The 57,010-nt window shown below is 72.9% G+C and carries 48 protein-coding genes, 1 pseudogene and 3 riboswitches (1 of these 52 cut by a window edge); of the genes and pseudogenes, 24 read left to right on the forward strand and 25 right to left on the reverse strand.

Features of this window, described 5'->3' with window-relative positions; genetic code table 11:
* Positions 1-156 precede the first annotated feature (156 nt).
* Complete coding sequence (locus KCH_RS36605) at positions 157-825, reverse strand: hypothetical protein (RefSeq protein WP_157031826.1); 669 nt, start codon at positions 823-825, stop codon at positions 157-159.
* Between the two features lie 115 nt (positions 826-940).
* Between KCH_RS36605 and KCH_RS01390 the strand changes: the two genes are divergently transcribed.
* Together KCH_RS01390 and KCH_RS01395 are read left to right on the forward strand one after the other, a co-directional pair.
* The gene (locus KCH_RS01390; RefSeq protein ID WP_035858270.1) at positions 941-1,912 is read left to right on the forward strand and encodes a hypothetical protein; all 972 of its coding nucleotides are present in this window, start codon (positions 941-943) and stop codon (positions 1,910-1,912) included.
* Between the two features lie 140 nt (positions 1,913-2,052).
* Positions 2,053-2,796: a hypothetical protein gene (locus KCH_RS01395; protein ID WP_035858272.1), complete on the forward strand. Its 744-nt coding sequence runs from the start codon at positions 2,053-2,055 to the stop codon at positions 2,794-2,796.
* Between the two features lie 95 nt (positions 2,797-2,891).
* On the opposite strand, the gene KCH_RS01400 is transcribed toward KCH_RS01395, so the two are convergent.
* Positions 2,892-4,319: a lamin tail domain-containing protein gene (locus KCH_RS01400; protein ID WP_035858274.1), complete on the reverse strand. Its 1,428-nt coding sequence runs from the start codon at positions 4,317-4,319 to the stop codon at positions 2,892-2,894.
* 167 nt (positions 4,320-4,486) lie between these two features.
* Between KCH_RS01400 and KCH_RS01405 the strand changes: the two genes are divergently transcribed.
* The 4 genes and pseudogenes from KCH_RS01405 (at position 4,487) to KCH_RS46980 (ending at position 8,522) form a co-directional block, all read left to right on the forward strand.
* A complete protein-coding gene (locus KCH_RS01405) occupies positions 4,487-5,005 on the forward strand; it encodes a protein-tyrosine phosphatase family protein (protein WP_035858276.1) in 519 nt (172 codons plus the stop codon).
* A 474-nt stretch (positions 5,006-5,479) separates the two neighbouring features.
* Positions 5,480-6,418 carry a lytic polysaccharide monooxygenase auxiliary activity family 9 protein gene (locus KCH_RS01410; RefSeq protein WP_035858278.1) on the forward strand — a complete coding sequence of 313 codons (939 nt, stop codon included), beginning with the start codon at positions 5,480-5,482 and terminating at the stop codon, positions 6,416-6,418.
* A gap of 476 nt (positions 6,419-6,894) precedes the next feature.
* Positions 6,895-7,170, forward strand: a pseudogene (locus KCH_RS46975) (cellulose binding domain-containing protein); the annotation flags it as partial.
* Entirely contained in the window at positions 7,137-8,522 is a 1,386-nt protein-coding gene (locus tag KCH_RS46980; protein ID WP_425268722.1) for a glycosyl hydrolase family 18 protein, read from the forward strand. The pseudogene KCH_RS46975 and the gene KCH_RS46980, both read left to right, overlap by 34 nt.
* Positions 8,523-8,635: 113 nt before the next feature.
* Here the strand turns inward: KCH_RS46980 and KCH_RS01420 are convergent, their stop codons facing one another.
* Positions 8,636-10,162 carry an MFS transporter gene (locus KCH_RS01420; protein ID WP_035858279.1) on the reverse strand — a complete coding sequence of 509 codons (1,527 nt, stop codon included), beginning with the start codon at positions 10,160-10,162 and terminating at the stop codon, positions 8,636-8,638.
* A 252-nt stretch (positions 10,163-10,414) separates the two neighbouring features.
* Between KCH_RS01420 and KCH_RS01425 the strand changes: the two genes are divergently transcribed.
* Together KCH_RS01425 and KCH_RS01430 are read left to right on the forward strand one after the other, a co-directional pair.
* On the forward strand, positions 10,415-11,293 hold the full coding sequence (locus tag KCH_RS01425) for a TetR/AcrR family transcriptional regulator C-terminal domain-containing protein (RefSeq protein WP_084223093.1): 879 nt from the start codon (positions 10,415-10,417) through the stop codon (positions 11,291-11,293).
* A gap of 186 nt (positions 11,294-11,479) precedes the next feature.
* The gene (locus tag KCH_RS01430; RefSeq protein WP_084223095.1) at positions 11,480-12,778 is read left to right on the forward strand and encodes a carbohydrate-binding protein; all 1,299 of its coding nucleotides are present in this window, start codon (positions 11,480-11,482) and stop codon (positions 12,776-12,778) included.
* Between the two features lie 99 nt (positions 12,779-12,877).
* Here the strand turns inward: KCH_RS01430 and KCH_RS01435 are convergent, their stop codons facing one another.
* Both KCH_RS01435 and KCH_RS01440 read right to left on the reverse strand, forming a co-directional pair.
* Positions 12,878-13,369, reverse strand: coding sequence for a F0F1 ATP synthase subunit B family protein (locus KCH_RS01435; protein WP_035858282.1), 492 nt, complete (start codon positions 13,367-13,369; stop codon positions 12,878-12,880).
* Positions 13,370-13,455: 86 nt separating this feature from the next.
* A complete protein-coding gene (locus KCH_RS01440) occupies positions 13,456-13,971 on the reverse strand; it encodes a DinB family protein (RefSeq protein ID WP_035870421.1) in 516 nt (171 codons plus the stop codon).
* Between the two features lie 94 nt (positions 13,972-14,065).
* Positions 14,066-14,173, forward strand: a riboswitch (ZMP/ZTP riboswitch).
* 30 nt (positions 14,174-14,203) lie between these two features.
* Between KCH_RS01440 and KCH_RS01445 the strand changes: the two genes are divergently transcribed.
* From KCH_RS01445 to KCH_RS01460, 4 genes are all read left to right on the forward strand, one after another.
* The gene (locus KCH_RS01445; protein WP_035858285.1) at positions 14,204-15,652 is read left to right on the forward strand and encodes a glycine hydroxymethyltransferase; all 1,449 of its coding nucleotides are present in this window, start codon (positions 14,204-14,206) and stop codon (positions 15,650-15,652) included.
* A 203-nt stretch (positions 15,653-15,855) separates the two neighbouring features.
* Entirely contained in the window at positions 15,856-16,380 is a 525-nt protein-coding gene (locus KCH_RS36615) for a hypothetical protein (RefSeq protein WP_051652613.1), read from the forward strand.
* A 45-nt stretch (positions 16,381-16,425) separates the two neighbouring features.
* Entirely contained in the window at positions 16,426-17,121 is a 696-nt protein-coding gene (locus KCH_RS01455; protein WP_051652614.1) for a tyrosine-protein phosphatase, read from the forward strand.
* Positions 17,122-17,175: 54 nt separating this feature from the next.
* A complete protein-coding gene (locus KCH_RS01460; RefSeq protein ID WP_035858289.1) occupies positions 17,176-17,925 on the forward strand; it encodes a hypothetical protein in 750 nt (249 codons plus the stop codon).
* Positions 17,926-17,967: 42 nt separating this feature from the next.
* Here KCH_RS01460 and KCH_RS01465 read toward each other — a convergent pair whose 3' ends face one another.
* Both KCH_RS01465 and KCH_RS01470 read right to left on the reverse strand, forming a co-directional pair.
* Complete coding sequence (locus KCH_RS01465; RefSeq protein ID WP_084223097.1) at positions 17,968-19,365, reverse strand: MFS transporter; 1,398 nt, start codon at positions 19,363-19,365, stop codon at positions 17,968-17,970.
* Between the two features lie 94 nt (positions 19,366-19,459).
* Positions 19,460-20,713 (reverse strand): MFS transporter, encoded by a 1,254-nt coding sequence (locus tag KCH_RS01470; RefSeq protein WP_035858291.1) that lies wholly within the window; start codon positions 20,711-20,713, stop codon positions 19,460-19,462.
* Positions 20,714-21,219: 506 nt separating this feature from the next.
* Positions 21,220-21,386: riboswitch (cyclic di-AMP (ydaO/yuaA leader) on the forward strand.
* Positions 21,387-21,389: 3 nt separating this feature from the next.
* On the opposite strand from KCH_RS01470, the gene KCH_RS36620 reads away from it, so the two are divergent.
* On the forward strand, positions 21,390-22,598 hold the full coding sequence (locus KCH_RS36620; protein WP_051652615.1) for a LysM peptidoglycan-binding domain-containing protein: 1,209 nt from the start codon (positions 21,390-21,392) through the stop codon (positions 22,596-22,598).
* A gap of 22 nt (positions 22,599-22,620) precedes the next feature.
* Here KCH_RS36620 and KCH_RS01480 read toward each other — a convergent pair whose 3' ends face one another.
* From KCH_RS01480 to KCH_RS01490, 3 genes are all read right to left on the reverse strand, one after another.
* Entirely contained in the window at positions 22,621-23,739 is a 1,119-nt protein-coding gene (locus tag KCH_RS01480; protein WP_051652616.1) for a CapA family protein, read from the reverse strand.
* Between the two features lie 193 nt (positions 23,740-23,932).
* The gene (locus KCH_RS01485; RefSeq protein WP_244305083.1) at positions 23,933-24,910 is read right to left on the reverse strand and encodes an AurF N-oxygenase family protein; all 978 of its coding nucleotides are present in this window, start codon (positions 24,908-24,910) and stop codon (positions 23,933-23,935) included.
* A 79-nt stretch (positions 24,911-24,989) separates the two neighbouring features.
* On the reverse strand, positions 24,990-25,937 hold the full coding sequence (locus KCH_RS01490) for a pseudouridine synthase (RefSeq protein WP_035858292.1): 948 nt from the start codon (positions 25,935-25,937) through the stop codon (positions 24,990-24,992).
* Positions 25,938-26,072: 135 nt separating this feature from the next.
* On the opposite strand from KCH_RS01490, the gene KCH_RS40725 reads away from it, so the two are divergent.
* The 3 genes from KCH_RS40725 to KCH_RS01505 all read left to right on the forward strand — a co-directional run bounded on the left by KCH_RS40725 (position 26,073) and on the right by KCH_RS01505 (position 29,738).
* Positions 26,073-27,935: a PAS domain-containing protein gene (locus KCH_RS40725; RefSeq protein WP_051652617.1), complete on the forward strand. Its 1,863-nt coding sequence runs from the start codon at positions 26,073-26,075 to the stop codon at positions 27,933-27,935.
* A gap of 37 nt (positions 27,936-27,972) precedes the next feature.
* A complete protein-coding gene (locus tag KCH_RS40730) occupies positions 27,973-29,175 on the forward strand; it encodes an ATP-binding SpoIIE family protein phosphatase (protein ID WP_051652618.1) in 1,203 nt (400 codons plus the stop codon).
* 173 nt (positions 29,176-29,348) lie between these two features.
* Positions 29,349-29,738: a hypothetical protein gene (locus KCH_RS01505; protein ID WP_157031827.1), complete on the forward strand. Its 390-nt coding sequence runs from the start codon at positions 29,349-29,351 to the stop codon at positions 29,736-29,738.
* 142 nt (positions 29,739-29,880) lie between these two features.
* Here KCH_RS01505 and KCH_RS01510 read toward each other — a convergent pair whose 3' ends face one another.
* From KCH_RS01510 to KCH_RS01520, 3 genes are all read right to left on the reverse strand, one after another.
* Positions 29,881-30,648 (reverse strand): 3-oxoacyl-ACP reductase, encoded by a 768-nt coding sequence (locus tag KCH_RS01510; protein WP_035858294.1) that lies wholly within the window; start codon positions 30,646-30,648, stop codon positions 29,881-29,883.
* A 4-nt stretch (positions 30,649-30,652) separates the two neighbouring features.
* On the reverse strand, positions 30,653-32,029 hold the full coding sequence (locus tag KCH_RS01515; protein ID WP_084223101.1) for an aldehyde dehydrogenase family protein: 1,377 nt from the start codon (positions 32,027-32,029) through the stop codon (positions 30,653-30,655).
* Between the two features lie 155 nt (positions 32,030-32,184).
* Positions 32,185-33,600 carry a glutamine synthetase family protein gene (locus tag KCH_RS01520; protein ID WP_035858295.1) on the reverse strand — a complete coding sequence of 472 codons (1,416 nt, stop codon included), beginning with the start codon at positions 33,598-33,600 and terminating at the stop codon, positions 32,185-32,187.
* 374 nt (positions 33,601-33,974) lie between these two features.
* On the opposite strand from KCH_RS01520, the gene KCH_RS01525 reads away from it, so the two are divergent.
* Entirely contained in the window at positions 33,975-34,859 is an 885-nt protein-coding gene (locus tag KCH_RS01525) for a GNAT family N-acetyltransferase (RefSeq protein ID WP_035858296.1), read from the forward strand.
* Between the two features lie 7 nt (positions 34,860-34,866).
* Here the strand turns inward: KCH_RS01525 and KCH_RS01530 are convergent, their stop codons facing one another.
* Positions 34,867-36,159, reverse strand: coding sequence for an acyltransferase family protein (locus tag KCH_RS01530; protein ID WP_063750097.1), 1,293 nt, complete (start codon positions 36,157-36,159; stop codon positions 34,867-34,869).
* A gap of 232 nt (positions 36,160-36,391) precedes the next feature.
* Positions 36,392-36,563: riboswitch (M-box (ykoK) riboswitch) on the forward strand.
* Positions 36,564-37,220: 657 nt separating this feature from the next.
* On the opposite strand from KCH_RS01530, the gene KCH_RS01535 reads away from it, so the two are divergent.
* The 3 genes from KCH_RS01535 to KCH_RS01545 all read left to right on the forward strand — a co-directional run bounded on the left by KCH_RS01535 (position 37,221) and on the right by KCH_RS01545 (position 40,461).
* The gene (locus KCH_RS01535) at positions 37,221-38,588 is read left to right on the forward strand and encodes a magnesium transporter MgtE N-terminal domain-containing protein (protein WP_035870438.1); all 1,368 of its coding nucleotides are present in this window, start codon (positions 37,221-37,223) and stop codon (positions 38,586-38,588) included.
* Entirely contained in the window at positions 38,585-39,991 is a 1,407-nt protein-coding gene (locus KCH_RS01540) for an NRAMP family divalent metal transporter (RefSeq protein WP_244305085.1), read from the forward strand. The genes KCH_RS01535 and KCH_RS01540 overlap by 4 nt, the downstream gene beginning before the upstream one ends.
* A gap of 164 nt (positions 39,992-40,155) precedes the next feature.
* Positions 40,156-40,461 carry a DUF2087 domain-containing protein gene (locus tag KCH_RS01545; protein ID WP_051652619.1) on the forward strand — a complete coding sequence of 102 codons (306 nt, stop codon included), beginning with the start codon at positions 40,156-40,158 and terminating at the stop codon, positions 40,459-40,461.
* Here KCH_RS01545 and KCH_RS01550 read toward each other — a convergent pair.
* Entirely contained in the window at positions 40,443-41,570 is a 1,128-nt protein-coding gene (locus KCH_RS01550; RefSeq protein ID WP_035858299.1) for a serine hydrolase domain-containing protein, read from the reverse strand. The genes KCH_RS01545 and KCH_RS01550 overlap by 19 nt on opposite strands.
* 264 nt (positions 41,571-41,834) lie before the next feature.
* Between KCH_RS01550 and KCH_RS01555 the strand changes: the two genes are divergently transcribed.
* Positions 41,835-42,395, forward strand: a complete 561-nt coding sequence (locus KCH_RS01555) for a dihydrofolate reductase family protein (protein WP_035858301.1) — start codon at positions 41,835-41,837, stop codon at positions 42,393-42,395.
* A 75-nt stretch (positions 42,396-42,470) separates the two neighbouring features.
* Here the strand turns inward: KCH_RS01555 and KCH_RS40735 are convergent, their stop codons facing one another.
* Positions 42,471-43,478, reverse strand: a complete 1,008-nt coding sequence (locus tag KCH_RS40735) for a DUF6777 domain-containing protein (RefSeq protein WP_157031828.1) — start codon at positions 43,476-43,478, stop codon at positions 42,471-42,473.
* A gap of 879 nt (positions 43,479-44,357) precedes the next feature.
* Here KCH_RS40735 and KCH_RS01560 point away from each other — a divergent pair.
* Complete coding sequence (locus KCH_RS01560; RefSeq protein WP_279635819.1) at positions 44,358-45,899, forward strand: streptophobe family protein; 1,542 nt, start codon at positions 44,358-44,360, stop codon at positions 45,897-45,899.
* Between the two features lie 266 nt (positions 45,900-46,165).
* Here KCH_RS01560 and KCH_RS01565 read toward each other — a convergent pair whose 3' ends face one another.
* From KCH_RS01565 to KCH_RS01580, 4 genes are all read right to left on the reverse strand, one after another.
* The gene (locus KCH_RS01565; protein WP_051652621.1) at positions 46,166-48,046 is read right to left on the reverse strand and encodes a M1 family aminopeptidase; all 1,881 of its coding nucleotides are present in this window, start codon (positions 48,044-48,046) and stop codon (positions 46,166-46,168) included.
* A gap of 267 nt (positions 48,047-48,313) precedes the next feature.
* On the reverse strand, positions 48,314-49,276 hold the full coding sequence (locus tag KCH_RS01570; protein WP_157031830.1) for a serine/threonine-protein kinase: 963 nt from the start codon (positions 49,274-49,276) through the stop codon (positions 48,314-48,316).
* Positions 49,273-50,001: a hypothetical protein gene (locus KCH_RS43170; RefSeq protein WP_208865907.1), complete on the reverse strand. Its 729-nt coding sequence runs from the start codon at positions 49,999-50,001 to the stop codon at positions 49,273-49,275. Before KCH_RS43170 ends, KCH_RS01570 begins: the two co-directional genes overlap by 4 nt.
* Before the next feature lie 3 nt (positions 50,002-50,004).
* Positions 50,005-52,413: an FHA domain-containing protein gene (locus KCH_RS01580; RefSeq protein WP_035858304.1), complete on the reverse strand. Its 2,409-nt coding sequence runs from the start codon at positions 52,411-52,413 to the stop codon at positions 50,005-50,007.
* 145 nt (positions 52,414-52,558) lie between these two features.
* Here KCH_RS01580 and KCH_RS01585 point away from each other — a divergent pair, with 145 nt between their 5' ends.
* Complete coding sequence (locus tag KCH_RS01585) at positions 52,559-52,837, forward strand: hypothetical protein (protein WP_035858306.1); 279 nt, start codon at positions 52,559-52,561, stop codon at positions 52,835-52,837.
* A 64-nt stretch (positions 52,838-52,901) separates the two neighbouring features.
* Here the strand turns inward: KCH_RS01585 and KCH_RS36625 are convergent, their stop codons facing one another.
* The 5 genes from KCH_RS36625 to KCH_RS01605 form a co-directional block, all read right to left on the reverse strand.
* Complete coding sequence (locus tag KCH_RS36625; protein WP_051652622.1) at positions 52,902-53,732, reverse strand: hypothetical protein; 831 nt, start codon at positions 53,730-53,732, stop codon at positions 52,902-52,904.
* On the reverse strand, positions 53,729-55,414 hold the full coding sequence (locus KCH_RS01595; protein ID WP_063750248.1) for a serine/threonine-protein kinase: 1,686 nt from the start codon (positions 55,412-55,414) through the stop codon (positions 53,729-53,731). The genes KCH_RS36625 and KCH_RS01595 overlap by 4 nt, the downstream gene beginning before the upstream one ends.
* Before the next feature lie 220 nt (positions 55,415-55,634).
* On the reverse strand, positions 55,635-55,925 hold the full coding sequence (locus KCH_RS01600; RefSeq protein WP_051652623.1) for a dsRBD fold-containing protein: 291 nt from the start codon (positions 55,923-55,925) through the stop codon (positions 55,635-55,637).
* Complete coding sequence (locus KCH_RS40740; protein WP_157031831.1) at positions 55,922-56,095, reverse strand: hypothetical protein; 174 nt, start codon at positions 56,093-56,095, stop codon at positions 55,922-55,924. Before KCH_RS40740 ends, KCH_RS01600 begins: the two co-directional genes overlap by 4 nt.
* 59 nt (positions 56,096-56,154) lie before the next feature.
* On the reverse strand, positions 56,155-56,658 hold the full coding sequence (locus KCH_RS01605; RefSeq protein WP_035858309.1) for an HD domain-containing protein: 504 nt from the start codon (positions 56,656-56,658) through the stop codon (positions 56,155-56,157).
* Positions 56,659-56,737: 79 nt separating this feature from the next.
* On the opposite strand from KCH_RS01605, the gene KCH_RS01610 reads away from it, so the two are divergent.
* Positions 56,738-57,010, forward strand: the 5' portion of a protein-coding gene (locus tag KCH_RS01610) for a nucleoside/nucleotide kinase family protein (protein WP_035858311.1). The gene runs 363 nt beyond the window's last position; the window shows 273 of its 636 coding nt (coding positions 1-273); the start codon lies at positions 56,738-56,740; the stop codon falls past the right edge of the window.

Consider the following 57,010-nt stretch of genomic DNA (forward strand, 5'->3'; position numbering starts at 1 on the left):
CCCGTCTTCAAACCCCGCCTGCCCCACGACGCCCGGCACGCACTCTCGCCGCACCGGGCGAAAGACCAAGTACATCCAGTACGAGGCCTTCCACCCGGCACGCCGAGAGCACGCACCGGACGCCGCGGGCCTGCGACGCGGGTTTGAAGACGGGCCCTACGGCCCTCGCAGCTCCTCCGGGAGCCCGGCCGGAGGCGGCCCGAGCTTCAGCTTCTGCCGGCCGGACGCGGTCCGTTCGGCCGCCCAGCGCCGGAGCGCCCCGGTGTCCTCGGCCGTCTCGCGGAGCTGCCGCGCCGTCCGGTGGGCCTCGACCATCCACGGGATGTCCGTACCCGACAACTGCTGTGCGGCCCGGGCGAGTCGGTCGCGGGCCGTGGGCACGTCGCCGACCAGCCCCGCGGCGATGCCGGCGTGGTAGTTGTCCCAGAGGTTCCCGCGCCGGGCCGGACGGGCGGCCAGGTCCTGCGCCGTCGCCGCGAGAGTGGCGAACCGCGCCCGGTACCCGGCGACCTCGACCGCGGCCGCCCGCGCGAGCGCCGTCGCCAGCGGCGCGAACTGCGCCTCGTCCTCGTACGGTTCGTGCCCGGCCTCCCGGCCGCCCTGGTGGAACTCCAGGCGGTCGGCGTCCTGCCAGAGCCACATCGCGCCGACGTTCAGGTAGGAGCCCTGGCTCCAGCTCGACGGCTGGAACTCGACGACCCCCAACCACCACCCGTGGTCGTCGATCCAGATCCGCGACCTGCCGCGCTGCTTCAACCCGAGCGGGCGGAGGACCTCACGGGCTGCGGCGGTGACCAGTCGGGTCGCGGGAGAGGTGGCTGCCATGCCGGGCATTCTCGCGCGTCGGACCGACACCGCCCGGCGGCCCCCGACCTCCTCGCGTCCGACCCGACGGCGCGTCACCTCCGGTCCGCCTCCGGCCTGCACCGATAGTGGGCGGATGAGCGCCCCGCACTCCGTTCCCCGCCGCCGGTCCGTTCTGCTGGCCGGGCTCGGCTGCGCCCTGACGGCCTGCTCCGCCTCCCACCCGATCGCCCGGAACTTCTCCTCCCCCTCCCCGTCCCCGACGGGCTCCCCGTTCCCCTCCCCCGCCGCCTGGCAGCCGGGGCCGGGGGAACTCCAACCGGACGTCAAGCTCCGGGCCGTGCAGGTGGTGGAGGCGATCGGCAGCTGGCCGCCGGGCGGGCAGGGCGCGGACGCGGCCGGGCAGCGGGTGGCGGCACTCGGCCTCCCGGCGGGGCTGGCCGAGCAGGGCGGGCCGCTGCTGGCGGACGCCTCGCAGGCCGCGGTGGAGGTGGTCTACGCGCAGTACGGCGGGCTGTTGAGCGACTCCGCGAGCGTGCTGGTGGTGTGCCGGCAGTGGCGGACCGGGCCGGACGGCGCGCCGGAGTCCACCGGCACCACGGTGGACGTCCGGCTGTCCCGGGCCGAGCCCCGATGGACCGTCACCGCCCTGCACCCCGCCGACCCCGGCCGGGTGGCGGACAGTCTCCCCGACCCGGCAACCAAGGTCCTCGCCCAGCCCCGGATCGTGCTGCCGCCGGCCGCCGCGGCCGACGTGCGCAGCGGGCAGGTCCACGACGCGGTGCTGACCGCGATGCTGGCGCTGGCCGGACCGTACAGCTTCCAGGTCAGCGTGGTGCGGTCCGGGCACCCGCAACTGGTGTTCGGCACCGACCGGCCCAGCGACCATCCGAAGGGCCTGGCCTTCGACACCTGGCAGATCGACGGCCGTCCGGTGGTCGACCCGGCCACCCCGGCCGACCTGGTCGACTCCTTCATGCGGGCCGCCGCGGCCGCCGGTTCGTACAACGTCGGCGGCCCGCGCCAGCTGTCCGGCGGTGCGACGGCGAACCAGTTCTTCAGCGACCAGACCCACCACGACCACGTGCACGCCGGATTCACCGCCTGAACAATCTCTTTGACGCACCGTCACCGACTCCTGCCGTGCTCGCCGTCGAAATCGCTTGCGCTCCGCCCCCGACCTGCGACAACGTGTCGCCCGCCGAACTAAGGGGAGTGACGGTGAGTGCGGTGACGCGCAGGGGTGGAATGGCCGCGGCAGTGCTGGCGGCCGCATTGACCGGGTGTTCGGCGACGCCGGCACCGCCGCGGCCGGCGCCCGCGCCGCCCCGTCCGACGGCCACGTCCGCGAGCACCACCGCGCCCGGACCGAACGACCCCGCCCAGGAGCTGGCCCAGCTCCGCGCGGCGCTGGCCGCAGCCCAGCAGCCGTTCTCGGCGATACTCTCCGTCCAGGTCACCGACGGCACGCTCGACGTGCGGCGGCAGGGGGCGATCAACGTGGCGCCGGACGCGCAGACCGGCGCGCTCGGCGTGGTGTCCGTGCAGCAGGACGCCCGCACCCAGACCTATCTGACGGTGACCCGGGACGCCGCCTGGACCCGCACCGAGGACCGGCCCTGGACGCGGTCGCCGCGCCCGGCCCAGCCGCTGCTCGTCGACCACCGTCCGCTGGCGCAGGCGCTGCTGCGGGCCGACCCGGGGTCCTTCCACGGCATGGCGAAGATCCGGACTCTGCACGGCGGAACGGGATTCCACCTGGTCGGACGCCTGCCGGTGGCGCAGCTCGCCGACGCGCTCGACGCCGACTCCCGCGCGCACCTGGCGGAGCATCAGGTCCCGGACTGCGCGACCGACCTGCTGATCGACGACGCGGGCCGGCTCTCCGAGCTGACGCTGAGTTGCGAGGCCGGCGGCTACGCCTTCCGGTCCACCACCGGCCTGGCCGAGTTCGGCCCGGTCGCCGAGACCCCGCCGCCCGCCGACCTCTGACCTCCCGCCTCCGACCACCGTCCCTCGGCCTTCGGGCACGCTGCGGCCCCGGACTCCTTCCGGAGTCCGGGGCCGCAGCGCTCGCTGACGGCGGGTCAGCAGCTGATGCTGCCCTTGCGCAGGGCGTGGCTGCTGGTGTTGCTGTCGTCCGACCAGTAGACGGGCTTGCTGCCGCCCACGCACTCGTCGGCGCCGGACAGCGTGAAGCCCTCGTTGTTGATGTTCGGCATGCCGGACGGGCGGTTGTAGACGGCGGTCACCGCGAAGGCGCCGCTCGCGTTCACCTGGAAGGTGCGGTGCTGGCCGGAGCAGGTGTCGTCGCAGACCACCCAGAGCCGGTTGGCCTGCGGCTCCCACTGGAGTTCCATCACGCCGGCCAGGCCGCTGCTCACCGTGGCGACCTTGGTGAACCCGCCGGCCTCCAGCAGCACGTAGCCGTAGACGGTGCCGGAGCCCTCGACGCCGACGAAGAACACGCCGCCGGTGTGCGCGGCGTACCGGCTCGGGTCGTAGGCGGCGCCGGTGGAGGCGTCCTTGAAGCCCGCACCGGTCAGGTAGCTGTCGGGCACCCAGGTGACGCCCTCCAGGCCGAGGTTGGAGCCGGTGGCCGGCAGGTCGGCGGTGAGGTTCCACTCGCGGGTGGCGGTCAGCGTGCTGCCGCTGCCGGAGACGTCGTACCGCAGCACGGACAGCCGGCTGGTGGACGAGGAGTCGGCGTTGCGCTCGCTGGAGACGTACACGCCGCCGGCCGAGCCCGCGCCGGTCAGCGTGACGCCCTCGTCGTCGGGGGTGCCGGTGCCGCCGGGGAAGCGCAGCGCCTTGCCGGAGCCCCAGCCGTTGGCGGTGTCGGGCGTCCAGCCGCCGGAGCCGTTCGGGACGAGCCGCCACAGCTTGCCGGAGTTCTGCGCGCCCCACATCACGCCGCCCTCCTGGTGGAGGCCGGACAGGTCGGTGCCGAACACGTTGGCCGCGTCCGCGGTGGCGACCGTCGAACCGCCGGGCCAGGCCACCGGCGTCGTGGAACCGCCGCTGCCGGAGCCGCAGTTGTTGGCGGCGCCGAGGGTGAGCGTGGCGGCCTGGGTCCAGCCGCCGGTGCCGTCGGCGCAGCGCGACCACGACGGGTTGGAGTGCGAGCTCCAGCTGAACGAGTCGACCAGGGTCACGCCGTCCGCCAGGTACAGCCGGGCGCTGTCTGCGGAGCCGAGGCCGAAGCTGCCGTGCACGTCGAAGGCCTTGAACCCGCCCGGGGCCAGACTGGTGCCCGAGGCGATCTTGTACTTGCTGCTGTCGTTGTCGTCCTTCAGGATCCACCCCGACAGGTCGATCGTCGCGGCGCCCTTGTTGTACAGCTCGATCGAGTCGTTCACCGACCCGGTCGTCACCACCTCGTTGATCCGGACGTCGTCCGCCGGCGCGGCGGCGGCCGGCGGGGCCGTCAGCACTCCCACTCCGACGGCGGGCAGGGCGACGGCGGCCAACAGCATCGAGAGGCGACGACGCCACCTGGGGGCACGCGGTTCCATCACGTTCTCCGTCCCTGGCTTCAGTGTGAACACGGCGCCGACCAACCTCCCGACCCCGCCCCAACGAAGCCCCACCGCCACCTGTTCCCCTCATGAACGCCCGACGAACGCCCCCTCCGGGAACCGACCCCACCCTCACTCCCGTTCCCACCCCGGGAGGCACCACCATGAAGACCCGCCACAAGGGCCGCTCCGGCCCACCGGAGCCGGAAGCACCGTGGAACGAGGTGGTGCCCGGGCTGTGGATGGGCGGCCACCACTGGCTCGACCCCGCCGGGCAGCGCCACCCGGTGCGGGTCGACGCCGAGTTCGATCTGGTGGTCAGCCTGTTCACGGCCCCCGGCCACGGGCCGGCCCCGGGTGTCGAGCACCTGGTCGCGGAGATGCCGGACGCGGCCCTGGACGCAGCCCGACTGGCCGCCGTCCAGGCCCTGGCGGAGTGCACCGCTACGGCGGTGGCGGCCGGCCGCCGGGTCCTCGTCCGCTGCCACAGCGGCTACAACCGTTCCGGGCTGGTGGTCGCCCAGGCGCTGATCGAGCTGGGGGCGGGCAGCGCCGACGCCGTCCGCCGGGTGCGGGAGCGGCGTTCGCCGTGGGCGCTGAACAACGAGGTGTTCCTCGCCTACCTGGAGACCGGACTCGACACGGCGCGGCTGCTCGGTTCGCTGGACGCGTCCGGGAACTGACGGGCTGTCGGTGGGGTGTTGACGGGGTGTTGACGGGTGGAGGCGCGGCCGGGGCGCGGCGGGGCGGCTTGGCTCAGGGTTAGGGGTGGGTTATCGGCTTCTTATCCGCCGGGGCGGGCAGGTGGGGCGGGGTGGGCGGTGGGCGTAGCCGGGTGGGTACGGGAGCGGTAGGGCGTGGGGTGGGTGGAGGCCGATTCCGCTGGTGCTTCGGGTCGAGCGGGCGCGCGGCGGGGTCTGACGGGGTGCCAGGTCGGGGGCTCGGCACCGGTGTTGCGGGTGGCCGAATGCCGCCACCGGAGTGCTGGCCGAATATGGCAGACACTTGTCAATTGGTATAGGCCAATCGTAGCCTTCGGTCCGTTCGCGGTGTGCCGGGTCCACACCGTGCCGCCCCGGGGTCGCGCCCCTGGGTGTCGGGCGGACGTGTCCGCCCCTTTTCCCCCACCATCGACCCGGCCTTTCCCGAGGAGAACCATGTCCTGGTCCCGTCGTCTGCTCACCGCGTCCGCGGTGGGCGCGGGCGCCCTGGTCGCCACCACCTTCGCCGCCGGCACCGCCGGAGCCCACGGCGCCATGTTCGGACCCGCCAGCCGCGTCGCCGCCTGCTACGCGGAGGGCCCCGAGACCCCCAAGTCGCAGGTCTGCAAGGACCTCGTCGCGGACAGCGGCACCCAGCCGCTGTACGACTGGAACGAGGTCAACATCGCCAGCGCCAACGGGCAGAGCCGCCAGATCATCCCCGACGGCCACCTCTGCTCGGCCAACCGCGACAAGTACCGCGCCCTGGACTGGGCCCGCACCGACTGGCCCGCCACCTCGGTGACGGCCGGCGCGAAGACCTTCAACTTCCGCGTCACCGCGCCCCACCAGGGCGTCATGACGCTGTACATCACCAACAGCACCTACAACCCGACCCAGCCGCTGAAGTGGTCCAACCTGGACCTGGCGAACCCGATCGCCATCTTCGCCAGCCCGCGCACCTCGGACAACGGCTACTACAACGTCAACGTCAACCTGCCGCAGCGCACCGGCCGCCAGCTGGTCTACATGGTGTGGCAGCGCACCGACAGCCCGGAGGCGTTCTACGGCTGCTCGGACGTCGACTTCGGCACGAACGGCACCGCCGCCGCGGCCGGCGCGTTCGCCGCCCAGGCCCCGACCGCGCCCACCGAGGCGCAGATCGACGCCGGCGCCTCGCACTCGCTGGTCTCGCACCACGGCCACGGCGGCGACGTGACGACCGCTCAGGCCGCCACCACCGGTACCGCGGGCGCCTCCGGCACCGCCGCCTCGGTGACCGCGGACAACAGCAGCAACGCGCTGCTCGGCCTGGCCGGCGCCGCGCTGCTGTCGGCCACCGCCTCGGGCGTGTACCTGGCCCGCCGGATGCGCGGCGCCGCCGTCACCGCCTGACGGCCCATGGATGCCTGACCCCGGTCAGGCGGGTGGCGCGGCCCCATCCCCCACAGTTCGGGGGCCGCGCCCTCCGTCGTCCCGCCCGCTCCGCCCTTCGCCGTTCCGCCTGCGCCGCCCGCTCCGCCCTTCGCCGTTCCGCAGCCTCCGTCGTCCGTGGTCCGCCCGAGCGCGCCCACCGGCCCCTGCCTCGCCGCGACGAACCGTCAACTCCTCGTAAAACCGCAGGACTTCACCTTGACGGCCCGGATTGGTCTGGACCATCTTGAGTGCGCCCCCGCACTCACGGCGCAGCTGCGCAGCCGCGAGCCCGTGCCCGCGCGGCCCCGAACGCCCCTGCAAGGCCCTGACCGGCCGCGCACCGCGCACCGCGTGCCGCACACAACGCGCCACGCACCCGCCCGGCTTCGCGTCTTGCCCAGCTGCGCAATTGCCGCACCCCCCAACTCCCCCACACCGTCGAGGAGAACCCGCCCATGAGGCGCGTCACCCTGTCTCTCGCCGCCGGCGCGGCCCTGCTCGTCGCGCCGCTGGCCGCCATCTCGACCGGTCCGGCCGCGGCCGCCGAAGTCTCCGGACTGGTCGCCGACTACGCCGTGACCCAGAGCTGGTCGAACGGCTTCCAGGCCGGCTACACCGTCACCAACCACACCAACACGACCGTCAACAGCTGGTCGCTCTCCTTCGACCTGCCGACCGGCGAGACCGTCTCCAGCCTGTGGAACGGCACCCTCACCTCCACCAGCACCTCCACCGGCACCCACTACACGGTGACCTCGCCGAGCTGGGCCGCGCCGCTCGCCCCGGGACCAGCGCGCCCACCGTCGGCTTCGGCGTCACCACCGGCGCCGCCCAGAGCGCGCCCGTCAACTGCACCATCAACAACCAGCCGTGCGCCGGCGCGCCCGCCGACGGTGCGGCGCCGACCGTCCCCGGCAACCTGCACAGCACCGGCGCCGGGCCCGGCAGCATCACCCTCGGCTGGAACGCCGCCACCGACAACGTCGGCGTCGCCGGCTACCACCTGCGCGAGGGCAGCGACGTCGTCGCCACCGTCACCGGCACCAGCGCCACCGTCCGCGGACTGCTCCAGGGCAGCAGCCACAGCTTCACCGTCAGCGCCTTCGACGCCGCCGGCAACGAGTCCGCCGCCTCCGCGGCCGTGACCGCCACCGCGGGCACCGGCACCACCCCCGGCACCGCCGCCCCCTACGTGGACCTCGGCGCCTACCCGACGCCCAGCCTGCCCGCGCTCTCCGCCGCCAGCGGACTCAAGGAGTTCTCGCTGGCCTTCATCATCAACGGCAGCCAGCCGTGCACCGCCAGCTGGTTCGGCGCGTACGACCCCGCCACCGGCTGGAACAAGGCCGACATGGACGCCGTCCGGGCCGCGGGAGGCGACGTCCGTCCGTCGTTCGGCGGTGCGAACGGCACCGAACTGGCGCAGTCCTGCACCACCGTGGCCTCGCTCGCCGCCCAGTACCAGAAGGTGGTGGACGTCTACGCGCTCGACCGGGTCGACTTCGACATCGAGGGCACCGCCGTCACCGACCACGCCTCCGTCGACCGCCGCTCCGCCGCCCTCGCCCAGGTGCAGGCCGCGCAGCGCGCCAAGGGCCGCGAGCTGAAGGTCAGCCTGACCCTGCCGGTGCTGCCCAGCGGCCTCACCGCCGACGGCGTCTACATCCTGCAGTCCGCCAAGAACGCCGGCCTGGCCGTCGACCTGGTCAACGTGATGGCGATGGACTTCGGCGACTGGGCCGCCCCGAGCCCCGCCGGCAAGATGGGCGCCTACGCGATCCAGTCCGCCCAGTCCACCCAGGCGCAGATCCGCTCCGTGTGGACCAACCTGACGGACGCTCAGGCCTACGCCATGGTCGGCGTCACCCCGATGCTCGGCCAGAACGACACCGCCTCCGAGGTGTTCGGTATCTCCGACGCCCAGCAGCTGATCGCCTTCGCCCAGCAGAACCACCTCGGCGAGCTGGCCTTCTGGGAGCTGACCCGGGACGCCAACGCCTGCACCGGCTCGCTGCCCAAGTGCACCAACATTCCGCAGACCCCCTACCAGTTCTCGAAGCTGTTCGCCGCGTACAACGGCTGACCGCCCGGCGGTCGGACTCGCCGATGGGCCGACGACCGGTCGGTCGCCCCTGGTGCACCTGGCACTCGTTGCCTGGCGCCGGGGCGGCCGACCGGTCCGTCATTGACGGGGCGTCACACCGGCTGGTGCTCGCCCTCCTTGCGGAGACCGGGCGCCTCGGCGCCCGCGGAGCCGTCCTGGCCGTCCTCACCCGGCTCGCCCTCCGGGCGGCCGTGCATCGGGAGCAGGAAGATGGCTGCGAAGACCACGGCCATCATGCCTATCTCGGCCCACAGCGTGAGCTGCTCGGCGCTGGCGAAGTCGGCGGTCTTCAGCCGCTCGAAGAACACCGTGCCGAGGATGGCGCTGCCGAGCGCGGCGCCCAGCTGCTGAACGGCCGTCAGCGTGCCGGAGGCCGAACCGGTTTCGTGCGCCTCGACCGAGGCCAGCACCATGCCGAAGAACGGGGCCATCACCAGGCCCATGCCCAGACCGGTGACCGCCAGCGCGGGCACCGTCTGCCACGGGGTGACGCCCGCGCCCTGGCTGTGCAGCGTGTACATCAGGGCGAACACGCCGGCCGTCATCACCAGCAGGCCGACGTGCATGACCTTGCGGCCGAAGCGCTGCAGTGCCTGCGAGGCGACGAAGGCGATCACCATGCCGACCGAGGCGGGCACCCCGGCCAGGCCTGACTTCAGCGGGCTGTAGTGCAGACCGAGCTGGGTGTAGAGGCTGAACGTCAGCCAGAAGCCGGTCATGGCGGTGAAGAAGATCAGGCCGAGCACCATGCCGCCGCTGAAGCCGCGCTTGGCGAACAGGCTCGGCTCGACCAGCGGGTCCGCGCCGGCGGCCTTGCGCCGCGACTCGTACCAGCCGAAGACGCCGAACACCGCCACGCCGACCGCCAGCAGCGCGAACGCCCACAGCGGCCAGTCGTGCTCGCGGCCCTGCACCAGCGGGTAGATGACGGCGGCCGCGCCGATCGCGGCGAGCAGCGCACCGACCAGGTCGAGCCGGACCGTCCGGCCCTCGCCCCGGGCCGGCAGGAAGACCCGGCCGCCGATGAGGGCGAACAGGCCGAGCGGGATGTTGATCAGGAAGATCATCCGCCAGCCGGTGCCGGCGAAGTCGGCGTCGATCAGCCAGCCGGCCAGGATCGGGCCGCCGACCGTGGACAGGCCCATCACCGGACCGAACATGCCGAAGGCCGCGCCCTGCTCCTTCGGCGAGAAGATCTCCTTCATGATGCCGAGGCCCTGTGGGAGCATCACCGCGCCGAGCAGGCCCTGGGCGACCCGGGCGGCGACCAGTTGCCAGGGCTCCTGGGCCAGGCCGCAGGCGAGCGAGCCGACCGTGAACCCGGCCGCGCCGAGCATGAACATCCGGCGGCGGCCGAAGATGTCGCCCAGCCGGCCGCCGGTGATCAGACCGATGGCCATCGCCAGCGTGTAGGCGGCGCCGAGCCACTGGATGGTGGATTCGCCGCCGCCGATGTCCTGCCGGATCGCGGGTGCGGCGATGTTCGTCACCAGCGAGTCGAGCAGGTCCATCACCTCGGCGGCGAGGATGACGAACAGCGCGACCCAGCGCCAACGGTAGGGGTCGGCCGCGCCCGCGGAGGGCGGGGCCGAGGGGGAAAGTCCGACCGCGTCGGTCATCGAAAACTCCTGCGGAGTGCCAGGGCGCGGTGGACGGGGGCCGCGCAGTGAACGGTGTTTCTTCGAACGAACACTGTTCTACGAGTCGAGCGCCGTTCCCGTCAAACGAATTAACCCTGACTTCTCCCCGAGACCGCCCCTGACCCGCCCCCGAGGCCCTCCCCGGGCCCGGCCCTTCGCCCACCCGTCGAACGGCGTTCGTCCCGAGTACGATGATCGCCGGTCGACAGTTCAGCGAAAGCAGGTGGCCCGATGCCCGCGCAGATGCCCGCGATCCCGTGGCACAAGCCCCGCAAGGCCGATCCGCGCCAGCCGCTCAGCCGGTCGCTGATCGTCGAGACGGCGATCCGGGTGCTGGACGCCGAGGGCCTGTCCGGGGTGACGATGCGTCGGGTCGCACAGGAGCTCGGCACCGGCCCCGCCTCCCTGTACGCGCACGTCTCCAACAAGGAGGAGCTGTTCGAGCTGATGCTGGAGCGGGTGGTGGCGGAGATCCGGCTGCCGCTCCGGCCGGAGCCCGAGCGCTGGAAGGAGCAGATCACCGAGATCTGCTTCGAGGCGCAGCGGGTGCTGACGGCCCACCGGGACGTGTCGCTGGTGTCGCTCGGCAGCATCCCGATCGGCGAGAGCCAGTTGCGGATCACCGAGTTCCTGCTCGACCTGCTGCTCCAGGTCGGCCTGCCGCCGCAGGTCGCGGCCTGGGCGCTGGACGGGCTGGGCCAGTTGATCGACACCGACGCGTACGAGGCGTCGGTGTACACCGAGCGGATGGCCCGGGGCACCGATCTCGGCGCGTACTTCGACCAGTTGCGCGGCTACCTGCACGACCTGCCGACCGACCGCTTCCCGACCCTGCAGGGCATGGCGGACACCATGATGACGGGCGACGGCGACCAGCGGTACGCGTTCAAGATCGAGGTGTTCCTGCGCGGCCTGGAGTCCTTCCTCCCCGCCGAGGCGCGTACCGGCGCGAGCGCGGGCGCAGGCACGGGCGCGGGCGCGGGCACCTGGGCGCCGGCGGACCGTGCGGGCCTGGTGTCCGACGGGCCCGGGTGGCACGGCGCGGCGGGCGGCTCCGGCCGGGCGGGAGGCTCCGAACGCGCGGACGACTCCGGCCCGGCGGGCGGCTGACGGCGCGTCACCGCAGGCCCGGCGCCGGCAAGGGTTGACGGCGAATTCGCACAGGTCTATACCAAAGGTCAGTCACGTCAACCTCGGCTTGGTACCCGACCGTTGACCCGGCCGCGCACCCCCACGTGGACCCCCACCGCGCGCGTCCGGGCCCGCCGTCCTCGCCGCCTCCTGGAGAGGTCTTCGATGGAACGCGCACTTCCCCCACACCCCCCTGCCGTTGACACCCCGGCGCGCCGCCGCCGTCCGCGCCGCGCGCTCGCCGTCGCGCTGTCCGTGTTCGGCCTGCTGGCCGGCGGGGTGGCCGCCGTCAGCGCGTCCGGACCGGCGAACGCCGCCACCGCGCAGGGGCTCGGCTCCAACTGGTACGCCTCCGCGCCGTACCTGATGCCGGAGGACAACAGCCCGCCGGACGCGGCCGCCGTGATGGACGCCACCGGCCAGAAGGCCTTCCAGCTGGCGTTCATCCTGGCCCAGGGCAGCAGTTGCAGCCCGGCCTGGGGCGGCACCTCCTCGATCGACTCCGACACCACCATGCCGGCGGTGATCCAGACCATCCGCAACAAGGGCGGCGACGTCTCGGTGTCGGTCGGCGGCTACGGCGGCACCAAGCTGGGCCAGACCTGCGGCACCCCGGAGGCGACCGCGGCCGCGTACCAGAAGGTCGTCACCAAGTACGGCCTGAAGGCGATCGACTTCGACCTGGAGGAGCCGGAGTACGAGAACACCGCGGCGATCCACAACGAGATCGGCGCGGCCCGGATCCTCCAGCAGAACAACCCGGGGCTGTACGTCTCCATCACCACCGCGGGCACCAACGCCGGCACCGGCTGGTTCGGCACCCAGATGCTGCTGGAGGCCAAGTCGCAGGGGTTCACCCCGAACAACTACTCGATCATGCCGTTCGACGGCGGGTTCAGCGGGGCGGCGGCGCAGACCGACGCGCTGGTGAAGTTCAACCAGATCCTGCAGAGCACCTTCGGCTGGAACGAGGCCACCGCGTACGCCCACGAGGGCGTGTCGATGATGAACGGGCGGACCGACGCGGCCGAGTACTTCCGGCAGGCCGACTTCCAGACGGTGCTGGACTTCGCCACCGCGCACAAGCTGGCCCGCTACACCTACTGGTCGGTCAACCGGGACCGGCAGTGCCCGGGCACGGTGGACCCCGGCCTGTCCGGGTCGTGCTCCAGCGTGGCCCAGAACGACTGGGACTTCACCAAGTTCACGGTCCGGTTCGCCGGGGCCACCCCGCCCACCGGCTCGCCCTCGCCGACCGTCAGCACCTCGCCGAGCGGCAGTTCCAGCCCCTCGACGGGCACCACCCCGTGCAGCCCGGCCTGGCAGGCGGGCACCACCTACGTGGGCGGCGACAAGGCCAGCTACAACGGCCACAACTACCACGCCAAGTGGTGGACGCTGAACGAGAACCCGTCCGCCAGCGGCCAGTGGGGCGTGTGGGCCGACGACGGCCCGTGCTCCTGACCCCGCTGTCCCGAAACGCCGGACGGGCCGTCCGCTCCCGGGACTTCCCGGGGGCGGACGGCCCGTCCGTTCGTGCGGCACCAGCCGGTTGACTGCGCGTCAGACGGTGGCGCGGTTGCGGTACTCCTCCGCGATGGCGCGGGTGGCGGGCAGGTCGGCGAGCGGTTCGCCGACCACCCGGGAGGCCAGCTCGGTCGCCACCTTGATGACGTCCTCGCGGAGTTCGGCCTCGGCCAGCACCTTGTCGGCAGCGAGCTGCACGTGCGCCTCGGCGACCAGCTGCTCACGCTGCTGGAGACCCTCGGCGCGGAGGGCGGCGACCAGGGCCGCGCCCTCCTCGGCGGCGGTCTGCCGGATCGCGGCGGCCTCGTGGCGCGCGGCCGCCAGCTCCGACTGGAACTCCTTGCGCAGGCGTTCCGCCTCGGCCCGGGCGGCCTCGGCACGGGCCAGACCGCCGTCGGTCTTGTCGTGACGTTCGGCAAGGGTCTTTTCGATGCGCGGCAGCAGTACCTTGCCGAGCACCGCGAACAACAGGAAGAAAACGATCAAGCCGAGGATCAGCTCGGGCACATTCGGTTCGAGAGGTCCCATACTCGGTATGCTATCCGGTCACCTGACGGGCCGTTCGACCGGCCCCTCCCCCATTCCCCTTGCCCGTCAGGGCACTTCGGGCCCGATCAGGCTCCGGTGACCCCGTCGATGTGCTCGCGCAGCAGGTCGGCGTGGCCGTTGTGGCGGGCGTACTCGGTCGTGACGTGCAGGTACGTCATCCGCAGCGACTGCGGCTCGCCGTACGCGGCCAGCGTGGCGTCCAGCGAGGCGCCGGCCACCGCGAGGTCCGCGAGGCGCTGCTCCTCCAGCAACTGCCGGTACTCCTGCTCGGCGCGGGCCGGGTCCAGCAGGTCGAAGTCGGCGTCCTTGTGGCCCTCGACGGCGTGCAGCGGCGGGACGTCCTCGGCGGCGAACCGGATCCGGAACCACGTCCGCTCCACCTTGGCCAGGTGCCGCATCAGGCCGAGCAGCGAGAGCGAGGAGGCGGGCAGCGGGCGCAGCGCGAGCTGTTCGCCGTTCAAGCCCCGGCACTTGTGCAGGAAGGTGGAACGGTGCCAGGCCAGGTAGTCGGGGAGCAGCTCGGCCTCGGGTGCGGTGAGCGAGCCGCCGGTGCGGGCGGGGGCGGGGACGGTCCAGGTCATGTGCACGATCATGCCGAACGTCCGGTCGGGCCGACCAGCGGTTTTCCGGGTCGCCGGGGTGCGGCCCGGGGCGGGCGCGCCGGTTGGTAGCATCGCGGTGAGCCGTGACTGGCGCGCTGGGATGGACTTCACCATCGGGGAGCGGCTCCGCTCGGGACCTTCGGGTTCCGAGGTGCTGTAGCCGAGCGCCTGGGCCGTCCGAATCGTCGCCGTTCCGAACGAGGAGACCGCCTTGGCCGAGTCCCTGACCCCGCACACCTTCGGCAGCCCCGCCGCCGACACCGCCTTCCGCAGCGCCCTGGACGTGGTGCGCGCCGTCGAGCCGCGGATCGCCGCGGCGATCGGCTCGGAGATCGAGGACCAGCGCGCCTCGCTGAAGCTGATCGCCAGTGAGAACTACGCCTCGCCCGCCGTGCTGCTGGCGATGGGCAACTGGCTGAGCGACAAGTACGCGGAGGGCACTCCGGGCCGCCGCTTCTACGCGGGCTGCCGCAACGTCGACACGGTGGAGTCGCTGGCCGCCGAGCACGCCCGCGAGCTGTTCGGCGCCGAACACGCCTACGTGCAGCCGCACTCCGGGATCGACGCCAACCTGGTGGCGTTCTGGGCGGTGCTCTCGCAGCGGGTGGAGAGCCCCGCGCTGCGGCGGGCGGGCGTGCGCAACGTCAACGACCTGACCGAGCAGGACTGGGCGGAGCTCCGCCGGGAGCTGGGCAACCAGCGGATGCTCGGCATGTCGCTGGACGCGGGCGGTCACCTGACGCACGGCTTCCGGCCGAACATCTCCGGCAAGATGTTCGACCAGCGCAGCTACGGCACGGACCCGGCGACCGGCCTGGTCGACTACGACGAAGTCCGGCGCATCGCCCTGGAGTTCAAGCCGCTGATCCTGGTCGCCGGGTACTCCGCGTACCCGCGGCTGGTGAACTTCCGCCGGATGCGGGAGATCGCGGACGAGGTCGGCGCGACCCTGATGGTCGACATGGCGCACTTCGCCGGCCTGGTCGCGGGCAAGGTGCTGACCGGCGACTTCGACCCGGTCGCGCACGCGCAGATCGTCACCACCACCACGCACAAGTCGCTGCGCGGCCCGCGCGGCGGCATGGTGCTGTGCACCTCGGAGCTGGCCGAGCACGTCGACCGGGGCTGCCCGCTCGTCCTCGGCGGCCCGCTGTCGCACGTGATGGCCGCGAAGGCCGTCGCGTTCGCCGAGGCCCGCCGGCCCGAGTTCCAGGTGTACGCCCGGCAGGTCGTCGACAACGCGCACGCGCTCGCCGAGGGGCTGCTGCGGCGCGGCGCCCGGCTGGTGACCGGCGGCACCGACAACCACCTGGTGCTGGCGGACGTCTCCTCGTACGGACTGACCGGCCGTCAGGCCGAGGCGGCGCTGCTGGACTCCGGCATCGTCACCAACCGCAACGCCGTCCCGCAGGACCCGAACGGCGCCTGGTACACCTCCGGCGTCCGGCTCGGCACGCCCGCGCTCACCACCCGCGGCCTGGGCACGGCGGAGCTGGACGAGGCGGCGGACCTGATCCACACCGTGCTGTCCGCGACCTCCGCCGCCGGCTCCTCCAAGGCGCAGTACGTGCTCGACGAGGCCGTCCGGGACGCGGTCGCCAAGCGCGCCGTCGACCTGCTGGCCGGGCACCCGCTGTACCCCGGCATCACCCTCGGCTGACCTTCCCCTCCGGCCCGGCGTCCCCGTCCGGACGCCGGGCCACGGCCCGGGCCGCGGCTCGCTTGTCGCGCCCGGGCCGTCCGACGCACCGTCAGTATCCGTGATCGCCACGGCCGTCGACCGCTCCCGGCGCTGTCTGCTAGCGTCGCGCAGTTCGTGCGCGCCCTCTGCGGGGGCGCGTCCGTGGGGCGAGGGGGCGCGGGGTGTCGGAGGCACGGGAACGCACGGTGCGGCGGGCGATCGGCCTGGCCGTGCTGGTGGCACTGGCCCTGCTGGGCTGGTGGGTGGTGCGCTGGGCGACCGAGGAGGCGCCGCCGGTCGGCGACGGACGCGCCTGCACCGGGACCGACCTGCCGTTGGACCAGGCGCTGGCCGCCTGCGGACTGGACCTCCCGGCCCGGGCCACCGACGTCCACTACCTGGCCCGCGCCGACCCGGACACCGGCCGCGTCCACCTGGCGGTCGCCCTCCACAGCACCCGCGACGCGATGACCGACTACCTGAAGCAGCACGGCCTGACGGCCGATCAGGTGGCGAAGCTGGACGACGGCCCCTACGAGCACGGCGACGTGGCCGACTACCGCGGTCTGTGCGGCAACACCGCGAAGATCCCGGCGATCCGCGTCCCGGTGCCGCCGGGCACCGGGCAGGCCGCCGTGGTGGTCGAGATGGACGGCCGCGCCATCCGCGAGCACACCGCCGTGATCCTGGAAGCCGCCCCGAACTGAGCCCGCCCGGTGATCCGCCGGCCGGGCCTGCCTAGGATGACCGCCATGATCGCGGACGAACCGACCACGGCGCCGGACGGCCCCGTCGTCCCCGGAGTGCGCAACTTCCGGGACGCCGGCGGCTGCGGCCACCTCCCGCGCGGAGTGCTGTACCGCTCCGGCGCGCTCGACCGGCTGACGCCCGACGGGGCGCGGGCCCTGCTCGACCTCGGCGTGCGCACCGTCCTCGACCTGCGCAGCACGCCGGAGACCGCCGCCCGGCCGGACGCGCTCGACGGCACCGGCATCCGCCACCTGCACGTCCCGGTCTTCGCCGAGCAGCGCTGGCCCGAGGACCCGGCCGAGCTGTACCCGCTGATGGCGGAGCTCGCCGGACGCCCGACCGTCGCCGCGCTCCGGGCGCTGCTCACCGCCGACCGCCGGGCCGTCCTGGTGCACTGCGCCTCCGGCAAGGACCGCACCGGCGTGGTGGTCGCGCTGCTGCAGTCGCTGCTCGGCGCCGGGGAGCCGGAGATCCTCGCCGACTTCCTGCACTCCAACGCCGCGCTCGGCCTCACCGCGCCCGATCCCGCCGTCCCCGGCCACGCCACCCGCCCGGTCGCGGCCGTCCACCTGCGCCGCGCCCTGTTGTCCGTCCGCTCCCACCACGGCACGCTGGACGAGCACCTGCGGGCGCACGGCGCACGAACGTCCGAACTCCTCGCCCTGCGCGCCGAGTTCCGCACCGCGGATTGCCCGTAGGCGGCTTCCCGGCGCTATGGTGCCGACCAGGCGCGAACCGACGGGGGATCAACCATGGACGCCACGAACCGGAACCACCTGACCGACCCCGACGACCCGGCCCTGCCCACCGTTCCGTCCGTCACGGCGCACACGACCGTCCCCGCCGTTCCCGAGTACGAGCCCGGGTACCGGCCCGCGCGCGGCCCCGAGCCCGAGCCCGAGCTTGCTTCCGGGCAGCCGCCCGCTCCGGCGGGCGGGAGCCGCAGGTCCGGCAGCGCCCGGCTCTCGGCCCGCTGTGCGATGGCCCTCGGCGTGCTCGGCCTGCTGCTCGCCGGCGTCCTCGGCGCCCTGCTCACCCGCCAGGCGGCCACCGACTTCAGCTACCAGGTCGGCTGGCGCGGCACCCCGAAGCTGAGCATGACCGTGGACGCCTGCCTGGCGAACGGCGGCGGACGCCACAAGGCCTACAACTGCTACGGCCACGGCGAGCGCGGCACCGCCGACACGGTGGACGGCTCCTGGCTGCTGCGGGACGCCCCGACCCGCTACGCGCCCGGCACCGTGCTGGACGTGAGCTGCTCCCCGACCGGCGGCTGCGTCGAGCTCGGCACCCGGCACGCGCTGGCGGACAGCGCCAAGTTCCTGTTCGGCCTGTGGCTGTGCTCCTTCGTTCCGGGTTCCGGACTGGTGCTGCTGAGCGTCCGCCGCAACGCCCCGCCGCGCCGCAAGGGGCTCAGCACCCCGTACCGGGTGGGCCTGGCCTGGTTCGCCGTGCTGCCCGCGCTCGCCCTGGTGCTGGGCCTGGTCTCGCTCTTCCTGTAGGCCTCTCCTCCGTCTCGCTCCGCGCCTGCCGCTGACGGTCGGTCAGCTGCGCGGGTGGGTCTCGTACATGCGCACCGCCACGGTGATGCCGGCCAGGGCGGTCAGGGCGGCGACCGCCCAGATCGCGGTGGTCACGCCGTACGCGTCGGCGAGGATGCCCGCGATCAGTGCGCCGACCGCGAAGCCGCCGTCGCGCCAGAGCCGGTAGACGCCGACGGCGCGGGCCCGCCAGGCGGGGTGGGCGACGTCGCCGATGACGGCCAGCAGGGTCGGGTAGACCAGGGCGGTGCCAGCGCCGAGCAGGGCCTGGGCCGCGGCCCACACCGGGAAGGACGTGCCGACGGCCACCAGTCCGAGGGCGGCCGCCTGGACCAGCATGCCGGCGGTGATCAGGTGCTTGCGGCCGATCCGGTCGGACCACCAGCCGGTGAGCATCTGCCCCGCTCCCCACACCGCCGGGTAGAGCGCGGCCAGGATGCCGATCCTGCCGAGTTCCAGTCCGTGCGCGGCGTACAGCAGCGGGAAGATGCCCCAGGCGAGGGCGTCGTTCAGGTTGTTGACCATGCCGGCCCAGCTGGCGCTGGACAGCGCCCGGTCACCGAGGCTGGTGGTGCGGGCTATTCGGGCGGTGCTGAGCGCGGCCGGATCACCGGCCCGGGCGTGCACGCCCGCCGTGGCCGGACCCTCCTTCCCCCGGTCGGTGCCGGCCGGGGACGAGTCGGCGCCGGGTGGCGCCAGGTGGGCGGCGGCTTCCGCCCGGGCGTGCTCGCGGGTCTCCCGGACGGCGGCGACCGCCAGGCCCAGGCCGAGGGCGACGTACGCCGCGCCGAGCAGGAACGGCTGCGGACGCAGGCCCCAGTGGGCGGCGATCGCACCGGTGGCGGTCGCGGTGACGGCCACCGCGAGGTAGCCCGCCGCTTCGTTGAGGCCCATCGCGAGGCCGCGCCGGGCCGGCCCGACCAGGTCGATCTTCATGATCACCGTGGTGGACCAGGTGAGGCCCTGGTTGACGCCCAGCAGGACGTTGGCCGCGACGATCCAGCCCCAGGTGGGGCCCCAGGCCAGCATCGCCGGTATCGGTAGCGCCACCAGCCAGCCCGCGATCAGCACCGGCCGGCGCCCGTACCGGTCGGACAGCGTCCCCGCGAAGAAGTTGGTGACCGCCTTGGTCGCTCCGAACGCCAGGATGTACGTCAGCGCGCCGGTGTAGGCGGACAGGTGGAAGACCCGGTCGGCGAGCAGCGGCAGGACCGTCCGCTCCTGGCCGAGCATGCCGCCGACCAGCGCGTTGACCGCCACCAGCAGGCTGAACTGCGCGAGGTTGGCGCGCAGCCCGAGCCGGATCGGCCTGCCCGAGGGCCCGCCCACCGGGGTGGTGCGCGGAGCACCGCTCGGCGTGGACGCCGGCGGAGGCAGCGGGCGCTGAGCCTGGACGGACATGGAGGGCTCCCGGATGGTGCGTGGGGCGTGGTGCTTGGAACGGTGCTCCGCGGGCGTCGATCGAGCGGCGCAGCATCGATACTATTCCAATTGTTCATGGATGAATGGAGAGGGCACCTTCCTGCGCCTGCGCGGGCAGCTTCCGGACGGCCGGCATGGCCAGCAGGAGGAGCGCGGCCGGGACCGCCAGCGCCGTCATGCCGAACAGCGTGCGGTGCACGCCGAGCCCGTCCGCGAGCGGGCCGGCGAGCACCAGGCCCAGCGGCATCAGCGCCACCGCGATCAGGTGGTCGTACGAGCTGACCCGGGACAGCACCTGCTCCGGTATGTGCACCTGGAGCGAGGTCTCCCACAGCACGAAGAACAACGAGACGCCGACTCCGGTGACGGCCTCCAGCAGGGCGATCACCACCACCGGTGCGCCGGATCCGATGATCAGCGCCTGGCACGAGGCGACCGCCATCGCGACGGCTGCCACCGCCATCGGCCGGGCCGGTTTCAGCCGGTAGGCGCAGACGTCGCCGACGATCGAGCCGAGGCCGAAGGCGATCACGATCACGGCCCAGTCTCGCGCGCCGCCCCACTCGCGGTCGGCCAGGACCGGGCCGAGCACGAACACCGAGGGCAGCACCACGACGTGGTAGACGGCCATCGCGAGCATGCTCGACCACACCCAGCTGCGCTCCCTCACCTGCCGCCACCCGACCCGGAGTTCGGCCAGGAACCCGAGCCGCTCGGCCCGCTCCGCGGCCCCCGACCCGCCCACCGGGCCGAGCCTGGCCAGCACGAGGGCGCTGGCCGCGAAGCTCGCGGCGTCCACCATCAGGGCCCCGCCGGGCCCGGCCAGTGCGACCAGTGCGCCGGCCAGCGCCGGACCGACGACCAGCCCCGTCGAGCTCACGAACCCGCGCAAGGCGTTGGCCTCGCGCAGCCGGTCACCGGACAACAGCAGCGGGAGCAGCCCCGTGGACGCCGGCAGGAAGAAGGCGTCCGCCACGCCGAACACCACCATCAGCAGGGCCAGGGCGCCGACCGTGGCCGTGCCGGTGAACAGCAGCACCGCGACGGCCGTCTGGACCGCGCACCGGACCAGGTCGGAGGCCAGCATGATCCGCTGTCTCGGTATCCGGTCCGCCCACACTCCGCCGGCCAGTGTGAACACCAGCATCGGCACCAGGCTCGCCGCGGCCACCAGTCCGACGTCGGCGGCCGACCCGCCGATCGACAGGACGGCGAACGGCAGGGCCACGAACGAGACTCGGTCGCCCAGGATGGACAGCGACTGGCCGACGAACAGACGGGCGAACTGGCGCTCTGCTCGGAGCACTTCGGGGATCAGTGCAGCCATGGGCACCTCCACAGCGGTCGGGGAACGATCACCGCGATGGTAGGGAGCCGTCGGACCGGCTGTCGCGCGAATTATCCGCAACGCCGCAAACGCCCCAAATAGCACCAACTAGGCTTGCACTGGCTTAAGTTGACGTGTCGCCAGTCGATGTCCGACCGCCTCGGGGCGCCCGTGTTCCCTCCGCCCGGCATCCCCAATCCCACCGATCGGCCAGACCTTCCCGGCCGACCGTCCGACCACTCCGCCGTCCAGCCGTCGGACACCGCACCCCGCGGCGGGCCGCGCCACCGCCGAAATGATCGTCAACAGGTCGCCCACGCACGGCCGCAGCGCTTCCCCGCTCCCGCAAGGGCGGTCCGTGTCCGACGGCTCTCCGGACGGGCGTGATTCGACCGTGACGCGGGCGCGATGCGCTTGTGATTGCGCCGTTCGAGTGAATAGGCTCGGTCCGGCCCGCGCCGCCGGGCCCCCGCGCGCGGTATCGCCGAGCCCTGTCCGCCGCGCCGCCGGGTCGACCACCACAACCCGGGCAGGGGCGGGGGAACCACGTACGTCGCCGTCCCCCACGGCTAGGGGTGAAGCCGTCCACGCCGGTCCGACCGGAGTGCGGCGGCCGGACCTCCCTCCCGGTCCGAACCCGACAGCTCACCTCGCAGGCGTGCGGAGAGGATCGGGCATGCTCTTCACGGGTTCTGGACGCCACCGTCGGCAGAGCCAGGCGGAGAAGACGGCTGAGCGGGCGATCGCCGCGGCCGGCGTCGCCGGCGTCGGCCTCGCACTGCCGCTGCTCGCGGTGACGAGTGCGCACGCCGCCCCCAGCGCGGTGTGGGACCGGGTCGCCGAGTGCGAGAGCGGCGGCAACTGGAGTGCCGACGCGGGCGACGGCCTGTACGGCGGCCTCCAGATCAACGCCCAGCGCTGGGTCGACTACGGCGGCACCCAGTACGCCGCGCTGCCGAACGGTGCCACCCGCAGCCAGCAGATCGCGGTCGCCGAACGCATCCTCGCCACCGAGGGCCCGCAGCCCTGGTCCGGCTGCGCCGACTCCGCGAACCTGAGCGTGGCCACCGCTCCCGGCGTGGTGGACGACAACGACTCGGCGAACGAGACGGGTTCGCTGCGCGGCGCCCGCGGCGTCGCGGCCGCCAACGCGGCCCCGGACGGCACCGTCACCACGCCGAACGCCGCCCCGGTCTTCTCCGGCCTGCCCGGCTACGACCCCGTGTACCACGTCTACTGGTACGAGAAGAACGGCGGCTGGTTCTGGACCAGCCACCAGAGCCTGTACGAGCGTTACGTGCAGCTGACGCACCCTCAGCCGCCCACGGCCGCGCCCGCTCCGGAGACCACCGCGCCGAGCACCACCGCCCCGGACGGCCACGCCACCCCGACGGCCCCGGTCACCCCGGTCGTCCCGCTGCCGTCGACCGACCCGAGCACCACCCCGAGCCCGTCCACGCCCCCCGGCGACCAGAACGGCAACGCGAACGGGAACGGCAACAACGGCACGGGCACCGGCGAGGGCCAGAACAACGGCAACGGCAACACCCAACTGCCGACGCCCTCCGCCCCCGCCACCACCACCCCGTCGCCGACCGCTCCCACCCCGGACCCGGCGGCCGCCACCCCGGCCCCGGGCCAGTCCGCCACCGAACCGACCGCGCCAACCGCCCCGGCCGGGTCCGCCGAGACGCCGGCGGCCGCGCCGAGCGCCCCGGCCGCGACCCCGCAGCCGTACACCGTCGGCCCGGGCGACACGCTCGCGAAGATCGCCCGCACCCACGAGCTGGACGGCGGCTGGACCGAGCTCTACAAGGACAACCAGCAGGTGGTGGGCGAGAACCCGGACCTGATCCGTCCGGGCCAGGTGCTGAACCTGGGGTGACGCCCGCCGGGCCGAGCCGCCGTCACTTGGGGACGGCGGCCAGCCCGGTGCAGCCGCGCAGGCCGTCGCGGCGCTGCTGGGCGCTCTTCGCTGCGCTGCCGGTCTGTGGCACGGGCACGCCCCGCCCGTCGATGTGCGCGGGGGTGAACGTTTCTCCGGTGACCCGCCCCTCGCCGGTGATGGTGAGCGTGGTGACGCCGGTCTCGTCGGAGCCGGTGTAGTTCGAGGTGCCGTACCAGAGGAAGTTCCCGAAGCCGTACGCCACGTAGGTGTCTCCCAGCATGCCCGCGCCGAGCATGGTGTGAGCGTGGGTGCCGACGATCGCGGTGGCGCCGGCCTTGGCGAGCTTCTTGGCGAGCGCGGTCTGCGCGGCGGTCGGGCAGGCCACGCCCTCCTCGCCCCAGTGCAGGTAGACCAGCACCACGGGCGCCTGCGCCTTGGCGTCGGTGACGGCGCGCAGCAGCGCCTTTTCGTCGAACGCGGAGGCGATGCCGGCCTTGTGCTGGCCGGCCCGCCACTTCTGGTTGGTGAGGTCGTCGACCTGACTCGCCGCCAGGACGGCGACCTTCACGCCGCGCACGGTGGTGAGGTGGGGCGCGTAGGCCTCGGTGGCGTCCTTGCCGATGCCGATCAGCGGGATCGGGGAGCCTGCTTTGGCGGCGAGGGTGTCGGTGAGGCCGTCGGGTCCGAAGTCGACGGCGTGGTTGTTGGCCTGGGAGAGCACGTCGACGCCGGCGTCCTTGAGCGCGGTCAGGGCCTTGGTGCTGGTGCGGAAGGTGTAGGTCTTGGGTTCGGGTTTGCCCCGGCCGGTGATCGCGGTCTCCAGGTTGAGCACCGCGAGGTCGGCGGCGGCCAGGGTCTTGGCGATCGGTCCGAGCGCGGTCTCGGCGGCGGGGGCGGTGAGCCGGGCGGCGGTCCGGCCCTCGAAGTGGACGTCGCCCGCGAACGCGACCGTGATGCTGCCTCCCGCGCCGCCCGGCGCCGCCGCGCCCGTACTCGCGTTCCCGCTCGCGCCGGGGCTGCCTGACGCACCGTCCGCGGCGCCGGGGCTGCCGGACGCGGCGGAGGCGCGCCCCCGGCGGAGTCGCCGCCGGGGGCGGTGGTCGTGGTCCCGCCGGCCGGTGGCGTGGATCCGCCGCATCCGGTGGCGGTGGCGAGCAGCAGGGCGGCGGCAGCGGCGGTGCCGAGTGGTGCGCGGCGCATGGTGATCCCCCCGGATCGTTTCGATGCGTCGCACCTTATCCGCGCCGGTCGATCACCGGAAGGCCACATCCGCACCGGAAGGTCACAACTGTGCGCCGTCGCCCCGCGGATGAGAGCCCGTCAGTGCCCGCTCAGGCGACCACGCCGGCGGCGCGCAGCAGCCAGCGGTTCGCCCGGCCGACCAGTCCGGCCCGGTCCAGCACGCCGACCACCTTCTGGGCCATCTCGGTCTTGGTGGCGCGCCAGTGCGGGTTGGCCCGGGCGACGGCCTTGCCGACCTTCGGGTCGATGCCGACGGCGGCGTACAGCCGGGGGTGGATCAGCGCGGTGGTGGCGTAGTAGATGACGACGCCGAGGAACAGCTGCTCCCACCGCCGCTGCACCGGCCCGAGCCGCTTGCGGACGAGTTCCTCGCGGGCGTAGCTGATGTGCCGGGCCTCCTCGATGACGTGGATCCGGGAGACCTGCCGGGTGAGCGGCTGGAGGGTGTCGTCGTTCATCACTTCGCGCTGGAAGGCGTCCAGGATCTCTTCGACGTACATGGTTCCACCGAAGGTCTGGCTGTGGGTGGAGATCGCCTTGAACAGCCGGCCGAGGTTGTGGGCGACGAATCCGGCGCCGTACGCGGGAACGCCCATCTTGGCGATCATGCGGGCGAACATGATCGAGTGCCGGCATTCGTCGGCGATCTCGGTGAGCGCGTACTGGACGTGGTTGCTGGTGGGGTCCCGGTCGAAGGCGTGGCGCAGCAGCATCTGCATGAGGATCTCCTCGAACCAGATGCCGACGCTGGCGATCGAGGCGACCTCGTGCTTGGAGAGTTCGATGCGCTCGTCCTCGGTCATCCGCTCCCACAGGTCGGTGCCGTAGAGGGAGAGGTGGCGGGGCGGGCAGTAGTAGGCGCCGGGGACGGGGTCGGCGTCCCAGTCGACGTCCTTGAGCGGGTTGAACGAGAGCTTCGCGGAGGAGGCGAGCAGGCGTTCGGCGGTGCGCTCCCGGTCGGGGCGGCGCGCTCGCGGTCGGGAGCGGTCGGGGTTGCGGCGGGCTGGGGCGGCATGCCGGCTCCTTCGCGGTGGGGTCGAGGGGCGTCGAGGGTGGAACGGTGCCACTGCCGCGAAGGTAGAAGTTATTAGACTGCCCGTCAATACACTGTGCACAAGGAGACCCTTGCCGCCTCCCGGTGAACCGTCAGGCGCCCCAGCCGTCGGGGTCGACCCACGCCGCCAGTTCCCGCCGACTGACGAAGCGGCGCTCCCCGCCGTCCACCGGGTCGGTGAACTCCAGCGAGCGCGCCAGCAGTTGGAGCGGGCGCCGGTAGTCCTCCGGGTCCTGCTCCGGCAGCAGCGCGGGGTATATCGGGTCGCCGAGGATGGGCAGCCCGAGCCCGTTCATGTGCACCCGCAGCTGGTGGGTGCGGCCGGTGCGCGGGGCCAGCCGGTAGCGGCCCAGGCCGTCGCGGGCCTCCACCAGCTCGACCCGGCTCTCCGCGTTGGGCTCCCCCGGCACCTCGTAGGCGTCCAGCCGCCCGTGGTCCTTGACCAGCCGGTTGCGCACCGTAGTCGGCAGGGACACCGCCGGGTCGTGCCGGGCGATCGCCTCGTAGGTCTTGACGGCCTCCCGCCGTTCGAACAGGCCCTGGTAGGCGCCTCGGCGGGCCGGGTCGGCGACGAACAGCACCACGCCCGCGGTGAGCCGGTCCAGGCGGTGGGCGGGGCTGAGCCGGGGCAGGTCGAGGTCGCGGCGCAGCCGGGCGAGCGCGGTCTCGGTGGCGTGGCTGCCGCGCGGCGTGGTGGCGAGGAAGTGCGGCTTGTCGGCGACCACGATCCGCTCGTCGCGATACAGCACCTCGACGGGGAACGGCACCCGGGGTTCGGGCGGGCCGGGTTCGCGGTGGAACCAGACGTGGCCGCCGGGCCGGTAGGGCGCGTCGGGGGTGACCGGCCCGTCGGGGCCGACGAACTCGCCGGCGTCGAGCATCGCGGCGATCCGCCCGGGCCCGGCGGCCGTGCCGTAGCGCTCCTCCAGGTAGGCCGCGACGGTCGGCCAGGGGCCTTCCAGCGGCAGCCGCACGTGCACGGGGTCGATGCCGTCGCGCTGCGGGAGCGGGCTCGGCGGGGCGGGGGTCCTACGCGCCACCGGGCGCCGCCTGGGGGTCGGTCCGACGGGTGTCCATCCGGCCCACGATAGCGGGCGCTCACCCGTCTGGGCGCGGGCGGTCTGCCGTGCGACGATGGCAGGGCGGTACCCGCCTCCGGAACGACAGGTGGCCAGATGGACACCGACAAGCAGGACATTCCCCGGACCCGTCCCACCTCCCCGTTCGCGGAAGGTGATGCGCCGCTGCCGGACGGCCTGCTGGCCATTCCGGTGGCGACGGCGCTGGTCGCCGCGGACGGCCGGATCCTGCACTGGAGTCCGGACGCGGAGACCCTGCTCGGTTTCTCCGCCGAGCAGGCGGTGGGTTCGCGGGCCGCCGACCTGCTGGTGGAGGGGCAGCGCCGTCCGGAGGTGCTGGAGCTGTTCTCCCGGATCGTCGGCGGGCGCCCGTTCTCGGGGATCTTCCCGGTGCGGCACCGGGACGGGCACGTGGTGCGGCTGGACTTCCGGACCTTTCCCGTGCTCGGCCCGAACGGCGACCCGATGGTGCTGGCGGTGGCCTCGGACGTCAGCTCGGTGCTGCGACTCGCCTCCGATCTGGCAGTGCTGGACGGCTTCTTCACCCAGTCCCCGGTCGGCATGGCGGTGTTCGACGCCGAACTGCGCTTCGTCCGCCTGAACGACGCGCTGGCCCGGATCAACGGCGTGCCGCAGGAGCAGCACCTGGGCCGGCGGCTGATCGAGGTGCTGCCGAGCATCGACGGGCACCAGGTCGAGGCGATGATGCGCCGGGTGCTGGCCGACGGCCGGTCCGTGCTGGACGCCCGTACCCACGGCTGGACGCCGGCCGATCCGGAGCGCGAGCACGCCTGGTCGGTGGCCTGCTTCCGGCTCGACCGGCCGAACGGCAAGGTGCTCGGGGTGTGCGTGACGGTCGTGGACATCACCGACCGGTTCGAGGCCGAGACCGCCGCCGAGGCCGCGCAGCAGCGGCTGGCACTGCTGAACGAGGCGTCCACCCGGATCGGCACCACGCTCGACCTGGCGACCACCGCCCGCGAGCTGGCCGAGACCGCCGCGCCGCGGCTGGCCGACACGGTGATCGTCGAGGTGCTGGAGTCGATGGTGCGCGGCGGGGCCGTCACCCCGCCGGACCGGTCCGACCGGTCCGCGGTGCTGCGACGGCTGGCGTTCCACACGGTGCCCGGCAGTGGGATGTCCTCGGTCGCGCCGGTCGGCACCGTCCAGCGCTTCCACCCGAGCAGCCCGTACGCGTGGGCGCTGGCGCACAGCCGGCCGGTGCTGGTGCCGCACGCGGACGCCCCGGGGATGAACTGGTTCGCCGACGACCCGGTGCGCAGCGCCGCGATCCACGAGCAGGGAGTGCGGTCGTTCATGGTGGTGCCGCTGATCGCCCGCGGTTCGGCGATCGGCACGGCGACGTTCATGCGCTCGCGCACCGAGGCCCCGTACGACGAGGCGGACGTGGCGCTGGCCGGCGAGTTGTCGGCCCGGGCGGCGGTGTCGATCGACAACGCGCTGCTGTACACCCGGGAGCGGGACGCCTCCGAGCAGCGCCAGCGCGCGCTGGAGGCCGCCGAGACCGCCCAGCAGCGGCTGGCGCTGCTGAACGAGGCGTCCACCCGGATCGGCACCACGCTGGATCTGCACCTGACCGCGCAGGAGCTGGTGGACGTGGTGATCCCGCGGTTCGCGGACTTCGTCACCGTCGACATCCGCGAGGCGGTGATGGCGGACGAGGAGCCGGAGCCGGTGCCCGAGTCGGGGTCGGTGCTGCTGCGGGCCGTCGCGGTCGGCGAGCGCGTCGACGACGACACCGGCACCGCCGGGGTGCGGATGGCGAACGCGGCGGACGAGGTCGGCGGGCCTCGCACTCCGCGCACCTGTACGCGCAGGCGATGCGCACGGGCCGTTCGGTGCTGGTGCCGCACGTGGACGAGTTCGCGCTGCGCCGGATCGTCACCTACCCGGACCGGGTGCAGCCCAGCCTGGACGCGGGCCTGCACTCGTACCTGATGGTGCCGCTGCTGGCGCGGGCCAGGTGCTGGGCGGGGTGGAGTTCGCGCGGATGGCCAACCCGGAGGCGTTCACGGCGGCGGACCTGGCGCTCGGCGAGGAGTTGGCGGCGCGGGCGGCGGTGTGCATCGACAACGCCCGGCTGTACCGGCGCGAGCGGGACACCGCGCTGACGCTGCAGCGCAGTCTGCTGCCGCAGGACGTGCACCACACGCCCGGGCTGGAGATCGCGCACCGGTACCTGCCGTCGACGGTGGGCGACGAGATCGGCGGCGACTGGTTCGACGTGGTGCCGCTGACCGGCGGCCGGGTGGCGCTGATCGTCGGCGACGTGATGGGCCACGGCATCCGGGCGGCCGCCACCATGGGCCAGCTGCGGACGGTGGCGCGCACGCTGGTGACCCTGGACCTGGATCCGGCGCGGGTGCTGCGCCGGCTGGACGAGGCGACCGCGCAGCTCGGCGAGGGCCAGTTCGCGACCTGCGTGTGCGCGGTGTTCGACCCCGTCGACGAGGAGTGCATCCTCGCCTCGGCCGGGCACCTGCCGCCGGTGGTGTCGGAGCACGACGGTCAGGCCCGGCTGGTGCAGCCGCCGCCCGGGGCGCCGCTGGGCGTGGGCGGCGTGCCGTTCGAGTCGATCCGCTTCCCGCTGCGCGAGGACGGGCTGCTGGTGCTGTACACGGACGGGCTGGTGGAGCGGCGCGGCCAGGACCTGGACGAGGGCCTGGAGTTGCTGCGCGAGACGGTGACGCACCGTCAGAACACCCTGGAGCGGGGCTGCGACGTGGTGCTGGACGCGTTCGGGGCGACGATGGGGCAGGACGACGTCGCAGTGATCATGGCCCATGCCGGGCCGGTCGGCGAGGACCGGCTGGCCACGCTCCCGCTGTCCGGCGATCCGGCGCTGCTGCGGCACGCCCGGGAGTTCACCCGGCGGACCCTGTCGGGCTGGGGGCTGGCCTCGTTGGTGGAGCCGGTGGTGCTGCTCACCGGGGAGTTGCTGTCGAACGCGTTGATGCACGCGGGTTCGCCGCTGCAGCTGCGGGTGTTCCGCGGGGCGCTGCTGACGGTGGAGGTGTCGGACGCGGACAGCCGCGAGCCGCGACTGCGGCCGTCGGGCCCGCACGACGAGGGCGGCCGGGGCATGCAGCTGATCAACGAACTGGCGCACCGCTGGGGCAGTCGGGCGACCCGGGACGGCAAAGTGGTCTGGTTCGAGATGGAGATCCCGGCCCGCTGATCGGATCGTCCCACCGGCTGTGCCCGGCCTCCGTCGCCCACCTCCGACCGTCTCGCTCACCCGCCACGGCGGCGGCGTTGCGCCGGGCGGGTGACGGCGGGTCCGACGGCACGCGCCGCCGCCCGGCGCTCCACCAGGATCGGTCGCGTACAGCACGATCCATGGAGGACTTGATGCGTTCCACCACTTCCGGGCTCACCGCCGCCTTCCTCGCCGGCCTCGCCCTGCTCGGCTCAGCGGGCGCCGCCTCGGCGCACGACCACCCGCACGGGTCGTTCGCCGTCGGCGGCGACGCGACGGCCCAGGGCGGCGACGCGACGGCGATCGGCGGGAAGGGCTGGGCCCAGGGCGGCGACGCACTGGCGATCGCCGGTGAGGCGGGCGCACTGGCCGGCAACGCGACGGCCGTCGGCGACGACGCCTGGGCGCAGGGCGGGAACGCGCTCGCACTCGACGGCAATGCCGAGGCGCTGACCGGATCGGCGGTCGCCGTCAACGGCGACGCCACGGCGTACGGAGGCGAGGCGATCGCGATCGGCGGGGACGCGTTCTCCTCGCGGTGACCCGCACAGGTGACGTTCCGTCAGGGGTGCGCGGCCGGCCGGTCTCCTGCTGCCCCGCACGGGTGACGCTCCGTCAGGGGCGGTCCCGGCCGGGCGGCGTCCTGCTGACCCGCACGGCCGGTCCGGTCCGCGTGCGGGGCGGCTACAGGGGCGTGACGTAGGCGCCGGAGATGCCGCCGTCCACCAGGAAGGTGTTGGCGGTCATGAAGGAGGAGTCGTCGCTGGCCAGGAACGCGACCGCCGCGGCGATCTCCTCAGGTTCGGCGAACCGGCCGAGCGGGATGTGCACCAGCCGGCGGGCGGCCCGCTCCGGGTCCTTGGCGAACAGCTCCTGCAGCAGCGGGGTGTTGACCGGGCCCGGGCACAGCGCGTTGACCCGGATCCCCTCCCGGGCGAACTCGACGCCCAGCTCGCGGCTCATCGACAGCACCCCGCCCTTGGAGGCGCTGTAGGAGATCTGCGAGGTCGCCGCGCCCATCACCGCCACGAACGACGCGGTGTTGATGATCGAACCCTTGCCCTGGCGCCGCATGTGCCCGATCGCGTACTTGCAGCACAGGTAGACGGAGGTCAGGTTGACGTCCTGGACGCGCTTCCACGCCTCCAGGCCGGTGACCAGGATCGAGTCGTCGTCGGCCGGCGAGATGCCGGCGTTGTTGAACGCCACGTCCAGGCTGCCGTAGTGCTCGACGGCGGTGTCGAACAGGACCCGGACCTGCTCCTCGTCCGACACGTCGGTGCGCACGAACAGGCCGCCGACCTCGTTGGCGGCCTTGGCGCCGGTCTCCTCGTCGATGTCGGCGCACACCACCTTCGCCCCCTCGGCGACGAACCGGCGCACGGTGGCCAGGCCGATGCCGCTGCCCGCGCCGGTGACGACCGCCACCCGGCCCTCGAGTCGCTTGGTCATGGGTTCATTCCTCCGTCGCGATGAAGACGTTCTTGGTCTCGGTGAAGGCGTGCAGGGCGTCGGGGCCGAGTTCGCGGCCCAGGCCGGACTGTTTGAAGCCGCCGAACGGCGTCCAGTAGCGCACCGAGGAGTGCGAGTTGACGGACAGGTTGCCCGCCTCGACGGCGCGGGCGACGCGCAGCGCCTGGCCCACGTCCCGGGTCCAGATCGAGCCGGACAGGCCGTACTCGGTGGCGTTGGCGATCCGCACCACGTCGCTCTCGCCGCGGAACGGCACCACCGCGACCACCGGCCCGAACACCTCCTCGGTGAACGCCCGGTGGTCGGGCGCGATCGGCGCGAGCACCGTCGGCGGGTACCAGAAGCCCAGCCCCTCCGGGGCGCTGCCGCGGAACGCCACCTCGGTGTCGCCATCCACGTACGAGGCGACGCGCTGCCGGTGCGCGGCCGAGATCAGCGGCCCCATCTCGGTCTTCTCGTCCGCCGGGTCGCCCACCCGGACGGCCCGCACGGCGGTCTCCAACTTGGCCATGAACGCCTCGAACACGCTCGCCTCGACCAGGATCCGGGACCGGGCACAGCAGTCCTGCCCCGCGTTGTCGAACACCGCGTACGGGGCGGTGGCCGCCGCCTTGTCCAGGTCCGCGTCGGCGAACACGATGTTGGCGCTCTTGCCGCCGAGCTCCAGCGTCACCGGCTTGACCTGGGCCGCGCAGCCGGCCATCACGGACTTGCCGACGGCGGTCGACCCCGTGAACACCACCTTCCGGACGTCCGGGTGCGTGACGAAGCGCTGCCCGACCACCGGCCCTCGCCCCGGCAGGACCTGTAGCACGCCCTCGGGCAGGCCCGCACGCAGGGCGAGTTCGCCCAGGTGCAGGGCGGTCAGCGGGGTGAGCTCGGCCGGTTTGACGATCACCGTGTTGCCCGCCGCCAGGGCGGGGGCGAGGGCCCAGACGGCGATCGGCAGCGGGAAGTTCCACGGCACGATCACGCCGACCACGCCGAGCGGTTCGTGGAAGGTGACGTCGAGGCCGCCGGCGACCGGGATCTGACGGCCGAACAGGCGCTCCGGCGCGCCCGCGTAGTACTCGATGACGTCGCGCGCGTGGCCGGCCTCCCATCGGGCGTTGCCGATGGTGTGCCCCGCGTTGGCGACCTCCAGGGCGGCCAGGTGCTCCCGGTCCGCGTCCACCTCGGCGGCGAAGCGGCGCAGCAGGCGGGCCCGGTCGCCCGGACTGACGGACCGCCAGCTCTCGAACGCGGCCTTGGCACGGGCGATCGCGGCGTCGGCGTCGGCCTGCCCCGCCAGGTCGACGGTGGCGATCACCTCCTCGGTGGCGGGGTTGACCACCTGGTACGGATCGGACTGCTCGATCACACGCTCTCCTCGGGTGTGCTGTGTCGACGCCGCCTGTCGCTCGGTGGCGCTCGGTGGCGCTGCCCTCTTCGCTGCCGGGTCGCCCGAACGCAGGTCGCCGGCGCGCAGGTGTCCGCGTGCAGGTGCCCCGCGTGCAGGTGCTCCGGCGTCCGCGCTCACAGCCGCTCGAAGCCGCGGCGGCGCTCCCAGTCGGTCACGGCGGCGGCGTACGCGGCGAGTTCGACCCGGCCCGCGTGGGCGTAGTGCCGGACCACGTCCTTGCCGAACGCCTCGGTCGCCGCCTCGCTGCGGTCGAACAGCTCGATCGCCTCGCGCAGCGTGGCGGGCACCCTCGGGGCGTCAGAGGCATAGGCGTTGCCGGTGAACTCGGGCTCCAGGGGCAGCTGGTGCTCGACGCCGTACAGCCCCGCGGCGATCAGCGCGGCCACCGCCAGGTACGGGTTGACGTCCCCGCCGGGCACCCGGTTCTCGAACCGCAGCGACCCGCCGTGCCCGACCACCCGCAGCGCGCACGTCCGGTTGTCGCGGCCCCAGGCGATCGCGGTCGGTGCGAAGCTGCCCGCCACGAAGCGCTTGTACGAGTTGACGGTCGGGGCGAGCAGCAGCGCGAACTCGCCGAGGCAGGCGAGCTGACCGGCCAGGAAGTGCTCCATCGTCCGCGAGAACCGGCCCTGCTGCCCGTGCCCGTTCGGGCCCTCGGCGTCGTTCTGGCCGCCTTCTCCCTGCTGCTCTGCCGCGGCGGGGAACACCGGGCGATCCTGCTGGTCGCGCAGGCTCAGGTGGATGTGGCAGGAGTTGCCTTCCCGCTGGTCGTACTTGGCCATGAAGGTGAGGCTGACGCCCTCCTGTGCGGCGATCTCCTTGGCGCCGGTCTTGTACACCGCATGGTCGTCACAGCAGGTGAGCGCGTCGGTGTAGCGGAAGGCGATCTCGTGCTGGCCGAGGTTGCACTCGCCCTTCGCCGACTCCACCACCAGCCCCGCGCCCGCCATCCCGGTGCGCAGCCTGCGCAGCAGCGGCTCGATCCGGCCGGTGCCCAGGATCGAGTAGTCCACGTTGTACTGGTTGACGGGCGTGAGGTCCTGGTAGTGCTTCTCCCAGGCTCGCTCGTAACTGTCGCGGAACACCATGAACTCCAGCTCGGTGCCCACGTACGCCCGCCACCCGTAGCCGGCGAGCCGGTCCAGCTGACGGCGCAGCACCTGGCGCGGCGACACCACGACCGGGCTACCGTCCTGGTGCGCGAGGTCGCACTGCACCATTGCGGTGGCCGGGTGCCACGGCACCATCCGCAGGGTCGCCAGGTCGGGCCGGAACACCAGATCGCCGTAGCCGGTCTCCCACGAGGACACCGCATAGCCGTCCACGGTGTTCATCTCCACGTCCACCGCCAGCAGGTAGCCGCAGCCCTCGGCTCCGCCGGCCAGCACCTCGTTCAGGAAGTACTCCGCCGCCAGCCGCTTGCCCTGCAACCGTCCCTGCATGTCGGTGACCGCCAGCACCACGGTCTCCACCGCGCCTTCGGCCACCAGACTGCGCAGCCGCTCCACCGTGAGTCGCGCGTCGGTCATCGGCCCTCCACCTCCGCCGCCCCGGGTGCGCCTCGGCAGTCTGTACGACTGCCGCGACGCCGACCACCACAGCGACGATGATTCCGCCCCGGACCCGCCCGCACCAGTGACCGCGCGCGTGTCGGCAGAAACTGACCCTTCGTCAGAACATCGTCCATTCCTCTGATATGACGCTCAATCAGTCGGCATCCTCCGCCTCTCCCTCACCATCGCCCCGCACTGACCACCGTGCCGCCCTCCCGTCACCCGCCGTCCTCCGGAGCACAACGCCTTTGCGGCGGGCCGGAATTCGCTTGCACCGATCCGGTGCACCTGATTCGGTGCCGCGTGCACGCCCTTTGCCCTGCCGCCCTCCCCTCTGGAGTTCACCACCCGTGACGTTCCGTCTGACCGCCCTCGCCGATCCTGCTCCGCTCGCCCACACCCGTCGCCTGACCTGGCTGGCCTCCGACCCCGACGGCACGCCACTCGGAGCCGCCACGCTGGCGCTCTTCACCTCGACCGGCCAGGCCCACCTGTCCTCCCTCACCCTGAACGTGCACCCCGCCGAACGCCGGCGCGGCGTCGGTTCGGCACTGCTTTCGGCCGCAGCTTCGGCGGCCCGCGAGGACGGCCGCCGGGTCCTGCTGGTCCAGGCGGTCGAGGGCTCCCCCGGCGACGGCTTCCTCTCCGCGCGGGACTTCACGCGGGCGCTGGTCCTCGAGTACGGCCGGCTCGACCTGACCGTTCCTGCCGACCCGTCGGCCACCGCCGAGGTTCCGCTCCACCCCGGCTACCGGCTGGTCTCCTGGCTCGGCAGCTGCCCGGACGAGTGGCTGGCCACCTTCACCCTCTCGCGCACTGCCATGGACGACATGCCCATGGGCGACACCGACTTCGGTCTCCTCGTCTGGGACGAGGCGCGGGTCCTCGCCGCCGCGAAGGCAGTTGCGGACCGGGGTGAACTGCTGCACACCGTCGCCGCGGTGGAGGAGGCCACCGGCACCATCGTCGGCTTCACCGAACTGGTGCTCCCTGCCGGCCGGGCCGGCGACGCCCAGCACTACGGCACCGGCGTGCTGCCCGCCCACCGCCGACGGGGCCTCGCCCGGGCCATGAAGGCCGAGGCGATCCGCTGGGCGCGCAGCGAGCAGCCTGGGATCACCGGTCTGCTGACCGACACCGCCGAGCACAACGCCGGCATGCTCGCCGTGAACCACGCCCTGGGCTACCGCCCCACTCACCGCTCCGTCGAGTTCCGCCTCTCCCTTCAGTCCTGACGCCTGCTCAGCCCTCCTGTCGCACCGCCGCCCCGGTCGCCTCCGCCGCCGCCCAGCGGGTGGCGGCGGCACCCACCAGCACTGCCCCGGCGGTGAACGCCAGCACCGTCGGCCAGTCCGGCGAACCGTTCGGGGCGAGGCCCTGCGCGGCCCAGTGCACCAGCGCCCAGACGGTGGCTGCCAGCCCGGCGACCAGGACGGCCGGTCGCCAGGGTCCGCCGATCGCGGCCAGCAGCAGGATCCAGCCGGGCCGCCAGGCCCACCAGGCTCCCGAGCCCACCCCCGGCTCGGGAGCCAGATCGGTCAGGTAGAATGCGGCACCGGCGACGAGGACCGGCACCATGTGCCAGAGGTAGAGCGTCATGCTGACCCGACCGAGCGGTTCGACGAGCCGCCGCCGACGCACCGGCCGCAGAGCCCGTTCCGCGAACGGCGCCAGCAGGAGGCACAGCCCGCACTGGGCGAGCAGCCAGGCCAGCATCGCCACCGAGGGCGGGTCGGTGTTGGACACCTCCTCGCCGGAGACCAGCACCAGGCTGACCGGGAACGGCCCGAACCCGACCAGCGCCGCGTATCCGGCCGCACCGCCAGCTGCCAGCACCGCCCCGAACCACGGGCGGACGGTCCGCCCGCCGTCCCTCCAGGCGAAGCCGAGTTGGTAGGCGACGGCCCACACCAGCAGGTAGTTCAGCCAGCCGACCCGTCCCGCCCAGCCCTCGCCCGCTCCGAGGACCACCATGTCCACGCCGATGCCCGCAGCAGCCAGCACCATCACGGAGCCCAGGCCCCACCGTCGGTGCAGCGCGTACAACCAGGGCGTCAGCGCACTGATCGTCAAGTAGACCGGCAGGAACCAGAACTGCATGGCCAGGGCCCAGCCGACCATCCCCAGCAGCGCCGGATCGGTTCCGAATGCGGCGGCGATCAGGAGTCCGCCCAGCGCCGGCACCAGGTACGCGCCGGTGGGCAGCAGCAGCCTGAGCGCCCGCCCGCGGATCCAGCCGGCCGCAGTACCGCCCTCGGCGCGGCAACGGCTCCAGGACCCGGCCGCCGCGTAGCCGCCGGCCAGGAAGAACACCGGCATGATCTGGAAGACCAGCGTCAGCCACTGGGTCCACGGCACTGCGACCATCAGCTCGGGCGCTGCCAACGACCCGTCAGGTTCGCGTTCCAGCGCGGTAATCAGCCAGTGGCCGATCACCACCAGTACGATCGCCAGCGCCCGCAGCAGGTCGACATATCTGTTCCGTTCCGACGCTTCCTTCACGTCGATCCCCCTCTCCCCCGTGTGGGTCATCATCTCGGTCGTCCTTCACGCCCGCCCCGTCCGGCGCGTTGCGGTTCAGCCACAGCCCCCGGTCGCTCGGCCGCTCCCCGCCGCCCCGCGCACGCGCCGCGCGCGCCCTGCACCCCAGCCTCGGGCGACAGGCCGAGACATGGCCGTTGGCCCAGGTCACACCAGGTCGGAGTCAAACCCTGGTCAAGGATGGGGTGGCCACGGTAGTGGCGGGCCTATCCTGTTCCCGTAGCGACAGACACCTCGTTCGGTGAGGCGTCTTCACGGACACAGGCCACTGATCCCACCCGTCGAGAGACGCTCCGGATCAGGACAGGTCTCCCCGGCCCAAGGGGTGACCCCAAGTGGCTTCCCCTGGTCGGGGACACGCCGTGGAGTGCCAAAGCTCTGACGAGTTGAGGTGCGCCGGACCATCGTGGTCCGGTCGCCTGCCGTGCGGCGGCGAGTGGAACTCGCCTGCCAGGACCGGGAGGAGGGCGAGATGGACTGCAGTAGTCCGGGGCACAGTCAGCCCCTTCCCGTTTCGTCCTCGCCGTTGCCGTTGTTCTGCGGTTCGAGGCTGTTCCTCCTTCACTGACTCCGCGACTCCGTCCGCCCGGGTTACGCCGGTTGTCCGTCGTGCCCGCCGTGCTTCCTGCGGCAGGCTCGTCGGTCCACCGACTGCTCGGCACACGCGCCGCCCGGCTGTCACCGCCCTCCGGCACTCCCGTACCCACGGCTGCAGTTGTCTCCTGCTGTCTGCTGCCTTGACCCGGCTCGGAGCCGGCTCGGCTTCAGCCATCCGCGTCGGTCCGCCGCGCGGCCGGTGTCCTGAGCCCTCCCGACGCCGGCCACCGCAGCGGACGGCAGGTCTGCCACCGGGCAGCACTGCCCCCGAGTGGTGGGCCCTGGCCGGCCGGTCCGGTCCCGCCTGAGGCTGGTCGGCGCACTGGCCGAGGTCGGCTGCCGTCGGCCCCGGGGACGGCGGACGCCGTGTCCGGGCACGAGCCCCGACCGACGTGCACGAGGAACTGTCCTGATCCGCCCGTCCGCCCCGCCTTGCCGGGGCAGAGGGGGTGTTCATCATGGCCACCAACACACTCTTCAATTCGACCACCGCCAGGCTGCGCGACCGGCGGATCAACCTGAATCGCCGCGCCACCGCCAGCCGGGCAGTCCGTTCCTCCCTTGTCTCGTTGGCGGGCTTGGTCGGAGCGCCCGTCACCAACCAGGCCGGCGCCGAGGTGGGGCGGCTCGCCGACGTGGTCGCCCGGTTGTACGGGCCCGACCCGTACCCGCCGATGACCGGCCTGATCCTGCGGATCGGCAGCCGCCGTGCCTTCCTCCCGGCCGGTGCGATCGGGCGCCTGGCCGCCGGGCAGGTGCAGTTGCGCGCCTCCCGGATCGATCTGCGGGACTTCCAGCGCCGCCCCGGCGAGGTGCTGTTGGCCCGTGACGTGCTGGACCATCAACTCGTCGACGTGGACGGTGTCCAGGTGACCCGCGCCGCCGATCTTTACCTGGCACCGCTGGTGGGCCGGGTGGTCCTGGTCGGCGTGGACGTCTCACTGCCGACGCTGGTGCGCCGGCTCGGTCCGCGCCGTTGGCAGGCCCGGCCGACGCCGGACCGGGTCCTCGACTGGCAGTCCTTCGCCCCGTTCGGCGAGCAGGCCACCGACGGACCGGCGGAGGTCCGGCTGCGGGCCTCCCGCTCCGCCCTGCACCGGCTCCGCCCCGCCGATCTGGCCGACATCCTGGAGGACCTCGGCCGCAGCGAACGCCAGCAGTTGCTGGGCTGGTTGGAGCCCGAGCAGGCCGCGGACGCTCTGGAGGAGATGGAGCCCGCCGAGTTGGAGAACCTACTGCGCGAGGCCCGGCCGGAACACGCCGCCCGGCTGGTCGACGAGATGGAGCCCGACGAAGCCGCCGACGCCCTGCGCGACCTGGCGCCCCGTGAGCGGGAGACCCTGCTTGCGCGGATGCCCAGCGAGGAGGCCGACGAGCTCCGTGGTCTGCTCTCGCACCGTGAGGGCACTGCGGGCGGCGCCATGACGACCCGTCTGGTCACCGCGCGCTTGGAGCAGACCGTGGCCGAAGTCCGCGCCGACCTCGCCGCGCAGGCCGAGCACCGCACCGAGATCGACGCCGTGGTGGTGCTCGACGCCGCAGATCGACTGGTGGCCGATGTGCCGCTGTTCGACCTGGCGGTCGCCGAGGACTCCGCCAGGGTCTCCGATCTGGTGGCCTGGCTTGCCCAGTTCGGCGCACCGGTGACGCTCTCCCCGGAGACCCGGCTCGCCCAGGCCGCCGACCGCCTGGTGGCCGCCCGAAAGTCCTCCCTCCTGGTGGTCGGCGAAGACGAACGGCCACTGGGCCGAATCCTCGCCGACGACATCATCGACGCCCTGCTGCCCGAGCGCGGGCGCCTGCACTTCCGGAGGTTCCTCCAGTGAACGCCCGCACCGACCTCAGTGCCGCCAACTCCGCCGGCCTTCAGGATGCCTCGACCCCGGCCGACACCTCCGACACCTCGACCCCGGCCGACGTCACCGTTGCCACGCTGGAAGCCGCCAGCACGGTCTCCGGGCCGGTCGCCGTGCCTGCACCGCGGCAGGGCCGCCGCCGCGGACTGCGCCGGATCGCCGCGCTGGCGATGATCGCCGGGCCCGGTCTGGTCGCCGCCAACGCCGGCAACGACGCTGCGGGCATCGCCACTTACGCCTCGGCCGGATCCCAGTTCACCTACGGCACGCTGTTCTTCATGGTGCTGGTGACCATCGCTCTGGTGATGGTGCAGGAGATGGCCGTCCGCCTGGGGGCGTACACCGGCAAGGGCCTCGGCGCCCTGATCCGCGAGCAGTTCAGCCTCCGGTTGACTGCCCTGGCGGTCGGCTGCCTGCTGCTCGCGAACACCGGCCTGGTCGTCAGCGAGTTCGCCGGCATCGGTGCGGCGTTCGACCTGCTCGGCATCCCGAAGTGGGCGGTCGTCCCACCTGCTGCGGTACTGCTGTGGGCGCTGGTGCTGTTCGGCTCCTACCGCTGGGCCGAACGGATCTTCCTGGTGATGTCGCTGGCGTTCTTCGCTTACCCGATCGCGATGATCCTCGGACACCCGCGCTGGGGTGAGGTCGGCAAGAGCCTGCTGGTGCCGCACCTCCAGCCGTCCAGCGACTTCATCCTCCTTGCGGTGGCGCTGATCGGAACGACTGTCAGCCCCTACATGCAGTTCTACGCCGCGGCCGGAGTGGTGGATCGGGGGGCGAAGCCGGAGGAGTACAAGCTGATCCGGGCGGATGCCGTGCTCGGCGCGGTGTTCGCCTGCCTGATCAGCCTGACCATCATCGTGGCCACCGCTTCGGCGATCGGCGGCACCGGCCCGCTGCAGTCCGCGGCCGAGGCTGCCCGGGCCCTTGAGCCGGTGGCCGGACCGGGCGCGGAACTCCTCTTCGCGTTCGGGCTGCTGGGAGCTTCGGCCTTGGCAGGCGCCGTGGTTCCGCTGTCGGCGAGCTACGCGATCGGTGAGGCCGCAGGGGTCGAGCGCTCGGTCTCCCGACGGTTCCGCGACGCACCGCTGTTCCTCGGAGTGTTCACCGCGCAGATCGCCCTCGGCGCGATCGTGGCCCTGACCCCGGTGGACGTCATTCAGTTGCTGATCGGTACTCAGGTGCTCCAAGGGCTGATCAGCCCGATCGTGCTGGTGTACCTGCTGGTGCTCACCAACCGCCGCTCGCTGCTGGGTGAGGCCGCGAACAGCCGCCGGTACCGGATCGCCGCGACCACGGTGGTGGCCGGGGTGGCGCTGATGTCCACGATCCTGCTGGTGCAGACCGTCCTCGGCTGGTGCGGCCTCGCCTGAGCCAACGCCCTGCCAGCACCGGGACAGCAACGCCCGCAACCAGGCCCACCGTCCTTTGGTCATTCGCATGCTTGTCCTCCTCCTACGTGACGCCGGCCGCCCACCGGCGTCACTCATGGAAATCGGGTTGTCCGCCTCGCAATCGCCCTGCGAGGCTCTGCCTCATGTCCGTCAACGAAACACCGGCCGACCTTGCCGCCTTCTTCACCGAGGGCCGGCTGACGTCGATCCCGCGCAAGCCCGCCCGTCGCACCGCCCTGCTCGACCACCTCGCGCAGTCGCTCTTCGAGCCCGACCGCTCGTACAGCGAGCGCGAGGTCAATGACGCGCTACTCACCGTCCATGCCGACACCTCCATGCTTCGCCGGTACCTGATCGAGGCTCAGCTCCTGACCCGCACCCGGGACGGGTCCAGCTATCGCCGGGCGGTTCCTCCCGCCGCGTCGTCGGATCAGCCGCCGGCCGCGTAGCGCCAGAACTCCCGCATCAGCGGCGGCGGTGTGGGGCCGGTCATCTCCCGCTGGGTGAGCAGGACGGTGATCAGCCCGGTCGTCGGGACCAGGTGGGCCGCCGTGCCCGTGCCTCCGACCCAGCCGTACCGGCCGGGCACGTTCCACGGCTCGCGCCGCTCCACGTCCACCGAACCGCCGAAGCCCCAGCCCTGGCCTTCCAGGAACAGTTCGCCGGCTGCTCGCTGCTGCTCCGTCAGGTAGTTGGTGGTCATCTGCCAGACCGCGCCCTCGGACAGGACGTGCCGCCCGTCCTCGGCCCGCCCTCCGGTGACCAGCATCCGCTGGAAGGCGAACACGTCGTCCAGCGTCGACACCAGACCGCCGGCTCCTGAGGGGAACGCCGGCGGGGTGCTCCACTGGCCGTCCGGTGGGTCTGCCACGGTCAACGACCCGTCCGGGTTCGGGCGGTACAGCGGGCTGAGTCGGCCGGCCTGGCCCGGTGGTGGGGAGAATCCCGTGTCGGTCATCCCCAGGGGTTCGAACAGCCGCTCCGCCAGCGCCTCGTCGAGCGGCTGGCCTGTCGCCCGCGACACCAGCACGCCCTGGATGTCCGAGCAGATGTTGTAGAGCCACGCCGTGCCGGGCTGATGGAGCATCGGGATTCGGGCCAGTGCCGCCAGCCACTCGTCCGGTGGCAGCACCTTCTGGGGCTGGGGCGGGCCTTGCAGCAACTCGCTCACCAGCGGCACCAGCGCCGGCAACGTGAAGTCCTCCGAGAATCCGTAGCCCGCCCGGGAGTCGAGGACGTCCCGCACCGTAATGGGCCGCTCGGCCGGCACCGTGTCCGACAAGGGCGCCCTCGGTGTCCGCACCACCCGGCGATCGGCGAGCTCCGGCAACCAGTGCTCCACCGGGTCGTCCAGGCCGAAGACACCGTCGTCGACCAGCTGCATCACTGCGGCTGCCATCATCGGCTTCCCGATCGAGGCGATCCGCACCAGCGACTTCCTGGTCAGCTCGCCCGCCTCGGCGGTCTCCACTGAGCCGCCACGCGCCACCAGAGCCACCGCTCCCGGCACCGTGCCGTCCGCAACCCGACGCTCCAGCATGCTCTGCAGCTCACGCATGTTGATCCCCTTTCAGGTCCGGTGCCTGTTCGCACCTTTGATCGGTCCTGCCTCGAGTGTTCCCGGCTGCTCCGAGCTCCTCTCAAGCCGATCGGATACCCCTTCCTCACCAATCAGTTGACGTCCCATCAGCCAATCGGTTGACCCGGATGTCAACCTCTCGGAGATTTCGCTTTCACGAGCCCGAAAATCGGTTACGACGCGCAGAGACCCGGGTACCTTGGCGGACACCACATTGATCGCCAAATGTCCCGGGAGGCACAGATGTCCCAGCTCGTCCTGATGATGTCCGTCTCCCTCGACGGGTACTTCGAGGGGCCCGACGGCGATCTCGGCTGGCAGTTGGTCGACGACGAACTGCACGAGCACTTCAACCGCAGGCTGGCGGCAATGAGCGGCTTCCTCGACGGTCGAGTCACCTACCAGCTGATGGCGGACTATTGGCCGACCGCCGACCAGGATCCGGCCGCCACTCCGCCGATGATCGAGTTCTCCCGCATCTGGCGCGACATGCCGAAGACCGTCTTCTCCCGCACGCTTCACCACGCCGGCTGGAACACCACGATCGCCCGCGCGGTCGAGCCACAGGCGATCGCCGCTCTCAAGGGCCGCTCCGCGTCCGACCTCGCGGTCGGCGGCGCCGTCCTCGCCGCCGAACTCCGCCGGCTCGACCTGATCGACGAATACAGCCTCTACGTGCACCCGGTGGTGCTCGGCCGCGGCCGACCACTCTTCCCACCCTCCGACACCCGCACCGACCTGGTCCTCGCCGAAACCCACACCTTCGAAAGCGGCGTCACCATGCTCCGATACCTGCGCCACTGAGACACGGCGGTCCCCAAGGGCAAGCTCATCGCCTTCGCCTACCGAACCACAGGGTCAGCCGACCGAACCACAGCGTCAGCCGACCGAACCGCTCCCGGCCGCACCCGAACTCCCATGCCCCGAGGGCGCCGTACTGGGAGGCGACGAGGCGGGCGCGGAGCCCGGCCCCGATCCCGGCGAGCTCTTTCCGGAGGGTCCCGAGGCTCCGGACGAGGGCGACCCGGCCGACGGACCGGTCGACGGACCCGCAGGCGACTTACCGGACGGCGAGCCGCCACCCGACTTGCCCGGCGAGGACGCCGAACCGGACGCGCTTGGCTTCGCGGAGCTGTCCGATCCGCCCGTCCCGCCCACCGGTCGGTCGAACTGACTCCCGGTCGCCTGATCGACCAGCACGATCTGAGTGACCGGCGCGGCCGCCGGTTTCACCGTCACCACACCGTTCGCCTGGAAGGAGGTCCACCCCGTGCCGGTATAAGTGCCACCCGAACCGTTCGGCGGCAGCAGCGGGTTGCCACACGCACAACGAACCCGCGGCACACCCTGGTTGTCGACCAGGACAGCCGTGCCGGACTGCAGAACGGCTTGGTAGGCGGTCGCCTGGCCGTCGTGGTAGCCGTGGTTGGTCACGCGCGTGTCCTGCCGCAGCACCACCGGGGTGAGGCCGTGCAGGTAGCCGTCGATCTGCGAGTTGTCGATGCCTTCGACTCCGGCCCAGGCCCGGCCCTTGTCGGCGTTCTCGGTCAGGTAGCCGGAGAGCTTCGGGACGTCACAGCTGGCGACCTCCCTCGTACCGCCGTACAGGCCAGGTGTGCCACCGTCCACGGTCCCACCGGCCGCGGGAGGACTGGCTGCGCCCGATGCGGTCCCGTTCCCTCCGCTCGGCGACCCGCTCGACCCGCTCGACCCGCCTTGACCCGACCCCGCGGCGTAGGCGACGGATCCCGTGAACGGATCCTGGCCGGCGGCGGCGACGGGTTGGAGAGCCACGTTCTGTCCTGACCCACCACCGGAGGAGCCACTGCTGAGCACCACACCCAACGCCACCCCCAGCCCGGCGACGACCACGGCGGTCGCCAGCACCGGCCCCTTCCGCCACCAAGGCCGGCCACCTCCCCCGTCGCCGTCCCCACTCCCACCCTCCAGCACGCGCCCGCCACCGCTGGGCGGCGACGCCCCAGCACCGGACGCGTCCGACGACCGCACCTCGCCCGAGGACTGCGTCCCGTCCGAGGGCTGAGCACCGCCAGACTGACGCTGGCCGCCTGCCGACAGCGGACCGGACGGCGGACCGGCAGGTCCCGCTCCGCCCGAGGACGACGGCGGCCCTGCCTCGGCTCGGGGCCCGAATCCTGGCCCGCTCGCGGAGTCGGACCCGGCCCCGACAGGGAACCGCCCGTTCCGCGACTCGCCGACCCCTCGCGCTCGACACCCCGTCCTACATCCTGCGAATCCGACCGGCCGGGCACCCGCCCGCCTGGCACCGACCCACCAGGCGCGGACCCGCCTGGCATCTCTGGAGGAGGCCCAACTGTCCCACCCGCCAACTCCGTCGGGGGCTCCACACTCGACGGTTCGTACCTCCCGTCCGACGTCCCGCCGCCCTGCGCAGTCCGTCCGGATCGCGCCGCCCGGTCGGAGTCCTGCGTGCCCGTCTGTCGCCCCGGGCTCACGTCCGAATCACCGACTACCTCCGTAGGAGGCCCAGTTGTTCCGCTCACCAGCTCTGTCGGAGGTCCCGACGATCCCGCACCTGACGCTCCGTCAGGCTTCGCGTCCGGCTGTGACGGTTGCGTGCCCGTCCGCTCGGGCGAAGGCTCTCTCACCACCTCCGTCGGGGAGCCGGGCGGTCCTCCCACCACCTCGGTCGGCGGCCGGCCGACTCGCCCGCCACCTCGGTGGGGCTTTGAGGCGGCGGAGGCTCGCTGTTGCTCTCGTTGTCCGGTTCTTCGGGTTGCCGAGATGTCGGCTGCTCAGCCACGGGACTGCCTCCCGGTCGGACTCCCCCGAGACCACACTGCGCATGCACCATTCTCCGCCCGCATCGTCGAGCCCGCCGCCTCGTATCCGTCCGCAGCGACAAGTCGCCGTACGTGGCGGGCTGTCCGAAGCTGGAAAGGTTGGCCCGTCACGGGCGGCCACCCGCACGGGCCTCTGCTCGAAGGGCCGGTGAGTCGTGTGACGCCTGCTGCCGCTCCCTCGCGCCGAAATGGCAAGCCCCGCCCGGTGCTGCCCACCTGGGTCGCTGTGGCGGTGACCACACTGGTGACCGTCCTCGGCACTCTGGTGGCGATGGCAGCGGTGGCCGCGCTCGGGCTGTGGTTGGCGCATGCCGATCGGCTGCCCGGTAGCGGATTCGGGTCGGCGCTGGCCGCCACGGTGCTGCTGTCCATGGGGGTGCCGGTCCACCTGGAGGGCAGCGCGCTCTTCGGGGCGACTGCCCACGGCGGGGTAACGGCCGTTCCGCTGTCCGCCACGCTGGCCGGGGCACTGGCCGCGGCGTTCCTGTTCCTGCATCCGCTGCCCCGGCAGGCTGTGGCGGGCGGTCGCGCCCTGCTGGCGCGCGTACTCGCACTGACGGGGTGCTGGACGGTTGTGGTGCTCCTGCTCACCATGGCGGCGCGGCACAGCTTCACGGTGTCGACAGGCGATCCGCTGATCGACCGGATCGGCGGCGCACTGGGCTTGGCCCCGGTCGTGGGATTCCAGGTGGATCCCGGCCCGGCAGTGGGTTGCTCACTCCTGTGGCTGGCCGTGGTCATGGCACTCGCACTGGCGGCGTCACGCCGAGCGCCGGTTCCCGCCCGGTGGGCAAGCTGGCACGGCGCCCTGCGACCGACCGTGCACGCGGTGCTGTCTCTCCTGCTGCTGTACGTCGGTCTGGGCCTGGTCGGCGGGCTGGTGGCGGCAGCAGCGGGCGACGAACCGAGGGAGACGCTCGCGGTGGTGTTCCTGGGTCTGCCGAACCTGGCCTGGCTGGCACTGGGACTCGGGATGGGTGGTTCCTGGCACGGGCACGTGGCCGGCAACCTCGGGCTGCCACTCCCGGATCCACTGGCCGCGGTGCTGCACTCCGGCAGGGACGTGACGCTGGATCTCGGCTCGCTGGCGCAGCAGAACGGCTGGGTGTGGCTACTGCTGCCGGTCGCCGCGCTGCTTGTGTTGGCGACGGGTGTGGCGGCCGCAGCACGGTCCGATCCGCTGCTTCCGGCCTGGCGGATGGCCCTCCGGCTCGCCTCGGTGTTTTGCCTGGCGATGCTGGCGGTCGGCCTGCTGACGCGAGTCTCGGCCGTGTACGAGCTGTCGGCGCTGGGCCTGAGCGGCACCGGCTCGAACGAACTGGCCCCGGACCTGCTCACGCTCGTCCCGCTGGCCGCCGGTTGGGGTGCCCTCGCGGGATTCCTCGGCGGGGTGCTCGCCCCACGCCTGGTCAATCGCCGGCGGTCCGCAGAACGACGCGACCCCGCGCGCCGGGCGGCATCCGAGGGCGAGGCACTGCGTTGACCGAGAAGCGAAGCACAGGTGGCTGCGGCGGGACAGGTCGCCCCCGCCCGTCCAGTGGAGTTCCGGACCGGACGGGCGGGAACGACAACGGCCGTTCGGCCGCCACGTACTCGGCTGTCGACTGCTCAGCCGTCAGGTGCTCGGCCATCGCGCGCTCGGCCGACGAGTGCCCCGCTGCCGAGTGCCCGGCTGCCGAGGCCTTCGAGGCCTTCGAGGCTGTCGATGTCGAGTGCGCAGCCTCCGCCGATCACTCACCCTGCGGGCGATCAGCCGATCCGGTGCTGGGTCCAGAACGAGGTCAGGTCCACGGTCGTCGCGGCCTGCGCGGCGGCCTTGAACTCGGCGGTGGTGGAGATCCCGTACCAGTGCGCTGCCGCGTAGTCGTGCAGCAGCGTGGTCATCGCGGCGTCGCCGATGGTGCGGCGCAGGTCGTGCAGGGCGCACTTGCCGTAGTTGTAGATGACCGTCGAGTAGCGGGAGGAGTTGGCGTCCCAGTAGGCCATCGAGTTGGTGATCTTCTCGGCGGAGGACGCCCAGGAGACGCTGCTCCAGCAGTTGGTGCCGGTCTTGCCGAGCGCGAGGTCGGTGGCGTAGTCGGTGAACGCCTCGTCCAGCCAGGGGCTGTTGTACTCGTCGTCACCGACGATGCCGTACCACCACTGGTGGCCGATCTCGTGGGTGAGGGCGGTGGTGGAGACCAGGTCGAGGACGAAGCCGGGGTACTCCATGCCGCCGAACCAGTAGTTGTTGTCGATCACCGCGTCGAGTTCGCCGTAGGGGTAGGCGCCGAAGCGGGCGGCGTGCGAGTCGACGGCGGACTTGGCGGTGCTCAGCATGGACTGCGAGTCGGCGGAGCTGATGCCGCTGACGGAGTAGATGTTGACGGCGACGCCGCCGGGCGAGGTGCCGGAGATCTTGCTGAACGGGCCGGCCGCCCAGGCGAATTCGCGGACCTTCTTGGCGGTGGCGGTGGTGACGGTCCGTCCGCTGGTGCCGGGGGTGTCCACGGAGGTGCCGGTCGCGGGGACGAGCAGGCTGCTCGGGTGGTCGAGGGTCACCGTGTAGTCGGATGCCAGCGTGTAGAAGGACTCGCCGTTGTTGGTGTACGGGTCCAGGTGCCAGCCGGCCGCGTCACGGACGGCGAGCACGGGCAGCGCGTTGCCGATGTTGGCGAACGCGCCGTCGCGTCCGAACCGGTCCGCGCCGGAGGGGACGGCGATGGACAGGTCGAAGCCGACGCTTCCGCTCGCGCCTTGGGCGAGCGGCGCGGGCAGGGTGACCTTGAGCGCGGTGCAGCCGACGGTGAGCGCTCCGGCGGTGCCACCGGTCAGGTTGCTGACGGTGATCGGCGTCGTGGGGCAGCTGCCGTGGTAGTTGTCCCACAGCCGCAGGTACACCTCGGTCAGCGGGGTTGCCGAGGGGTTGGTGAAGCCGATGCTCTGGTGGCCCGTCCAGTTGGCGCCGGTCGCGTCGCTGGTCAGGTTGACGGTGTATCCGGTGGGTGCGGGGGTCCGGGTGGCGTCGGTGGTGGGCGGCGGCGTGGTGCCGTCGCCGGAGACGTCGAGCGCCACGTCGTCCAGCACGAAGCTGGTCTGCAGCCCGGAGTCCTCGACCCCGCTGAATGAGACGCTGACGGTCTGTCCGGCGAAGGCGGAGACGTCGAAGGTCTTCTTCACGTAGCCGGCCGCCGCGTCCAGGTTGGAGTAGGTGGCGAGGGTGGTGGTGCCGATCTTGGCGGTGAGCTTGTCGTACGCCGTGGTCTTGGTGGTCTCGGCGGTGTCCACGTGCAGCCAGAAGCTGAGGCTGGCGGTGGTGCAGCCCGCGGGAAGGGTGACGGTCTGCGCCAGCGAGTCGGTGTGGGCCGACCCGTAGCCGTTCAGCCAGGCGAAGTACGTTCCGCCGTGGGCGCTCTGCCCGCCGCCGCTGGTGACCACGCCGCTGGACGAGGTCCACGGCGTGGTGCCGGACTCGAATCCGCCGTTCGCCACCACCTGGGTCGCCGTGCAACTCGCGGCCGCCACGCCCTTGGTGCCCTCGGCGGCCTGCGCGGTGGGGGCAGTCAGGGCTGCGGTGCCGGCGGCCACGAGCACGGTGGTGCTCAGCAGCGCGGCGGCACGGGTGGCGAGGACGCGGAGTCTGTCGCTCATCGGTGCTCCTCTCGGTTGCCAGGGTCTGTGGGGGCCCTGGCCGAGGGGCAGATTGCCAGCAAACTCAAAGGATTGATAGGTGCATGCCATAGATCGTTACGTCGCACCCTACGAATCATCAAGCACGGTGGGCCACCGGCAACTTGGTCGAATCCACCCGGAGCACCGGCTACACCGCCCCCGTGTCGAACGGTACCCGTGGGACCACCGGGACTCCTGGTGCCACTCGAACCGGCCGAACCGGCCTGCGCTGTCCCGCCGCTGGCGTCAGCGCACGCCGCCCGGGTCGAACACCGGCCGTGCCCACGCGGGCGGCAGCGGCGGCGCCTGGCGCAGCCGTCCGGGCCGAGTGCCGGAAGCCGCCCGGAGCGCCGCGACGAACTCCAGGCAGCTCCCGTACCGGGCCTCCGGCCGTTTCGCCATCGCCGTCCGCAGGACGGCGCCGACGCCTTCGGGAAGGTCCGCGCGCTGCTCCAGTACGTCCGGCGGCGGGTCGTTCAGGTGCGCCCAGAGCAGCGCCAGGTCGTCGTCACGGCGGTACGGCGGGCCGCCGGTGAGCATCTCGTACACCACGCAGCCCAGGCTGTACACGTCGCAGCGGCCGTCCACGGGCTTGCCGGAGATCTGCTCGGGGGCCACGTAGTCCAGCGTGCCGACGAACTGGCCGACGCTGGTCAGGCCGGTCAGGGACAGCGACTTCTTGGTCAGCCCGAAGTCGGTGAGGTAGGCGTGCTCGGGGTGGTCCGGGTCGGTGCCCTCGGCGATCAGCACGTTGCCGGGCTTGACGTCGCGGTGGACGAGCTCGTGGGCGTGCGCAGCGTCCAGGGCGCTGGCCACCTGGACGGCGATCCGCACGACCTGGCGTGCCGTCAGCGGGCCCTGCCGGTCGAGCAGGCTGCGCAGGTCCCGGCCGCGGACGTACCGCATGGCGATGTACAGCACCCCCTCGACCTCTCCCGCCTCGTACACCGGGACGATGTTCGGGTGGTCGAGGGACGCCGCGACCCGGGACTCCCGGACGAAGCGCTGCCGGAAGGTCTCGTTGCGGGCGAGTTCGGGTGCCAGCAGCTTCACCGCCACCGTGCGGCCGAGCCGGAGGTCCTCGGCCCGGTACACCACCGCCATGCCGCCCCGGCCGATCACGTGCTCCAGGCGGTACCCGGCCAGCGTCCGCCCAGCGAGTTCGCCCTGCTCGGCGGCGGCCAGCGATTCTTCCCCGGGCACTGTCAGCTCCGCCCGTGCTCAGCGACGTCCCGAACCGCGCCGTCCCACACCTCGGCGCCCGGGCCTCCCCACTCCGCTACCCGGCCCGCCCCGGAATGCCCCTCCCCACCGCGGCCGCCACCGCCCGTCACACCACCCCTGCCCAGCTCACCACCCCTGCCCGCCCCACTACCCCCGCCTGGCTCACCACCCCTGCCGGACTCACCGCCCACGCCCGGCTCCTGGCCCCCGCCGGAGTCGCGTTCCTCCCCCTCCGCCACCGCGTAGCTCTGCACCTGCGCGGCGTCGCAGTAGTACCAGCGCCCCTGGTCGAGGTCGAGCAGCCAGGCGGAGGTTCCGTCGATCACCGCGCCGAGCCGCAGGTCGCGGGTGCGGTCGCGAAAGGCCTGCAGGTCGATCCGCCCGGCGGCGTAGTCGTCGAGCAGCCGCCGGTAGCTGGCGAGGCCGCGTTCCAGGGTGGCGAGCAGCGGGCGCGGGTCCTCTCCGGCGGTGAGCGGGAGGCCGGCAGTGGGCGGGCGTTGCGGGAGGGCGACCAGCAGGCGGCCGTCGACCCACGCGGTCCAGCCGTTGGAACAGACGATCCGGGCCCAGTTGCCGTTGGCTTCGGCGAGGACGACCGGCAGCAGCGGGTCGAGCGGGAGGCCAACAGCGGCGGGGTCGGGGCCGGTCCAGGTGGGCATGCCGTCGCCGGGGACGACATGGGTGGGCCGGAATCCGCCGGGGGTGCCCATGAGCTACCGCCGCATCACGGCCGGTTCGTGACGGCGCAGCAGCCGGGCGACGATCAGGCCGTACAGCACGGCGAGGGCGACGAGCATCCCCATGTCGAGCAGCCAGATGCCGGGCCGGTGGGCGAACAGGGGGTCGTCGGTGAGGCTGCCCGGAACGATGGCGTGCAGGTCGATGGTGGAGGCCATCGCGCCGAGCGCCCACCTCGACGGGACCAGCCAGGAGAGCTGGTTGAGCACCGGGATGTGGTCGAGTTGCAGCAGTGCCCCGCAGAACACCACCTGGATGATGGCGACCAGGACCAGCAGCGGCATGGTCACCTCTTCCTTCTTGACCAGCGCGGAGATCAGCAGCCCGAGCATCATCGCGGTGAGCGAGAGCAGTGCGACGGCGAGGGTGATCTCGACGAGCGGCGGAAGGAAGACGCCGCTGCCGCCCTGCGGTCGGAGCCGGACGCCGACCAGCGCGACCATGGTGAGCACCACCGACTGAACGACCGTCACCGTGCCCAGCACGACGATCTTCGAGCACAGGTAGGCCGATCTGGACAGACCGACGGCGCGTTCGCGCTGATAGATCGTCCGTTCCTTGACGAGTTCGCGCACCGCGTTGGCGGCGCCGGTGAGCACGCCGCCGACGCACAGGATGAGCAGCGCGTTGAGGGCGGTGTTCTGGTCGAGTCGGCTGCCGGCCAGGGCGTGCGCCATCGCGCCCATCACGAACGGCAGGGCGATCATCACGGCGAGGAAGGTGCGGTCGGCGGCGAGGGCGCTGGCGTAGCGCCGGCAGAGCGTGCCGACCTGCTTGCGCCAGCGTCGCGGTTTCGGCTTGGCGGCGGGTGTCTCGGCGGCCGCCGGCAGTCGGGGTTCTTCCCCCGACGGGGCGCCGGCGGGCGGCCGCTGGCCGGCAGGCGTTCGCTGCGCCGCGGACCGGGCGACGTACTTGCGGTAGGGCACGGATTCGCGGAACTGGCCGGCCCAGTCGCGGTCGGTCTGGTTCTCGAACGCCTCGAAGGCCTCCGGCCAGTGCGCGTATCCGAAGTGGTCGAGGGTTTCGCCGGGCGGCCCGTACCAGGCGATCCGGCCGCCGGGGGCGAGCAGCAGCAGCCGGTCGCAGAGGTCGAGGCTGAGCACGCTGTGGGTGACCACGATGACGGTTCGGCCATCGTCGGCGAGGCCGCGCAGCATCTGCATGACGGAGCGGTCCATGCCGGGGTCGAGTCCGCTGGTGGGTTCGTCGAGGAACAGCAGGGACGGCTTGGTGAGCAGTTCGAGGGCGACGCTGACGCGCTTGCGCTGGCCGCCGGAGAGGCTGGAGATGACCTGGTCGCTGCGGGGTGCGAGGCCGAGTTCGTCGATCACCTCGGTGACGCGGGCGGCGCGTTCGGCGGGCGCGGTGTCATCGGGGAAGCGCAGTTCGGCGGCGTAGGAGAGGGCCTTCCGGACGGTCAGCTGGGTGTGCAGGATGTCGTCCTGCGGAACCAGTCCGATGCGCTGGCGCAGTTCGGCGTAGTCGCGGTACAGGTCGCGGCCGTCGTAGCTGACGGTTCCGCGGTCGGCGGGGCGCAGCCCGGTGAGCGCGTTGAGCAGGGTGGATTTGCCGGCGCCGCTGGGTCCGGCGACGGCGAGCAGGCTCTTCTGGCCGACCGGGAAGGTGACGTGGTCGAGCAGGGTGCGGTCGCCGTCGACCTGGACGGTCAGGTCGGAGACGTCGAGGTCGATGTCACCGGTGTCGACGAATTCCTGGAGTTCGTCGCCGACCAGGCAGAACACCGAGTGTCCGATACCGACCAGGTCGCCGGGCCCGACGGGCGCCCGGAGCACGGGCTGGCCGTTGAGGTAGGTGCCGTTGTGGCTGTCCAGGTCGGCGATCTCGTAGCGGCCGTCGGCCCGGGCCCGTAGTTCGGCGTGGTGGCGGGAGACGGACAGGTCGCCGAGCACGAGGTCGTTGTCGGTGGCGCGCCCGATCCGGAAGACCTTGGTCGGCAGCGGGCGGACGCTGGAGGGCGGTCGGAGCGAGCCGGTGATCGCGGTCAGCGCGGACGGCCGGCCGGCCGCGGCTGCGCCGGGCAGCGGATGGACGGCGGTCGGCCGGGGGATCTCGCTGAAGGTGCAGCGCGGTCCGTCGGCGGGGCTGCCGAGGCAGAGCACGGTGCCGGGTTCGATCTCCAGGTGGATGATGCGTTCCCCGCCGGCCCAGGTGCCGTTGGTGGAGCCGGTGTCGTCGACGATCCAGTGGCCGTCGCCGGCGTGCAGCCGGGCGTGGTGCCAGGAGACCCGGGGGTCGGTGAGCACGATGTCGCTGGTGGGATCGCGCCCCAGGGCGTAGGTGCGGCTCGGGGTGATGACCGTCGAGTCGCCGCCGGTTTCGAGGACCAGTTTCGGCGCGGTGAGCGCTGCCTCTCGCTCTCCCATATGTCGATGCTATTCCTGGAATCGGGCACCCGCCCGGGGGGCGGTTTTCGGCCTTCCGGGTGACAGTGGAAGACGGTCGCCACGGGTTGGGTACCTGTGGGGTCGGGACCGAGCGGCCCGTAGGGCGGCGGATGGGAGCGGGTTTGTGAACACCTGGGCAACCTGGACCACGCAGGGCATTCTGTCCGGCCACGGCGGCGTGAAGACCGTGGAGATCGGCGTCATCACCGGCGATCTGACGGTGCACACCATGTGGATCGAGGGCGAGGCGCGGTTGACGGTGCAGTACAGCGGTGCGCTCGACTGGTTCACGGTGGAGGGCAGCCCGGTGCCCGCGGCGGACGAGGCGGCGGCGCGCGAGGTGCACCAGCGGATGGTGGAGGCCGTGAAGGAGGGCGGCGGCGCGGCGGCGCCGCAGGCCTGAGCTTTCGGAACCCGGGCCGCGGCGCAGGCAGGCGCGCGGCCCGGGTTTCGGCACGCCCGTGCGCCTACGGGCAGCGGTAGTCGAACACGGTCTCGGCGTGGGCCCCGCCGCCGGGCTTCAGCACTTCGAGGCGTGCGGTGGCCGAAACCTCTCCGTGCCCCTGGAACGTCCAGTGCAGCGCGACCTCGGTGCGCCGCTGCCCGGAGGGGACGCGCTGGGTGATCGGTCCGGAGTCGGTGCCGTCGCTGCGGATCCAGCGGTAGGTGAGGTCGCCGGCGCCGCCGTCGGTCTCCAGCGTTCCGGTGATCACGGCGGTTCCGTCGCAGCCTGGCCCGGCCGGGTCGCTGCTCGCCGTCACGCCCACCACCGCGACCGGGCGACCGTGGCGGTCCCACAGCAGGTAGCCGAGCAGCACCAGCATGATCACCAGCGGCACCAGCAGCCACCGGTCCCACCGCCGCCCCGGCTTCGGCCGCTCCGGCGTCCCGGGGACGTCCTCGCCCCGCCACACGGCGGCCGCCCGCGGCGGTACCCCGGGCCCGAACCGCCGCAGCCCGTCCGATGGCACCGCCGCCGGTCTCACGGTCGCGCCGACGTCCAGCGGCTGCGTCCGCCCGGGATCGATCGGAGCGGTCGCCTCCGCGGCAACCGCTTCGAGCCGGACGGTCTCCTCAGCAGACGGCACGGCGAGCCGAACGGTCTGCTCCGCAGCCGCCTGCCCCGCCGCGCGCAGTTGCACCGTCCGCCCGTCGTCGCCGCGGCCGTCTGCGGGGCGTCCGGCGGGGCGCAGCTGAACGGTGGTGTCGATGGCCGGGGTTGACGGTCCGTCGGGCGCGGTGGCCCGGCGGCGGACCGGGCCGAGGACCAGTCCGGTCTCGGGCGGGAGCTCGGTCATCCTGCTGCTCCTCTCAGCGGGGGCGGGCAGATCAGGAGGTACGGCCCGGTGGTGGCCGAGCTGCCGGCGGCGGGGCTGGTGGTGACGGTGACGGTCCCGTGCCGGTGACCGCAGGGGAAGGTGAAGGAGCTCGTCACGGTGGTGGTTCCGGCCGGGACGGGGCCGCCCGGGGTGGTGCCGATGACCGCGCCGGTGTCGGCGTCGCGCCAGGTGAAGGTCACGGTCGCGGTTCCGGTGCCGGCGGTCCGGACGGTCACCGGGACGTAGGCGTTGAGGGTGGTGCCGCTGGGCTTGACGCCGATCCTGCCGAGGGTCACCGCGATCGGTGCCGCACTGCTCGGGCTGGACACCGGCGTGGGCACCGGCGTCGATGTGCCGGGGGCGGAGCCGGCAGGGACGGAGCCGGTGGGGTCGGCCGGCGGGGAGGGTTTCGGCGAGGCGGCCGGCTTGGTCGCGCTGTTCGAGGGCGTCGGCGACGGCCCGGTCGTGGCGCTCGCCGACGGCACGGGCGAGGAAGCGATCGCGGCGCTCGGGTCGGCGCCGGTCGACGGCTCGGTGGCCGGCCGGACGCTGGTGACCGCCCCAGGTGCCGTCACGGCTCCAGGCCCGCCGCCGGGGTCGGCGGCGGCGACAGCGGTGAGCGCCCCGGCGGCCAGCACCAGCGCTCCGACGGTGGCGACCAGCTGTGCGCGAGCCCGTCGGCCGGGGTGGCGGCCCGGCGGCCCGGCGGGCAGGACGGTGGTGGCGTACGTGGTGCCGCCGAGGGCCGGTTCGCCGGCCGAGGGGAGCAGCAGCGGCAGCAGGGCGACCAGGGCGGCCAGCCGTCGCCGTCCCTTCTCCTCCCAGTCGGCGCCGTAGGCCGCGCCGGCGGCCGCCTCCAGTTGTCCGATCAGGGCCTCGGCGCCGACGGGCCGCTGATCGGGGAGCTTGGCGAGGCCGGCCCGGATCAGCGGGCGGAGTGCTTCGGGCGCCTGGGTGGCGGGGATCTCGGCCTCGGTGTGCTGGACGGCGAGTTCCATCAGCGTGGTGCCGGCGTAGGGTTTGGCGCCGGTGAGGCACTCGAAGAAGGTGGCGGTGGCGGCGTACACGTCGGTGGCCGGGGAGGCGGGCTTGCCGGCCCACTGCTCGGGTGCCATGTAGGCGGGCGTCCCGGCGACGGCGCCGGTGGTTCCGGTGCGGACGGCGATGCCGAAGTCGACGAGTTTCGAGGTGCCGTCGCGGGTGACCAGCACGTTTCCGGGCTTGTAGTCGCGGTGGACGACGCCGGCCCGGTGGGCGGCGGCGAGTCCGAGCAGCGAGCCCTTGAGGACGAGCAGGGCGGCTTCGGGGCCGGTGCCGCCTTCAGCCTTCAGCAGTTCGCGCAGCGAGATGCCGTCGACGAGTTCCATCACGATGGCCGCGCCGTGCGGGCTCTCCACGTACTCGTGGAGGCGGGTGACGTGCGGGCTGTCGAGGGCGGCGAGCAGTTCGGCCTCGACCCGGAACGCGGCCTGGTCGGGGTGGTTGCCGAGCAGGTACTTGATGGCGACCGGGGTGCCGGTGGGCCGGTGGTGGGCGAGCACGACCCGTCCGGACGCGCCCACGCCGAGTTCGCGCCGGTGGGCGTAATCGGGGAGTTCCCAGTGGGCGTTCCGCGCCGGCCGGTCCGCCGGTCTGCTGCCCGGGTGCTGCTCGTTCGTCACCGCGTCCACCCCCGGGTTCCCGCGCGCTGCGGCGCGGCCCGTCCGTCCTCTGCGGTCCGCGCGGGTGCGCGGCCACCGGGAGTGACGCACGTCCGGCCCGGTGGGTTCCGGGCCGGACGCGGTGGTGGGTCACGATTCGGCTGTTTCGCACACTGATCTGTTCTACGTACCGGTAGCTGCTCCCTGCGACGGTCGACGCCCGGCCACCGGTGGCGGCCGGTTACGGTGTGTCGCGGCGGCGGGCGGCTTCGACGGCCTCGGCGGCGGTCGAGCCGCGGTGGATCAGCTGCTGGCCGAGGGCGGCCAGGGCCCGTCCGACGGCGAGTTCGTCGCCGATGGCCGGGTCGGCGGGGTCCTGGGCGCTGCGGTGGGCTTCGGCGTCGACCTCGATCAGGTTGACTCCGGTGTCGAGGACGGCGTGCGCCTCGGTGAGGTCGCCGACCTCGACCAGCCGCAGGCGCACGTTCCATTCGCTGACGTGCGGTTCGGGGACCACGGCGCGGGCGCTCACCGCTGTTCCTCCTGCTGGAGCGGTTCGGCGACCCGGTCGCCCTCCGCCTGCGACTCCTCCCAGGCGTGCATGGTCTGGTAGGAGGTGATGCCTTCCTCGGGGTCGGCGGCCCGGACGTCGTCCTCGTCGCGCCGTGCCTTGTCGTCGAGCCTGCCGTTCATCTCGGACATCCTGGGCTCCTCGCTGTCGAACCCCCGCTGCTCCTTCCAGCGTGCTCCCGCGCGCGGCCTCAGTCGAGTTCGGCCAGCAGTGCGGGGTTGACGACGGCGAGGACGGTCCGCAGGTCGGACTCGGCGACGGCCGGCCACAGCACGGCCCGGGCGTCCCGGTAGCGCTCGGCGAGCCGGGCGCGGTCCGCCTCGGGCAGCTGGGCGGCGCGGTCGGCGCGGGAGTTGTGGGCGTTGTCGGCGATCTTGACGAGGGTGGCGGCCTGGTCGCCGACGATGTCGAGCAGCATCGTCCGGTAGTCCGTCCCGGGCTCCCGGGTGACGCGGCGGACGGTGGCGACCACGGCGGCGGGAACTCCGGCGGCGAGGAGTTCGTCGGGGCCGGTGGGGGTGTCCTCCAGCACGTCGTGCAGCAGGGCTGCCATCTGCAGACCGGTGCCGAACGCGGCGACGCCCGCCGCCACGGCGCGGACGTGCTCGATGTAGGGGACGCCGATGCGGTCGTGCTGTCCGGCGTGGGCGCGGGCGGCGAGGGCGTCCACTTCGGCGAGAATCGGCGACGGCACGACGGGGGTCCCCCTCGGATGAGCGACGATCAGGTGTCGGAAAATATAGTCCGGTTGACGGAGAGGGAGTGATCGTCCGGTGCGGGTGACCCCGATCTCCCCGGAGCGCCTGGTCGGCCTGCTCGCGGAGCGGATCCACCGGCTGCCCGGCGACCCGAACCGCCGTCTGCGGGTGGCGGTCGACGGCGCGGCCGCCGCCCGGCCGGGCGAGCTCGCGGATGCGCTGGTGGAGCCGCTGCGGCTGCTCGGCCGGCCGGTCCAGCGGGTGTCGGCGGGCGACTTCCTGCGCCCCGCCTCGGTCCGCTTCGAGTACGGCAAGCAGGACCCGGACGCCTTCCACGACCTGTGGCTG

The organism is Kitasatospora cheerisanensis KCTC 2395 (assembly GCF_000696185.1).
Lineage (GTDB): Bacteria > Actinomycetota > Actinomycetes > Streptomycetales > Streptomycetaceae > Kitasatospora > Kitasatospora cheerisanensis.

Bases quoted from the DNA above. Each gene is read 5' to 3' on its own strand.
- KCH_RS01435 (WP_035858282.1), bottom strand. From the start codon at position 13,369: ATGGGACCTCTCGAACCGAATGTGCCCGAGCTGATCCTCGGCTTGATC.
- KCH_RS36620 (WP_051652615.1), top strand. From the start codon at position 21,390: ATGCTCTTCACGGGTTCTGGACGCCACCGTCGGCAGAGCCAGGCGGAG.
- KCH_RS01420 (WP_035858279.1), bottom strand. From the start codon at position 10,162: ATGACCGACGCGGTCGGACTTTCCCCCTCGGCCCCGCCCTCCGCGGGC.
- KCH_RS01455 (WP_051652614.1), top strand. From the start codon at position 16,426: ATGATCGCGGACGAACCGACCACGGCGCCGGACGGCCCCGTCGTCCCC.
- KCH_RS01530 (WP_063750097.1), bottom strand. From the start codon at position 36,159: ATGATGACCCACACGGGGGAGAGGGGGATCGACGTGAAGGAAGCGTCG.
- KCH_RS01425 (WP_084223093.1), top strand. From the start codon at position 10,415: ATGCCCGCGCAGATGCCCGCGATCCCGTGGCACAAGCCCCGCAAGGCC.
- KCH_RS01390 (WP_035858270.1), top strand. From the start codon at position 941: ATGAGCGCCCCGCACTCCGTTCCCCGCCGCCGGTCCGTTCTGCTGGCC.
- KCH_RS01550 (WP_035858299.1), bottom strand. From the start codon at position 41,570: ATGCGTGAGCTGCAGAGCATGCTGGAGCGTCGGGTTGCGGACGGCACG.
- KCH_RS36625 (WP_051652622.1), bottom strand. From the start codon at position 53,732: ATGACCGAGCTCCCGCCCGAGACCGGACTGGTCCTCGGCCCGGTCCGC.
- KCH_RS40725 (WP_051652617.1), top strand. From the start codon at position 26,073: ATGGACACCGACAAGCAGGACATTCCCCGGACCCGTCCCACCTCCCCG.
- KCH_RS01520 (WP_035858295.1), bottom strand. From the start codon at position 33,600: ATGACCGACGCGCGACTCACGGTGGAGCGGCTGCGCAGTCTGGTGGCC.
- KCH_RS01410 (WP_035858278.1), top strand. From the start codon at position 5,480: ATGTCCTGGTCCCGTCGTCTGCTCACCGCGTCCGCGGTGGGCGCGGGC.
- KCH_RS01555 (WP_035858301.1), top strand. From the start codon at position 41,835: ATGTCCCAGCTCGTCCTGATGATGTCCGTCTCCCTCGACGGGTACTTC.
- KCH_RS01565 (WP_051652621.1), bottom strand. From the start codon at position 48,046: ATGAGCGACAGACTCCGCGTCCTCGCCACCCGTGCCGCCGCGCTGCTG.
- KCH_RS01460 (WP_035858289.1), top strand. From the start codon at position 17,176: ATGGACGCCACGAACCGGAACCACCTGACCGACCCCGACGACCCGGCC.
- KCH_RS01505 (WP_157031827.1), top strand. From the start codon at position 29,349: ATGCGTTCCACCACTTCCGGGCTCACCGCCGCCTTCCTCGCCGGCCTC.
- KCH_RS01535 (WP_035870438.1), top strand. From the start codon at position 37,221: ATGGCCACCAACACACTCTTCAATTCGACCACCGCCAGGCTGCGCGAC.
- KCH_RS36605 (WP_157031826.1), bottom strand. From the start codon at position 825: ATGGCAGCCACCTCTCCCGCGACCCGACTGGTCACCGCCGCAGCCCGT.
- KCH_RS01430 (WP_084223095.1), top strand. From the start codon at position 11,480: ATGGAACGCGCACTTCCCCCACACCCCCCTGCCGTTGACACCCCGGCG.
- KCH_RS01480 (WP_051652616.1), bottom strand. From the start codon at position 23,739: ATGCGGCGGATCCACGCCACCGGCCGGCGGGACCACGACCACCGCCCC.
- KCH_RS01470 (WP_035858291.1), bottom strand. From the start codon at position 20,713: ATGGCTGCACTGATCCCCGAAGTGCTCCGAGCAGAGCGCCAGTTCGCC.
- KCH_RS01440 (WP_035870421.1), bottom strand. From the start codon at position 13,971: ATGACCTGGACCGTCCCCGCCCCCGCCCGCACCGGCGGCTCGCTCACC.
- KCH_RS40740 (WP_157031831.1), bottom strand. From the start codon at position 56,095: ATGTCCGAGATGAACGGCAGGCTCGACGACAAGGCACGGCGCGACGAG.
- KCH_RS01580 (WP_035858304.1), bottom strand. From the start codon at position 52,413: ATGGGAGAGCGAGAGGCAGCGCTCACCGCGCCGAAACTGGTCCTCGAA.
- KCH_RS01560 (WP_279635819.1), top strand. From the start codon at position 44,358: ATGTCGGCTGCTCAGCCACGGGACTGCCTCCCGGTCGGACTCCCCCGA.
- KCH_RS01395 (WP_035858272.1), top strand. From the start codon at position 2,053: ATGGCCGCGGCAGTGCTGGCGGCCGCATTGACCGGGTGTTCGGCGACG.
- KCH_RS01405 (WP_035858276.1), top strand. From the start codon at position 4,487: ATGAAGACCCGCCACAAGGGCCGCTCCGGCCCACCGGAGCCGGAAGCA.
- KCH_RS43170 (WP_208865907.1), bottom strand. From the start codon at position 50,001: ATGGGCACCCCCGGCGGATTCCGGCCCACCCATGTCGTCCCCGGCGAC.
- KCH_RS01400 (WP_035858274.1), bottom strand. From the start codon at position 4,319: ATGGAACCGCGTGCCCCCAGGTGGCGTCGTCGCCTCTCGATGCTGTTG.
- KCH_RS01465 (WP_084223097.1), bottom strand. From the start codon at position 19,365: ATGTCCGTCCAGGCTCAGCGCCCGCTGCCTCCGCCGGCGTCCACGCCG.
- KCH_RS01545 (WP_051652619.1), top strand. From the start codon at position 40,156: ATGTCCGTCAACGAAACACCGGCCGACCTTGCCGCCTTCTTCACCGAG.
- KCH_RS01510 (WP_035858294.1), bottom strand. From the start codon at position 30,648: ATGACCAAGCGACTCGAGGGCCGGGTGGCGGTCGTCACCGGCGCGGGC.